The sequence below is a fragment of the Gordonia oryzae genome, from assembly GCF_003797185.1.
Classification (GTDB): Bacteria; Actinomycetota; Actinomycetes; order Mycobacteriales; family Mycobacteriaceae; genus Gordonia; species Gordonia oryzae.
Map to the genome: position 1 here is coordinate 55,645 of NZ_RKMH01000015.1, position 54,098 is coordinate 109,742.

General features: G+C 65.8%; 49 protein-coding genes and 2 pseudogenes (1 of these 51 running past the window's edge). 28 read left to right on the forward strand and 23 right to left on the reverse strand.

Annotated elements, in window-relative coordinates:
- Nucleotides 1-1,364: the 3' portion of an amidase gene (locus EF294_RS17685; RefSeq protein ID WP_123932280.1), read on the forward strand. 52 nt of this gene lie to the left of the window's left edge; 1,364 of the gene's 1,416 nt are visible here — the last part of the coding sequence; its start codon lies beyond the left edge, outside the window; it ends in the stop codon at nucleotides 1,362-1,364.
- Nucleotides 1,365-1,456: 92 nt separating this feature from the next.
- Nucleotides 1,457-3,118 (forward strand): PQQ-binding-like beta-propeller repeat protein, encoded by a 1,662-nt coding sequence (locus EF294_RS17690; RefSeq protein ID WP_123932281.1) that lies wholly within the window; start codon nucleotides 1,457-1,459, stop codon nucleotides 3,116-3,118.
- 270 nt (nucleotides 3,119-3,388) lie between these two features.
- Here the strand turns inward: EF294_RS17690 and EF294_RS17695 are convergent, their stop codons facing one another.
- Together EF294_RS17695 and EF294_RS22770 are read right to left on the reverse strand one after the other, a co-directional pair.
- Nucleotides 3,389-3,814, reverse strand: a complete 426-nt coding sequence (locus tag EF294_RS17695) for an HIT family protein (protein ID WP_123932282.1) — start codon at nucleotides 3,812-3,814, stop codon at nucleotides 3,389-3,391.
- A gap of 223 nt (nucleotides 3,815-4,037) precedes the next feature.
- Nucleotides 4,038-4,742, reverse strand: a pseudogene (locus tag EF294_RS22770) (cation acetate symporter); the annotation flags it as partial.
- 129 nt (nucleotides 4,743-4,871) lie between these two features.
- Here EF294_RS22770 and EF294_RS17710 point away from each other — a divergent pair.
- Nucleotides 4,872-5,813, forward strand: a complete 942-nt coding sequence (locus EF294_RS17710; RefSeq protein ID WP_123932283.1) for a dipeptidase — start codon at nucleotides 4,872-4,874, stop codon at nucleotides 5,811-5,813.
- 171 nt (nucleotides 5,814-5,984) lie between these two features.
- A complete protein-coding gene (lppU, locus tag EF294_RS17720) occupies nucleotides 5,985-6,458 on the forward strand; it encodes an LppU family putative lipoprotein (RefSeq protein ID WP_246007938.1) in 474 nt (157 codons plus the stop codon).
- A 295-nt stretch (nucleotides 6,459-6,753) separates the two neighbouring features.
- On the opposite strand, the gene EF294_RS17725 is transcribed toward lppU, so the two are convergent.
- The 3 genes from EF294_RS17725 to EF294_RS17735 form a co-directional block, all read right to left on the reverse strand.
- The gene (locus EF294_RS17725) at nucleotides 6,754-8,421 is read right to left on the reverse strand and encodes a class I adenylate-forming enzyme family protein (RefSeq protein ID WP_123932285.1); all 1,668 of its coding nucleotides are present in this window, start codon (nucleotides 8,419-8,421) and stop codon (nucleotides 6,754-6,756) included.
- On the reverse strand, nucleotides 8,418-9,383 hold the full coding sequence (locus EF294_RS17730) for a cyclase family protein (protein WP_123932286.1): 966 nt from the start codon (nucleotides 9,381-9,383) through the stop codon (nucleotides 8,418-8,420). Before EF294_RS17730 ends, EF294_RS17725 begins: the two co-directional genes overlap by 4 nt.
- Nucleotides 9,384-9,532: 149 nt before the next feature.
- Complete coding sequence (locus EF294_RS17735) at nucleotides 9,533-10,369, reverse strand: TetR-type transcription factor C-terminal domain-containing protein (RefSeq protein ID WP_123932287.1); 837 nt, start codon at nucleotides 10,367-10,369, stop codon at nucleotides 9,533-9,535.
- 91 nt (nucleotides 10,370-10,460) lie between these two features.
- Here EF294_RS17735 and EF294_RS17740 point away from each other — a divergent pair, with 91 nt between their 5' ends.
- Nucleotides 10,461-12,230, forward strand: a complete 1,770-nt coding sequence (locus tag EF294_RS17740) for an AMP-binding protein (protein WP_123932288.1) — start codon at nucleotides 10,461-10,463, stop codon at nucleotides 12,228-12,230.
- On the opposite strand, the gene EF294_RS22775 is transcribed toward EF294_RS17740, so the two are convergent.
- The 3 genes from EF294_RS22775 to EF294_RS17760 all read right to left on the reverse strand — a co-directional run bounded on the left by EF294_RS22775 (nucleotide 12,148) and on the right by EF294_RS17760 (nucleotide 14,389).
- Entirely contained in the window at nucleotides 12,148-12,714 is a 567-nt protein-coding gene (locus EF294_RS22775) for an aldehyde dehydrogenase family protein (protein WP_425459449.1), read from the reverse strand. The two genes, EF294_RS17740 and EF294_RS22775, sit on opposite strands and share 83 nt — an antisense overlap.
- 236 nt (nucleotides 12,715-12,950) lie before the next feature.
- Nucleotides 12,951-13,772: a mycofactocin-coupled SDR family oxidoreductase gene (locus EF294_RS17755; RefSeq protein WP_123932289.1), complete on the reverse strand. Its 822-nt coding sequence runs from the start codon at nucleotides 13,770-13,772 to the stop codon at nucleotides 12,951-12,953.
- Nucleotides 13,769-14,389, reverse strand: coding sequence for a TetR/AcrR family transcriptional regulator (locus EF294_RS17760; protein ID WP_185091142.1), 621 nt, complete (start codon nucleotides 14,387-14,389; stop codon nucleotides 13,769-13,771). Before EF294_RS17760 ends, EF294_RS17755 begins: the two co-directional genes overlap by 4 nt.
- A gap of 544 nt (nucleotides 14,390-14,933) precedes the next feature.
- On the opposite strand from EF294_RS17760, the gene EF294_RS17765 reads away from it, so the two are divergent.
- From EF294_RS17765 to EF294_RS21555, 4 genes are all read left to right on the forward strand, one after another.
- Nucleotides 14,934-16,136, forward strand: a complete 1,203-nt coding sequence (locus EF294_RS17765) for an alkaline phosphatase family protein (RefSeq protein WP_123932330.1) — start codon at nucleotides 14,934-14,936, stop codon at nucleotides 16,134-16,136.
- 184 nt (nucleotides 16,137-16,320) lie between these two features.
- Nucleotides 16,321-17,946: a chaperonin GroEL gene (groL, locus tag EF294_RS17770; protein WP_123932291.1), complete on the forward strand. Its 1,626-nt coding sequence runs from the start codon at nucleotides 16,321-16,323 to the stop codon at nucleotides 17,944-17,946.
- A gap of 171 nt (nucleotides 17,947-18,117) precedes the next feature.
- Complete coding sequence (locus EF294_RS17775; RefSeq protein ID WP_425459450.1) at nucleotides 18,118-18,774, forward strand: DsbA family oxidoreductase; 657 nt, start codon at nucleotides 18,118-18,120, stop codon at nucleotides 18,772-18,774.
- Nucleotides 18,767-18,913, forward strand: a complete 147-nt coding sequence (locus EF294_RS21555; RefSeq protein WP_185091143.1) for a hypothetical protein — start codon at nucleotides 18,767-18,769, stop codon at nucleotides 18,911-18,913. Before EF294_RS17775 ends, EF294_RS21555 begins: the two co-directional genes overlap by 8 nt.
- Here EF294_RS21555 and EF294_RS17780 read toward each other — a convergent pair whose 3' ends face one another.
- Nucleotides 18,914-19,759: an SDR family oxidoreductase gene (locus tag EF294_RS17780; RefSeq protein WP_123932293.1), complete on the reverse strand. Its 846-nt coding sequence runs from the start codon at nucleotides 19,757-19,759 to the stop codon at nucleotides 18,914-18,916. It abuts the gene before it with no gap.
- Between the two features lie 201 nt (nucleotides 19,760-19,960).
- Nucleotides 19,961-20,830 carry a TetR-type transcription factor C-terminal domain-containing protein gene (locus EF294_RS17785; protein ID WP_123932294.1) on the reverse strand — a complete coding sequence of 290 codons (870 nt, stop codon included), beginning with the start codon at nucleotides 20,828-20,830 and terminating at the stop codon, nucleotides 19,961-19,963.
- Nucleotides 20,831-21,120: 290 nt separating this feature from the next.
- On the opposite strand from EF294_RS17785, the gene EF294_RS22600 reads away from it, so the two are divergent.
- The 3 genes from EF294_RS22600 to EF294_RS17795 all read left to right on the forward strand — a co-directional run bounded on the left by EF294_RS22600 (nucleotide 21,121) and on the right by EF294_RS17795 (nucleotide 23,288).
- The gene (locus EF294_RS22600) at nucleotides 21,121-21,474 is read left to right on the forward strand and encodes a hypothetical protein (protein ID WP_342774363.1); all 354 of its coding nucleotides are present in this window, start codon (nucleotides 21,121-21,123) and stop codon (nucleotides 21,472-21,474) included.
- A 108-nt stretch (nucleotides 21,475-21,582) separates the two neighbouring features.
- Nucleotides 21,583-21,729, forward strand: a complete 147-nt coding sequence (locus tag EF294_RS22605) for a hypothetical protein (protein WP_342774364.1) — start codon at nucleotides 21,583-21,585, stop codon at nucleotides 21,727-21,729.
- A gap of 11 nt (nucleotides 21,730-21,740) precedes the next feature.
- Nucleotides 21,741-23,288: a DUF1266 domain-containing protein gene (locus EF294_RS17795; RefSeq protein ID WP_123932295.1), complete on the forward strand. Its 1,548-nt coding sequence runs from the start codon at nucleotides 21,741-21,743 to the stop codon at nucleotides 23,286-23,288.
- On the opposite strand, the gene EF294_RS22610 is transcribed toward EF294_RS17795, so the two are convergent.
- Nucleotides 23,242-23,499 carry a hypothetical protein gene (locus tag EF294_RS22610; protein WP_123932296.1) on the reverse strand — a complete coding sequence of 86 codons (258 nt, stop codon included), beginning with the start codon at nucleotides 23,497-23,499 and terminating at the stop codon, nucleotides 23,242-23,244. The genes EF294_RS17795 and EF294_RS22610 overlap by 47 nt on opposite strands.
- A gap of 15 nt (nucleotides 23,500-23,514) precedes the next feature.
- On the opposite strand from EF294_RS22610, the gene EF294_RS17805 reads away from it, so the two are divergent.
- From EF294_RS17805 to EF294_RS17835, 7 genes are all read left to right on the forward strand, one after another.
- Nucleotides 23,515-24,117: a TetR/AcrR family transcriptional regulator gene (locus tag EF294_RS17805; RefSeq protein ID WP_123932297.1), complete on the forward strand. Its 603-nt coding sequence runs from the start codon at nucleotides 23,515-23,517 to the stop codon at nucleotides 24,115-24,117.
- A 127-nt stretch (nucleotides 24,118-24,244) separates the two neighbouring features.
- Nucleotides 24,245-24,922: a DUF4166 domain-containing protein gene (locus tag EF294_RS17810; RefSeq protein ID WP_123932298.1), complete on the forward strand. Its 678-nt coding sequence runs from the start codon at nucleotides 24,245-24,247 to the stop codon at nucleotides 24,920-24,922.
- Nucleotides 24,923-24,999: 77 nt separating this feature from the next.
- On the forward strand, nucleotides 25,000-25,440 hold the full coding sequence (locus EF294_RS17815) for an SRPBCC family protein (protein WP_123932299.1): 441 nt from the start codon (nucleotides 25,000-25,002) through the stop codon (nucleotides 25,438-25,440).
- A gap of 226 nt (nucleotides 25,441-25,666) precedes the next feature.
- Nucleotides 25,667-26,179: a DUF6764 family protein gene (locus tag EF294_RS17820; protein WP_123932300.1), complete on the forward strand. Its 513-nt coding sequence runs from the start codon at nucleotides 25,667-25,669 to the stop codon at nucleotides 26,177-26,179.
- Between the two features lie 119 nt (nucleotides 26,180-26,298).
- The gene (gene ppk2 / locus EF294_RS17825; protein ID WP_123932301.1) at nucleotides 26,299-27,246 is read left to right on the forward strand and encodes a polyphosphate kinase 2; all 948 of its coding nucleotides are present in this window, start codon (nucleotides 26,299-26,301) and stop codon (nucleotides 27,244-27,246) included.
- A 48-nt stretch (nucleotides 27,247-27,294) separates the two neighbouring features.
- Nucleotides 27,295-28,101 carry a hypothetical protein gene (locus tag EF294_RS17830; protein WP_246007935.1) on the forward strand — a complete coding sequence of 269 codons (807 nt, stop codon included), beginning with the start codon at nucleotides 27,295-27,297 and terminating at the stop codon, nucleotides 28,099-28,101.
- 64 nt (nucleotides 28,102-28,165) lie between these two features.
- Nucleotides 28,166-28,873: a rhomboid-like protein gene (locus EF294_RS17835; RefSeq protein ID WP_123932303.1), complete on the forward strand. Its 708-nt coding sequence runs from the start codon at nucleotides 28,166-28,168 to the stop codon at nucleotides 28,871-28,873.
- A 654-nt stretch (nucleotides 28,874-29,527) separates the two neighbouring features.
- Here the strand turns inward: EF294_RS17835 and EF294_RS17845 are convergent.
- The 3 genes from EF294_RS17845 to EF294_RS17850 form a co-directional block, all read right to left on the reverse strand.
- Entirely contained in the window at nucleotides 29,528-30,256 is a 729-nt protein-coding gene (locus tag EF294_RS17845) for a TerD family protein (RefSeq protein ID WP_123932304.1), read from the reverse strand.
- A 117-nt stretch (nucleotides 30,257-30,373) separates the two neighbouring features.
- Nucleotides 30,374-30,568 carry a hypothetical protein gene (locus tag EF294_RS21260; protein ID WP_148083266.1) on the reverse strand — a complete coding sequence of 65 codons (195 nt, stop codon included), beginning with the start codon at nucleotides 30,566-30,568 and terminating at the stop codon, nucleotides 30,374-30,376.
- 248 nt (nucleotides 30,569-30,816) lie between these two features.
- Nucleotides 30,817-32,868: a prolyl oligopeptidase family serine peptidase gene (locus EF294_RS17850; RefSeq protein ID WP_123932305.1), complete on the reverse strand. Its 2,052-nt coding sequence runs from the start codon at nucleotides 32,866-32,868 to the stop codon at nucleotides 30,817-30,819.
- 813 nt (nucleotides 32,869-33,681) lie between these two features.
- Between EF294_RS17850 and EF294_RS17855 the strand changes: the two genes are divergently transcribed.
- Entirely contained in the window at nucleotides 33,682-35,313 is a 1,632-nt protein-coding gene (locus EF294_RS17855; RefSeq protein ID WP_123932306.1) for a serine hydrolase, read from the forward strand.
- Here the strand turns inward: EF294_RS17855 and EF294_RS17860 are convergent.
- A pseudogene (locus EF294_RS17860) lies at nucleotides 35,303-36,384 on the reverse strand (beta/alpha barrel domain-containing protein). The gene EF294_RS17855 and the pseudogene EF294_RS17860 sit on opposite strands and share 11 nt — an antisense overlap.
- Before the next feature lie 712 nt (nucleotides 36,385-37,096).
- On the opposite strand from EF294_RS17860, the gene lpdA reads away from it, so the two are divergent.
- Nucleotides 37,097-38,482 (forward strand): dihydrolipoyl dehydrogenase, encoded by a 1,386-nt coding sequence (lpdA, locus tag EF294_RS17870; protein WP_123932307.1) that lies wholly within the window; start codon nucleotides 37,097-37,099, stop codon nucleotides 38,480-38,482.
- A gap of 98 nt (nucleotides 38,483-38,580) precedes the next feature.
- Here the strand turns inward: lpdA and EF294_RS17875 are convergent, their stop codons facing one another.
- Entirely contained in the window at nucleotides 38,581-39,342 is a 762-nt protein-coding gene (locus tag EF294_RS17875; RefSeq protein WP_123932308.1) for a hypothetical protein, read from the reverse strand.
- Nucleotides 39,343-39,507: 165 nt separating this feature from the next.
- On the opposite strand from EF294_RS17875, the gene EF294_RS17880 reads away from it, so the two are divergent.
- The gene (locus EF294_RS17880; RefSeq protein ID WP_123932309.1) at nucleotides 39,508-40,389 is read left to right on the forward strand and encodes a DNA-3-methyladenine glycosylase family protein; all 882 of its coding nucleotides are present in this window, start codon (nucleotides 39,508-39,510) and stop codon (nucleotides 40,387-40,389) included.
- Between the two features lie 170 nt (nucleotides 40,390-40,559).
- Here EF294_RS17880 and EF294_RS21560 read toward each other — a convergent pair whose 3' ends face one another.
- The 3 genes from EF294_RS21560 to EF294_RS17895 all read right to left on the reverse strand — a co-directional run bounded on the left by EF294_RS21560 (nucleotide 40,560) and on the right by EF294_RS17895 (nucleotide 42,076).
- Nucleotides 40,560-40,787, reverse strand: a complete 228-nt coding sequence (locus tag EF294_RS21560) for a hypothetical protein (RefSeq protein ID WP_185091144.1) — start codon at nucleotides 40,785-40,787, stop codon at nucleotides 40,560-40,562.
- A gap of 93 nt (nucleotides 40,788-40,880) precedes the next feature.
- The gene (locus tag EF294_RS17890; protein WP_123932310.1) at nucleotides 40,881-41,528 is read right to left on the reverse strand and encodes a class I SAM-dependent methyltransferase; all 648 of its coding nucleotides are present in this window, start codon (nucleotides 41,526-41,528) and stop codon (nucleotides 40,881-40,883) included.
- 11 nt (nucleotides 41,529-41,539) lie between these two features.
- A complete protein-coding gene (locus EF294_RS17895) occupies nucleotides 41,540-42,076 on the reverse strand; it encodes a carboxymuconolactone decarboxylase family protein (RefSeq protein ID WP_123932311.1) in 537 nt (178 codons plus the stop codon).
- 25 nt (nucleotides 42,077-42,101) lie between these two features.
- Between EF294_RS17895 and EF294_RS17900 the strand changes: the two genes are divergently transcribed.
- A complete protein-coding gene (locus tag EF294_RS17900; protein ID WP_123932312.1) occupies nucleotides 42,102-42,569 on the forward strand; it encodes a MaoC family dehydratase in 468 nt (155 codons plus the stop codon).
- Between the two features lie 270 nt (nucleotides 42,570-42,839).
- Here EF294_RS17900 and ramB read toward each other — a convergent pair whose 3' ends face one another.
- Nucleotides 42,840-44,276 carry an acetate metabolism transcriptional regulator RamB gene (gene ramB / locus EF294_RS17905; RefSeq protein WP_123932313.1) on the reverse strand — a complete coding sequence of 479 codons (1,437 nt, stop codon included), beginning with the start codon at nucleotides 44,274-44,276 and terminating at the stop codon, nucleotides 42,840-42,842.
- Between the two features lie 104 nt (nucleotides 44,277-44,380).
- Here ramB and EF294_RS17910 point away from each other — a divergent pair, with 104 nt between their 5' ends.
- The 4 genes from EF294_RS17910 (at nucleotide 44,381) to EF294_RS17925 (ending at nucleotide 49,001) form a co-directional block, all read left to right on the forward strand.
- On the forward strand, nucleotides 44,381-45,181 hold the full coding sequence (locus tag EF294_RS17910) for a hypothetical protein (RefSeq protein ID WP_123932314.1): 801 nt from the start codon (nucleotides 44,381-44,383) through the stop codon (nucleotides 45,179-45,181).
- Between the two features lie 491 nt (nucleotides 45,182-45,672).
- Entirely contained in the window at nucleotides 45,673-46,959 is a 1,287-nt protein-coding gene (gene aceA / locus EF294_RS17915; RefSeq protein ID WP_123932315.1) for an isocitrate lyase, read from the forward strand.
- 181 nt (nucleotides 46,960-47,140) lie between these two features.
- Nucleotides 47,141-48,025, forward strand: coding sequence for a 3-hydroxybutyryl-CoA dehydrogenase (locus tag EF294_RS17920; RefSeq protein ID WP_123932316.1), 885 nt, complete (start codon nucleotides 47,141-47,143; stop codon nucleotides 48,023-48,025).
- A 202-nt stretch (nucleotides 48,026-48,227) separates the two neighbouring features.
- Entirely contained in the window at nucleotides 48,228-49,001 is a 774-nt protein-coding gene (locus EF294_RS17925; protein WP_123932317.1) for a heparin-binding hemagglutinin, read from the forward strand.
- 100 nt (nucleotides 49,002-49,101) lie between these two features.
- On the opposite strand, the gene EF294_RS17930 is transcribed toward EF294_RS17925, so the two are convergent.
- On the reverse strand, nucleotides 49,102-49,647 hold the full coding sequence (locus EF294_RS17930) for a helix-turn-helix domain-containing protein (protein ID WP_123932318.1): 546 nt from the start codon (nucleotides 49,645-49,647) through the stop codon (nucleotides 49,102-49,104).
- 29 nt (nucleotides 49,648-49,676) lie between these two features.
- Between EF294_RS17930 and EF294_RS17935 the strand changes: the two genes are divergently transcribed.
- Complete coding sequence (locus EF294_RS17935; RefSeq protein WP_123932319.1) at nucleotides 49,677-50,912, forward strand: benzoate/H(+) symporter BenE family transporter; 1,236 nt, start codon at nucleotides 49,677-49,679, stop codon at nucleotides 50,910-50,912.
- Nucleotides 50,913-51,248: 336 nt separating this feature from the next.
- Here EF294_RS17935 and EF294_RS17940 read toward each other — a convergent pair whose 3' ends face one another.
- Both EF294_RS17940 and EF294_RS17950 read right to left on the reverse strand, forming a co-directional pair.
- Nucleotides 51,249-52,538: an HNH endonuclease gene (locus EF294_RS17940; RefSeq protein WP_123932320.1), complete on the reverse strand. Its 1,290-nt coding sequence runs from the start codon at nucleotides 52,536-52,538 to the stop codon at nucleotides 51,249-51,251.
- Nucleotides 52,539-52,834: 296 nt separating this feature from the next.
- A complete protein-coding gene (locus EF294_RS17950) occupies nucleotides 52,835-53,710 on the reverse strand; it encodes a polyphosphate kinase 2 family protein (protein ID WP_123932322.1) in 876 nt (291 codons plus the stop codon).
- Nucleotides 53,711-54,098 lie beyond the last annotated feature (388 nt).

Sequence of the window (54,098 nt, forward strand, 5' to 3'; positions counted from 1 at the left end):
TCGGCGTGGCAGCGGCCATTGCCGCGGGGGAGATCTCCGCGACCGAGGCCGTCGACGCCGCGCTCGAGCGGATCGACCGGGTCAACCCACAGATCAACGCGATCGCCGTCGATGACAGGGAACGTGCCCGCAAGCGCGCCGCCGCCGACGATTTCGGTGGTGGGGTGTTTGCCGGTGTGCCTTCGGTTATCAAGAACAACACCGTCATGGCGGGCATCCCGACAACCCACGGGTCCGCGGCGGTTGCCGAGCGGGTGGCCACGATCAACGAGCCGTTCACCGACCAACTGCTCGCCACCGGACTCAACATCGTCGGGGCGTCGACGATGCCGGCGTTCGGCCTGACCGCGACGACCGAATTCGTCGACCGTGACCCCACCCGCAATCCCTGGGACACCGACTACTCCTCGGGTGCCTCCTCCGGCGGATCGGCCGCACTCGTCGCAGCGGGGGCGTTGCCGATCGCGCACGGCAACGACGGCGGCGGATCGATCCGAATCCCGGCCGCCGCGTGCGGACTCGTGGGGCTCAAACCCAGCCGCGACCGGGTGGTGGCATCACTCGAGGGCAAGGCGATGCCTATCGACCTCATTGCCAACGGGGTCATCAGCCGCAGTGTGCGCGATACCGCCCACTTCCTCGCCGATGCCGAAAAATACTGTCCGGCAGATAATCTCCCACGCGTGGGGATCGTCGAGGGGTCGTCGGAGCGGCGCCTGCGCATCGCCCTGCTCACCGAGCCGCTGACCGGACAGTTGCTCGACGACGACACCCAGGCCGGCCTGACCGCCACCGCCGAACTCCTCGAAAGCCTGGGCCACCGCACCGAATTCATACCGGTGCCCGTAGACCGTGCCTATGTGACGCAGTTCACCGATTACTGGGCGATGATGGCGTTCTCGCTGGACCGATTCGGAAAACGAATGATCGACAAGGGTTTCGACCGCAGCAAGCTCGATCCGTTCACCCGCGGACTCTCGCGCATGTATCTGCGCCGCATGTGGCGTACGCCGTCGGTGATCCGCGGACTCCGACAGTCGACCGCGCGCTTCCGGGCAACCTTCGCACGCTTCGACGCGGTCCTCTCGCCGACGCTGGCACATACCACGCCGAAGATCGGTTACCTCGATCCCGCAGGAGATTTCGACGAGATCTTCGACCGGCTGACCCGCTACGTCGCGTTCACTCCGGTCAACAATACCTCTGGCGCGCCGGGCATCAGCCTGCCGCTCGCGCAGACCTCGCAGGGCCTGCCCCTCGGCATGCACTTCACCACCGACCTCGGTGACGAGCGCACGCTGCTCGAACTCGCCTACGAACTCGAGGCGGCACAACCGTTCGCACGAATCAACGATGCCGGCTGACGCCGGGAACCTGGGGGAGATGTCGGATGGGTGTAGAGCTGTGCGGTCGAGCCGTGTCGAAGGGTGCCGCGCTCCTGGCAGCGGGAGGTGGGATGGGTGCGGTTGTGATGGCTGTCGTGGCTTTCGTCAGTCGGCAGCCCGCCACGCTGATCGGAGGTGACTTCGGTGCTGTCACCTCCTTCCTCGGCACCGTAGTCGGAGTGGTCGTCGCGCAAGCGGTGGTGGTGCTCGCGGCCGTGACCGGGGTGATGGTGAGACGTGTCCGGCGTCGAGTCGCGTTCTTGGTGACCCCGGCGATCTCCGTGCTTCTCGCGACCTCGGTGGCAGTGGCTGCGTGGGCGTGGCGTGGATCGCTGTCGAACAACGCCGACGACGAGCTGTTGGGCTTCGACGTTGCTCCCGTCATCGCGATCGCGCGGTGGGCGTTGACGTTGATGGCGGCGTCGGTGGCGGTGCTGTTGGTCGGCGCGATCCGAGCGGGCGGACCGGCGGCCACGACCGGCACCCGAGCCGTGCTCGTCGGCGCACTTGCCGGCGGTCTGGTCGTCGTGTGCGCCGCTGTCGGCTCGATCGTCGTGGCGACACCTCGGCCGTCCGTAAGATCCGTTGCAGCGGTTCCCATCCCATCGGTTCCGACAAGCCTGGGAGCCCGCATCGCCTACACCGTACCTGCACTCGGTCCGTTCTCGGTCACCCCAGCCGGACCAGGCTTCGTTGTGCTGGGCCGGGATTCGGTGACCGCCTACCACGGTGAGACGGGGCAGCGGCGGTGGGTCCGATCATTGGCAGATCTACCGTTCGGCTGCCGCAAGGTGGGGATATGGGCTGCGGGGCCGGCCGGGCACGAGGTCGTCCTGGTCACCTGTTCGGACGGAGGGTACCGGCACGCCGTCGTCGGGATCGATGCCGTGTCGGGAGATCGCCTGTGGACCAACGCCGAAGGTTGGCGAGTTCGGGTACCCGGGGGCACCAAGGGGTCGATCGTGGGTGTCATGACCTACGACCGCTACGACAACCCCATGACGATCGGAGCGCTCGATGTCCGCACCGGCCACACGCGATGGACCGCACCGCACCGTGAGTGTTCCGACGACTCCGGGGTGACAACGACGTCGTCGGCGTTGGTGGCCGTATCGGCCTGCGGGGAGCGACCATCGCTCGTGACATTCGATGCGACATCGGGAGTCACGCGCACCATCGGGCTACCGTCGTCGCCGGACTCCGAGGCGTCAATCATCGCGGTGGATGGCGATCGCACGGCGATAGTGGTGGAGCGCCGGGTGATCCACGAGCGAAAGCTGGCGATTGTCGATGTGTCACAGAAGGGTTCGGTCACCACGGTGCCCGGCACACCCGGTCCGAGCATGTTGATGAGGCCGGTGGACCAGGCCCGTTACCTGCAAACCGACTGGAATGGCGTCAACGGCCGACCCATGAGCGGGATGGTCGATGTGCGAAGCGCGTCGTTCTCGACCATCCGTGGTGCCGATCTCTACCCGAATGGAATACCCGACGACATTCCGGTCGGACAACGACTCGCCGCCGTCGGCGATGGCGTCGTGAGCGGGGTGGTGGCCACGACCGAACCGAATGTCGTGGCGGTGATCGCCGCCGATGGGCAGGCAACGATGCGACCCGCGCCTTGCGACAAGGCATCCGGGGTTCTGCCGGTACCCGGCGCGATCCTCATGACCTGCTTGCGCCACGATCGACCGAACACCGTGAACGACATCGTCGTGCTGGGTATCCGGTGACACCGGCGGACGGTCTCGACAGTCGGCAGAGATGTAGTCCCGTGCATCAGACGAACCACCTCCCGGCGCGATTGCGCGACACGTTCGGCGGCCGGCCGTGGACTCCGATCGTCGGCATGCGGATGAAGGTCGCTCACACGAATCACGATCTCGGCCACCACCAGGTGTGGACAGCACTCGTCGCAGCGGCGGCGCTGCGACCCCACGGCGGGACGACATCTGGGGAAGACGACGCCCCCGCGACGCCGAGTAGCCCCGGCTCAGTGCGCCTCAGCCCAGCGCCACCGACAGCCGATCCGCGAAGTCTGTCATCACCTGTCGATTTCCCGGGACACCCGGCTGCCAGGGCAGTCGCAGGCGGTCCCGGTCCGGATCGGCGTAACGCGGTATGACGTGCAGGTGAAAGTGGAAGACGGTCTGCCAGGCGTCGGCGCCGCAGCAGTTGAGGAGATTCACGCCGTCGGCGTCGAGGTCGCCGACCACGGCGCGGGCGATCCGCTGTGCTTCGAGGGTGACCGCGGTCAGATCCTGGTGGTCGATGTCGAGTAGATCGGTGCTGTGGCGCTTGGGGATCACCAGCAGATGGCCATCGTTACCCGGCGCGATGTCCATGAATGCGTAGGTGACTTCCGTTTCCGACACCCGGACACTCGGTGCCGTACCCGCGACGATCGCGCAGAAGATGCAGTTGGTCATGCCCGAATGGTAGAGGTGTATCTCCCGAGATCGCCTCGGGAAACGCGCCTTCGGGTCATTAGACGGCGTGCCAGTGCGACGCCGCCTCTTCGGCGCACACGCCGTTCAGCGAGCGAACCTCCATCTCGGCCTGGAGATCCGGGATATGCGCTCCGGCGGCGTGGTCCGTGTGCCGACCATACCGAGCACGAAGGCCGGCGGGATCAAGACGACGCTGGGTTCCCCACGGTGCACCGTGGGTGTTGAAGCGCTTGTGGTAGAGCGCATCCACGGTGGTCGGCAGACTGGCCGCGGCGGCGATGGTAGACGTCAGGATCACTGGTAAGGCCACGTCCCGGCCGTTGGCGAGGATGCCGAGCACAATTCCGATGTCAACGAGAGTGATTGTGGCATAGCGTGATACGTGGCCCTGGTCGTCCTCATTGACCTTGCCGTCCGCACGGACCATGCCGTGCGTGATGACCTTGCCGTGCGTGATGACGCTGGAGTAGATGTCGTGGGTGAAGGGTGCCGAGACGCTTCGCGGTCGAGAAGGTGGAAAAACCGCATCAGCGCATGCGGTGGTCCGGCGGTGCCGAGGGCCACTGCTATGCCTCCTGAGAGGTGAAGTTGATCTGCGATTTCACCGACTCGCCGTATTGGGCGACGGGCGTGAACGCGCGTTACCCGCGATCAGCAGGACGGCCTCGATGAACTGCGCCCAGGCGGTGCCTGGCATTCCGCCCACGAGCACGTAGACGATCATCAGGGAGCCGAGCGCGGCGATCACGATCGGTTGCCCGGTCCGCGAGATCACGTCGAGCAGCATGACGACCAGGCCGCCGGCGCGGGCCATCTGCGCCAACAAGTAGAGCTGGGAGACCGCCGGCGTCGAGACCGCCGCCGCCAGTCGTACCTGGCGGTGCGTGAGGAGGAAGCTCAAGACGTCGACACAATGGGGCGGAGGGTGTCACCCGGCGAAACCGGTCATTCGTGCGGTGGGCGGTCGGTCGGCCCCGACCAAACGGTCGGAGTCGATCGCCGCGCAACGACATGTTGGTAGGAGAGGATTGGCCGTATGACGCTTCTGTGGGATCAGCACGCATGTCTGCCGCTGCGGCCCGATGCCGACGTCGGATACCTGCGGCGATACGACCGCAACGGGCCGACGTATGTGTCGGTCAATGTTGGCTACTCGCCGCAGAGCTTCGACGATTCGTCGTTGCTGCTGCGGCGTTTCCGGGCCGCGATCACCGACCACCCGGGCCTGGCACTGGCATCGACGCCGTCGGACATCGAGGCCGCGGGCGGGCGGATTGCGGTGGCCTTCGATCTCGAGGACTCCAATCCCCTCGACGGTGACCTTGACAACGTTGCCCGGTTCGTCGACCTCGGTGTTCGCACGATGCTCCCGTCGTACAACCACGCCAACCGCGCCGGGTGTGGATGTCTCGATACCGACGACACCGGACTGACCGCGTGGGGCCGAGACCTCGTCGCCAAGATGAATTCGGCCGGGATGGTTCCCGACGGTTCGCACTGCTCGGTGCGTACCGGACTGGATCTGTGCGAGGTGTCAAACAAGCCCGTCATCTACAGCCATTCGTGCCTGCGCGGTGTGTGGGACCACCCTCGCAACATCACCGACGATCAGGCCCGCGAGTGCGCCGCGACCGGCGGGGTCGTCGGCATCACCGGTGTCGGGATCTTCCTCGGCCCCAACACCCCGACGCTCGAGGCGATGACCCGTCACCTCGAGTATGCGGTCGAACTCGTCGGCATCGAGCACGTCGGCGTCAGCACCGATCACTCCTTCGACGCCGAGGACTTCCGGGCCGAGATCCGCGACCATCCCGAGGCGTTCGACGAGTCGTACACGAGGTGGGGTCCGATCCGCTGGATGACGCCCGAGGTCTTCGTCACCCTGGGAAGTCATCTCGCCCAACGGGGTTGGTCCGCCGACAACATCACCGCGGTACTGGGCGGCAACTTTCGGCGGGTCGCCGAGCGCTCGTGGTAAGCGACTCGGCACTCACGCCGAGCCGCCGTGTGCGCCCGAGTCTGATGTCATCGCTCCGTCATGGGTGGGCGTGCCCGGCAGCCTGCGGATCGAGTGCGTCGACGTCTCCGGACCGCAGGAGCACGGGGTCCGTGCCGACATCGTCGATCTCGATGCAGCCAGCGTCGCCGTGTGCAAGGCAGTGTGCGCGGCACGCTTGGTCGGCGTCGCGACCACCCGCCGGGTCCGGGCGGCGACGTCGACTTCGACGCCGCGATCGGAGCGTGCGTCTACCTGTCCGGAACGATGATGGACGCCAAGATCGACCACGCGACCTGCGGACAGGCGCCCGCCAGCTATGTGGTGGTGGCCAAGTCGCCGACCAAGGAGGTCTGCCCGTCCGACGTCGAACAGACCTATTACCTCACCCAGGGCGGCATACAACAGGGTGCGCTGTGCCTAGACACCGATTGGGTTGTCGGACAATGCATGACGGTGCCCAGCTTCGGTGACGCCGCGCACGTCCCGTGCAGCTCCACGATTCCGACGCTCGTCGCATTCTTGCCATACTGCCCGCAGCGACCGACGAGAGCGGCTGCCCGGACGCGACCACGAACTACTACACCTACGATCAGCGGCACAAGGCCGTCTGCGTGGAGAAACTGAGCTGAGAGTTCGGCGCCGACAGCGCCTGCCAGCGCGCCGACGGCGCCTGCCAGCGCGCCGACAGCGCCTGCCAGCATGCCGACAGCGCCTGCCAGCGCGCCGACAGCGCCTGTCGGCATGCCGACAGCGCCTGCCGGCATGCCGACAGCGCCTGCCAGCATGCCGACAGCGCCTGCCGGCATGCCGACAGCGCCCAACAAAGCCCTCTTACGGCGTTGGTGAGCGCTGTCGGCGCTGAACTGGGCGCTGTCGGCGCTGAACTGGGCGCCGTCGGCGGTAGGGGGGTGCCGCCCCGTCAGCTCTGATCGCGCAATTCCCGCCGCAGGATCTTGCCGGTGACGGTCTTGGGGAGGTCCCCGACCACCTCCACCGAGCGCGGGTACTTGTAGGCGGCCAATTGTTCCTTACAGAAGGCGATCAGTTCGTCGGGATCGACGGACTGTCCCTCCCGCAGGGACACATAGGCTTTCACCGTTTCGCCGCGATAGTCGTCGGGTACGCCGACCACCGCTGCCTCTCGCACGGCCGGATGGGTGTACAGCACGTCCTCGACCTCGCGGGGCCACACCTTGTAGCCCGAGGCGTTGATCATGTCCTTCTTGCGGTCGACGAGGTAGAACCATCCGTCGGCATCCATGAAGCCGACGTCACCGGTATGCAGGGCGCCACCGGGGATCGATTTCTCGGTGGCCTCTGGCTTGTTCCAGTATCCGGCCACCACCTGTGGGCCCGACGTCACGAGCTCGCCGACCTCGCCGACAGCGACGTCGTTGCCTCCCTCGTCGACGACGCGCACCACCGTGTTGAACACCGGCACACCTACTGACAACGCCCCCGACGCGGGATCGACCGGCGCCCGAACATTCAGCGGTACGGCGTGCGACGGCGAGTTGGTCTCGGTGAGTCCGTAGATGTTGTGGATGTAGGCACCGAAGACCTGCTCGAGCCGATCGCCCATCGCCGGGGCGATGGGCGCGCCACCGGAGTACAGGATGCGCAAACTCTCGAAGTCGTCGGCGCTCGCGCCCGGTGCCGACGCGAGCGCGTTGAACGCGGTGATCGCGGCGACGGTGAACACCGGACGGTGTTCGCGGATGGCGTCGAGCATGACCGACGGCTCGAAGCGATGTGCCAGGATCAGCGGTGAGCGGGCGATCATCGCGAACATGATGTGACCGACCAGTCCGGTGATGTGGAACAGCGGCGCGATGCCAAGGATGCCTTCGCCGGGTTTCAGTCCGGTCCAGTCCCGATAGGTTTGCGCGTTGAATGCCAGATTGCCATGAGTGTTCATGGCGCCCTTGGGGTTACCGGTGGTCCCGGAGGTGTAGGCGAGGACGGCCAGATGATCGGGGCCGGGAGAGTCCTCGGGGAGATCGCCACCGACGACGTCGTCGATGATGGTTACCAGATCGAGAGTCCCCTCGGGTCGGGTGCGTTCGAGCTCGGCGAACAACCGGGGATCGCTGCGCGTCTGGAAATCCAACGCGGAGCACGTGATCACCGTGTGAACCGACGTCGCCCCCGACTCGATGACTCCCTTGGCGACACCGGTGTAGAGATCGTCGAGGGTGAGTAGCGCCACGGCGCCGGAATCGGTGAGCAGGTAGGTGAGCTCGCGAGTCTTGTTCATCGGGTTGATCGCCACGGCGGCTCCGCCGGCCCGCCATGCGGCCAGCAGGCCGATCACGAACGCCGGGTTGTTCTGGACGTACAGGCCGAGTCGGTCTCCATCGCTAAAACCATGCTCGCGCAATGTTATCGCCAGGGCACGCGAGGCGCGATCGACCTCGGCGAAGGTTAACGACTGATCGAAGTAGATCAGGAAGACGTCGTCGGGATTCTCGGCAACGGCAGCGTCGAACAACGCCAGGCCCGACACGTACTCCGTCGTGATGTCACCGGCGGTGCCCGGCGGGTACAGCGATGACCAGGGTCGCGCGGCGTAGAGTCCCTCGCTCACTTGATCACCACCGGGTTGACCGGCGAGCCGGTAGCGTTGTGGATCTTCAACGGTGCTGCGACATAGAAGAACTCGTACACACCGTCGTCGGCACAGTCGGCGGCCAGCTTCTCCAAGTCGCAGATTTCTGTGAAGGCGACGCCGAGGTTGCGCATCAGCGCGTTGTGCAGCACCAGGGCGACACCGTTGTTGGGGTCGGTGGTGACCTCGTTAGCGATGGTGTCGGTCACCAGGTTGGGGATCTCCCTGGCCTGGAACCACTCCACGAGTTCGGGTGAGTAGACCAGGCCCGGCTCGCAGAAGTCGTCATAGAACTTCTCACCCTGCTGGAAGAACAGCTCGAGATGATTGGTTCGGATGATCAGGATGTCCCGCGGCTTGATCTGGATTCCTTGTGCCTGCGCGCACTTTTCGAGATCGGTGTGATCATAGGTCTCGCGCGGGCCGAGGCATGCGACACCGCGGAAGCGTGCCATGTCGAGCAGCACGGCCCGGCCGGCGACGCCGCGCTCGGCGATCGGCTCGACGCTCGCCTTGTCGAGACCGCCGATCGTGGTCCGAGCGTCATACCCGTTCCAGATCTTGCCGTCATACCAGACGTGGCCCAGGGCGTCGTACTGCGTGGAGCCCTGCAGGAATGCGTTGATCTTGTCGTCGGCGTAGTGCAGGCCGCCGGGGAACGCGGGGCCGTCGCCACCTTCGTCCCAGTGCGACTCGTCGAGGATCATCTCGCGGGTGGCGGGGCTGCGGCCCGGCCAGACCGGGTCACCCTTCGGGTCTCCGATCAGGCGTTGCAGGGTGAACAGCGCGCCCTTCTTGATGAGCGACGCGCCGGTGATCACCTGTTCCGCGGTCAGGTAGTTGAGGCTGCCGATCTCGTCGTCGGGGCCCCATTTGCCCCAGTTGGTCGGCGCATTGTCGAGGAGTTCGGTGAGTGCAGGAACTTCGGGAGCGGTGGTCATCGTTGATCCTCCAGTGATGAGCGAATGTTCTGAACTGTCCGAGCGATCGTTCAGGTCGGTTTCAGTGAGATGAGCATCACAGATGCCCCCGGGGTGCGTCAACCCCCTTGGCGTAGCGGTGTTCGGGCGCCGAGGCGGGCTGGGCGAGTTCAGTTCTGCTGAACTCGATGGCCCATCATCGCCAGAGCCAGCTCGGCGTATTCGGCGGCGACCTCGGCCGGTGATTGCGGGCCGCCGGGCGAGTACCAGTAGGGCAGTGCCATGCACATCGTGGCGATGGCCCGTCCGGTGTTGTGCGGGTTGGGGGTGGTGAACTCGCCGGCTGCCACGGCGTCCGCGGCAACGACGTCGAGGTGCTGTTGGACACGACGCCGGGAGTCGGCGACGCGGGTTCGGTCGGGCTCGGAGAGGCTGCGCATCTCGGTGGCGGCGATGAAGGCGAGGTCGCGCCGGTGCGTGTGGCACAGGGCGAGAGACTCCACCATGAGCGCGAAAGACTGTACCGGATACGGATTTTCGCTGGCTGCCGCCGACATTCGCCACTGCACTTCGGTCATCATGACGTCGAAGAGCGCAACGAGTAGCTGCTGTTTGCTCCGGTAGTGGTGATAGATGCCGGCGACGCTGATCCCCGCCGCGCCGGCGACCACGCGCATAGTGGCGCCGTGATAGCCGGTCTCGGTGAACACCTCCACCGCGGCGGCCAGGACGGGGTTGAGGTCGAGGTCGGCGAAGTGTCGCCAGTCGTCATCCCCACGCGCCGGGGTCGGACGGACGAAGGTATCGCCGGCCAGCAGGGCGCTGGCGGTTACCCCGAGCACCGCGGCGACGGCGTTGAGTCGTTCCACGGTGACGGCGACCTTGTTGTTTTCGATCGCGCTCATCGTGCCGACGCTGACCTCGAGGCGCCCGGCGAGATCGCGCAGGGTCATCCCCGCGCTTTCCCTCGCCCGTCGCACCGCACCGCCCACCGCAGGTTCAGTCACACTGAACAATGTACGGGCCGAGTCAGGCGCGCGCCGCGTTTCGTGCGTTCACCACTGCTGCCCGGGTTGCGGCCGTAGACTCACGCACGCGATGCGTTCACCAGAGGATCCCGATCCGCGACGATCAACCAACGGCCCGGGCCCCGGCGACTACGACCGGCGCCCGTGGTTGGTCCACTATGCGCCGGATCTGGGTGCGCACCTGACACTGGGCGCTGCAAATGCACTACAGATGTTCGAGGCGACCGTCGCCGACCGGCCCAATGACAACGCGCTGGAGTACCTCGGACAAACGATGACGTGGCGCGAGGTCGACGAGGCTGCCGATGCGGTGGCCGGTCTGCTGGTCGCCCGCGGTTTCGCACCCGGCGATCGACTCGCGATGCTCCTCCAGAACGACCCCGCGTTCGTCATCTGTCTCGTCGCGGCGTGGCGGGCCGGCGGGAGTGCCGCGCTCATCAGCCCGATGGTCACCGCCGACGAGCTCCGGCAACGACTCCACGACCACATGCCGACGGCGCTGGTCGCACTCGACGACCTCTACCTCGACGTGGTCTCACCACTGCTCGCCGACGGTACCTGCAGCGTGCGCGTCGTGATCACCACATCGCCGCTGGACGGGCCGAGCGGTCCGGTCGACGAGCCGAGGCTATTCACCGAGGCCGCCCGCCGTTCCGTCGCCGATGCCGTCGACCTGCGCACACTGATCTCCAATGGGCAAGCGCGACAGGGCTTTGCGCCTCGACCGATCGGTCCGCGGGACATCGCGGTGGTGATGGCCACCTCCGGGACCACCGGGCCGCCGAAGGGAGCGTGTCTGACCCACGCCAACGTTGTGTTCAGCGCGCACGTCTACCGACGATGGTGTGCTCTCGGGGCCGAGCCGATCCTCGGCGCCTCTCCGCTGTTCCATGTCACCGGGCTGATCGGGGCCGCGGCGCTGTCGATGCTGACCGGGTCCCCGCTAGTGCTCACTCACCGGTTCCGGGCCGACGTCGTCCTCGACGCGATCCGCCGCACTCGGCCCCGGTTTATGGTTGCGGTGATCACCGCCTACATTGCATTAGCTAACGAACCAGACTTACTGCCAACGGATCTCGACTCCCTGGAGCTGCGGCTGTCCGGTGGGGCGCCGATCGATCCGGCGATCTGCTCGCGCCTACAGGATCGTCTCGGTGGCTACATCCACAACGTCTACGGACTGACCGAGACGTCGTCGCCATCGCACATGGTGCCCATCGGCGCGCAGGCGCCCGTCGACTCCGAAACCGGGGTGCTCTCGGTCGGGGTGCCGGTGTTCGACACCATCGTGCGCGTCGTCGGTGATGATGGCGTAGATCTACCGCCGGGCCAGATCGGCGAGCTGGTGGTCTCCGGCCCGCAGGTGATTGTCGGCTACTGGCGCAATCCCCGAGCCGACGCCGAGGCTTTCGTCGGTGGCGAGTTGCGCACCGGGGACATCGGTTTCATGGATGCCGACGGCTGGTTCTATGTCATCGACCGCAAGAGTGAGATCATCAACGCCTCCGGTTTCAAAGTCTGGCCCAACGAGGTCGAACGGGTCCTGCGCACTCATCCCGCGGTGGTCGACGCGGCGGTGGTCGGCATCCCCGACGACTACCGTGGCGAGTCGGTCAAAGCCTTCGTTGTTGTTGCCGAAATGGAAGCCTCCGAAATGGAAGCCTCCGAAAAGGATGTCGCCGAGGAGGATTCGGCGGAGATGGTCGCGCCGACCGAGCAGGAGCTCATCGACTACTGCCGAGATCATCTGGCGGCCTTCAAGTATCCGCGCGAGATCGAGCTGGTCGGCGAACTGCCCCGCACCGCCACCGGGAAGTTGTTGCGGCGCAAGCTGCGGTGAGGTGTCCCTGTCGGATCAGTGACCCGGTGAGGACAGTTGGACCGCGGCCGATCTCGAGAGTTGTCGCAACCGGTCGATAAGATCCTTTCATGCTGACGGCGTGGGCTGATGAGAGCGGGTCGCGCCCGGACCTCGATCCGAACGCATATCTCCTCACCGCCGCGTATGCGAGGAGGACGACGTGTCTGAGCTCCGCCAGACGATGGAAAGTATGCGGATTGGTGAGCCCAAGGTGCATCGGCACGGCAGTAGCGAGGAGCGCCGGGCGGAGTTGGTGGCAACAGGATGGATTGGCGAGGAAGACCGTTTTGGTTTGGAGATACTCGGCGCTTCCGGGCCGACCGCCTTCACGGCCGAAACCGCTCTGTTTGTAGCCGCCGAACGGCATCGCGGCACCCATAACGGGGAAGCCGTTGATCCACACGGCTCCGGCATCGAGCTGAGAAGCAAGCCGGTGAGCGCGGACCAGGTCGATGGTCTGCATCAATGTGGTCAGTCCGTATGTCGTCGCGTTGGCGATATCGACCTGCGTCCTGCTCGTCGGAGAATCGCATCACGCTCAGAACCGGGCCGAAAACTTCCTGCTGTGCGAGAGGGCTGTCGTTGCGCACGTCGGCGAAGACGGTCGGCTTGACGAACCCAACTTCTACATACCCCGCGAGAAGTTCGAAGGCCTGCTACGCGGCAACGTTGCTTGCACGAGTTGACAACGCCAATCCTTCAGATTTTTGTTGCTCCGTGGTCGATGGGGAGTTGGATACCGGTGATGGTCCGGGCGTCGTCGCTAGCGAGAAAGACCACAGATGCTGCGATGTCTTCGGGCTCGGAAATTGGTGGCTCGAACCAGTACTGGCCCATGGCCGCGGCGTAGGACGGGTTGTCTTCAAAGACCTTCTGTCCGTCGATCCCCATGCCGCCCATCGCGGTGTTGACCCCCCACGGGTGTACAGAGTTCACGCGGATCTTATACGGTGCAAGCTCGATAGCTGCCGTTTTCACGAGACCAACGACTCCATGTTTGGCGGCGCTGTAGTGCGCCTGTCCGGGAAGCGATTTGATACCTGATACGGAACTGGTGGCAATGATGGACCCGCCGTTACCGAGGTCGATCATTGTTGGCACTGCGGCGCGGAAAGTGTTGAATACGCCGGTGAGGTTAATATCGATCATGTCGTTCCATCGGCGTGGTGTCATTTCCCAGAACCGACCCCAGGACACGATTCCCGCATTTGCAACAACGATATCCAGCCGACCCAACTCTTCGACTCCTCTGGTCACCAGGGCCGTTAACGCATCGACATCGCGGACATCAGCCGTGGCGTGAATGGCGCGCCGTCCGGTCTTCTTCACTAAGGCGACCGTTTCCTCCAGATCCGCTGGTGTCGCGGCCGGGTAGTCGGTTTCGGTGGGCTGGGCACAGAGGTCGGTGATGATGACGTCTGCCCCCTCCTCTGCGAACGCGACGGCCTCGGCACGTCCTTGGCCGCGGGCGGCGCCCGTGACGAACGCAACTCGCCCGGTCAGTCGACTCGACGATGTCATGAGTTTCTCCTTTCGTTGGGAGGTCGGCCGACCTCAGGGCTCAACAGATGATCAATTGAGAGCAGCAGCGTCCGGACTGTGTCGAGGATCGGTTGGTCGGTCTGGCGGGCCCAGCTTTCCACGCCGACTCGGTTGGCCTCGATCACGCATCCAGCAGCGAAATCTGCCTGGGCATCGGCGGGACCCATCCCAAGGCGTTGCGCGAGAACAGGTCGTAGGGCGTTGAGAGCGCGGTCGTGAACGCTCAGCCAGGCCGGGTGCAGGGCAGGTGAGTCTGCCAAAGCGCGCAGGAACAGTCTGTGCCGACGACCGGAAGGACCCTCCAGTGCAGTCCTGAGCGCTTCGGTCAGGCCGTCGATCACGTTCTCGTGGGGTGGACGTGACGCGAACGCCTGTACGTACATGTCCCAACCGGCATCCAGAGCCGGGCCGATAGCCTCTTCTTTCGCTGCAAAACAGCGGTGGAAGGTTCGGACGGAAACGTTGGCGGCCTCGGCAATCTCAGCCACCGTTGTCGCGGAGTATCCCTTGGCCGCGAACAACTGGAGCGCGGTGTCGGAAATGTCAAGCCGGGTTTGCTCATGCCGTCGCGCCCGCAAGACTCGTCCGTCGCTCACAGCACTCAGCATACAAGCGTCCCGACACAATATGCCAAAACGGCACTCTCTGACAGTGGAGGTCCGCATGCTACGTGGTCGTCGGCACAGTCATCGACACCCCCGGACCTCGACGATGGGCCCCCAGCACACGATGACGCCCCGCTCACGGCAAGTGTCGGCACGCGGAGGAGATCAATCGCAATCTCGCTGATCACCAAGATATTTGAGCGACGAGGTAACGGAGTAGGGAACGAGTATGGGGACTGTCGTGAGAGCAGTGCGAGGTTCCTGCGGGCCGCCACGGCGACGTACTCGAGGTGGCTCGCCAACTGGTCTGTCAGGCCCGCGAGGGCCGGCGGAGGCCTGACTGGCCCGGGCGGTTTACTCGAAGCGATGACGAGCACTGCCTCGCAACGAGGACATGCTGCGCCAGTTGTTCGAGGTGTTCGACGGCCTTACCGCCCGGTTGGCCGCCGCCCGCGTCACCTTCGCCGACCTCGAGATCCTTGGGAACGGCTGTTGCAGTCCTGACCGTGCATCGGCTCGTGCACAATGGCGGGTCATGACCACCGACATCCCCGGCGAGTTGCTCGACGAACTCCCACCCGCCCAGTGGGCCGGCCACCCCAACACCCTTGCCGGTGTAATGGGTTGGGCCGCAGGTGTGTTGGGTGTCGGCCCGCAACCAGTTTCGTCGATGCCGCAAGTCGCGGCCGCCGACGTCGTCCTGCTCCTCGTCGACGGTCTCGGCGATCGGTTGCTGCACCGTCATGCCGATGTCGCCCCGACGCTGTCGACACTGCACACCACCACCCTGCGGGCCGGGTTCCCGGCCACCACCGCCACCTCGATCACCAGCCTGACCACCGGTACCGCGTGCGGCCTGCACGGCATCATCGGTTACGCCTTCCGACCCGACGACCACTGCCGCACCACGGGCCCGCGCCGGATGCTCAACGCGTTGCGCTGGACCATGGACGCTGCCGACGGACCATCGGCCATGGCCACCTATCCACCCGATCTCGTCGCCCCGCTTGCAGGCGCACTCGCCGGACTCGCCGAGCACGGGGTGTCGATCAGCTACGTGATGCCCGGGGAGTTCCGCGGTACCGGCCTGACCCAGGTGGCCTTCCGCGCCACCGGACGCCATCTGGCCGCCAATACACCCGACCTCGTTCGTGAGGGTGTGGGCACCGCGCTGTCGCAGCGGTCGGGCCGGGGATTCGTCTACGCCTACCTCTCCGACCTCGACGCCGCCGGACACCGATACGGCCCCGGCTCACCGGAATGGGTGCGCACCCTGCGCACCGTCGACGCACTCGTCGCCGACCTCGCCGCGGATCTGCCGGCCGATACCGTGCTCGCGGTCACCGGTGATCACGGCATGCTCGCCGCGGGACGGCGCGTCGACCTCGACGCGGACCCGCACTGGACGGCCGGGGTGGAGATGATCGCCGGGGAACCGCGGGTGCGCCACCTCTACGTCGCCGACGGCGCCCGCGACGACGTTCTCGCCACGTGGACCACCGAACTCGGCGCCGACGCCCGCGTCGCCACCCGCGAGCAGGCCGTCGACGAGGCGTGGTTCGGCATCGTGGTGGATCCGGACATCGCGCAACGGATCGGTGATGTCGTGGCCGTCGCCCGCGACCGCACCGTGCTGGTCCGCGGCGCCGCAGAACCGCTCGAGGCGAGGATGATCGGGCACCACGGCGCGTGGGCCGCCGACGAACAACTCGTGCCGCTGCTCGTGGCCCACGGCTGAGGAGGTCCGACCAGACCTTGCACTCGCCATGGTCGAGTGCTAAAACGGACGTTGGCACTCACGGATCGCGAGTGCCAGGTCGGGACGGTGAGATCGGCACATGACACGCCGGTCGTCCGTCGCGGGCACCGAGTTCCGGCCATACGAAACCTAGTGTCACCCCCTATCGGAGGATCACTTACCCATGGCCAAGCAAATCGCGTTCGACGAAGAGGCCCGCCGCGGCCTCGAGCGGGGCCTCAACAGCCTCGCCGACGCTGTCAAGGTGACGTTGGGCCCCAAGGGTCGCAACGTCGTCCTGGAGAAGAAGTGGGGCGCCCCCACCATCACCAACGACGGCGTCTCCATCGCCAAGGAAATCGAGCTCGAGGACCCGTACGAGAAGATCGGCGCGGAGCTCGTCAAGGAAGTTGCCAAGAAGACCGACGACGTCGCTGGCGACGGAACCACCACTGCCACCGTTCTGGCCCAGGCTCTCGTGCGTGAAGGTCTGCGCAACGTCGCCGCCGGCGCCAACCCGCTCGGCCTCAAGCGCGGCATCGAGAAGGCCGTCGAGGCTGTCACCGAGTCGCTGCTCAAGAGCGCCAAGGAGGTCGAGACCAAGGAGCAGATCGCTCAGACGGCCGGCATCTCCGCGGGCGACCCGTCCATCGGCGAGCTCATCGCCGAGGCGATGGACAAGGTCGGCAAGGAAGGTGTCATCACCGTCGAGGAGTCCAACACCTTCGGGCTGCAGCTGGAGCTCACCGAGGGCATGCGCTTCGACAAGGGCTACATCTCGGGTTACTTCGTGACCGACGCCGATCGTCAGGAAGCGGTCCTCGAGGATCCCTACATCCTGCTCGTCTCGGGCAAGGTCTCGACCGTCAAGGATCTGCTGCCGCTGCTGGAGAAGGTCATCCAGGCCGGCAAGCCGCTGCTGATCATCGCCGAGGACGTCGAGGGCGAAGCCCTCTCGACCCTGGTGGTCAACAAGATCCGTGGCACCTTCAAGTCCGTCGCCGTCAAGGCTCCGGGCTTCGGTGACCGTCGCAAGGCCATGCTGGCCGACATCGCCATCCTCACCGGTGGCGAGGTCATCAGCGAAGAGGTCGGCCTGTCCCTCGAGGGTGCGGGCATCGAGCTGCTGGGCACCGCTCGCAAGGTCGTGGTGACCAAGGACGAGACCACCATCGTCGACGGTGCCGGCGAGGCCGACGCGATCGCCGGTCGCGTGGCGCAGATCCGCAGCGAGATCGAGAACAGCGACTCGGACTACGACCGTGAGAAGCTGCAGGAGCGCCTGGCCAAGCTGGCCGGCGGTGTTGCGGTCATCAAGGCCGGCGCGGCCACCGAGGTCGAGCTCAAGGAGCGCAAGCACCGCATCGAGGACGCAGTCCGCAACGCAAAGGCTGCCGTCGAAGAGGGCATCGTCGCCGGTGGTGGCGTGGCCCTGCTGCAGTCCGAGCCCGTCATCGACGGACTCTCGCTGGAGGGCGACGAGGCAACCGGTGCCAACATCGTCAAGGTTGCGCTCTCGGCTCCGGCCAAGCAGATCGCCTTCAACGCCGGCCTCGAGCCGGGCGTCGTCGCCGACAAGATCCTCAACTCGCCGAAGGGCACCGGCCTCAACGCCGGTACCGGCATCTACGAGGACCTGCTCGCCGCTGGCATCAACGACCCCGTGAAGGTCACCCGCTCGGCGCTGCAGAACGCAGCCTCGATCGCGGCGCTGTTCCTCACCACCGAGGCCGTCGTGGCCGACAAGCCGGAGAAGAACCCGGCCCCGGCAATGCCAGGTGGCGACGAGATGGGCGGCATGGGCTTCTGAGCCCGGTCTCCCTCTGACGTTCGACAGTACGAAGGCCGGTCACCCGTACAGGGTGGCCGGCCTTCGGCGTTGTGGGCAGATTCCGCCGAACGTCGCGCCAGCAGCCGACCGTCTGCGGCAGTTTCACGTGCGGCCCGGAATACGCTCCCGATGATGACGGTTGAACCGCTCGTGAGTTCAACGATCCCCGTCGACGTGTGGTCCGACATTGCCTGCCCGTGGTGCTATATCGGGAAGCGGAAGTTCGAGGCCGGTCTTTCCGAATCGGGCCTCGCCGATCGGGTCACCGTCACCTATCACAGCTTCGAGCTGGCTCCCGACACCCCGGTAGACTTCGACGGCACCGAGGTCGATTTCCTGGTCGGCCACAAGGGTATTGCCCGCGATCACGTCGCGCAGATGCTCGCGCATGTCACTGCGATCGCCGCCGATGAGGGATTGACCTACGACTTCGACGCGTTGCAGCACACCAATACGGTCAAGGCGCACGAGCTACTGCACTTCGCGAAGGCCCACGGGCGCCAGCTCGACATGGTGGAGCGGTTATTTCGCGCGTACTTCACCGAGGGTCGGCATGTGGGACGGGCTACCGACCTCGCCGATCTCGCCGGCGAGATCGGACTCGCCCGTGACGACGCGCTACAGGCTTTGACTGACGGCACCTTCGCCGGCTCCGTGGCCGCCGATATCGCGCAGGCCCGCGCGTACGGGATCAGTGGCGTCCCGTTCTTCGTGATCGACGGACGGTACGGGCTCTCGGGTGCACAGGCGCCCGAGACCTTCGCCGATGCGTTGCGCACGGTTGCGCGGGAGCACGCTGATGCCTGAGGAGGAGCGGATCGGCGAAGGCGTCTGGTCGCCCACTGAGGCCGACACCGGCTCCCCAACAACGGTGTTGGCGATGCTCGGTGATGCCGGAGCGGTGTGCGTAGACGGCGTCTGCGCCATGCCGCAGAGCCCTAGCTGATCACCTGCGAGTCGTCCAAAAATCGAGCTCCAGCTCGTCGTCGCTGTCCACCGACCGGTACTTTGCGAAGTCGGTCACCCCATTGGCTGAGAGCACCTCGTCGTCGATGTAGCACTGGCCGGTGGCCGCGGCCGGGTCCTTCGACAGGATGGCGTAGGCGGCGTCGGACATGATCTCGGTGCTGCGGCTGCGGGCGATCAGTTTCTCGCTCAGGATGTTCCGCACGGCAGCGGTGTTGATGGTGGTGCGCGGCCACAGGCAGTTCGACGCGATGCCGTCGGCGGCCAGTTCTCGTGACAGGCCCAGGGCGACGATCGTCATGGAGAACTTCGACACGGTGTAGGCGGTGCCGATCTCGTCGAACCAGTGCGGCTCCAGAGAGATCGGCGGCGACAGGGTCAGCACATGGGCGTGGTCAGACTTGCGCAGATAAGGGATTGCGCTGCGGGACAAGGAGAATGCGCCACGCGCGTTGATGTCCTGCATGAGATCGTAACGCTTCATGTCGATCTCGGCGGTGGCGGTGAGGTTCAGTGCGCTCGCGTTGTTGATGACGATGTCGATTCCGCCGAAGCGTTCGGCGGTCGCGGTGACGGCATCGGCGACCTGCTCGTCGTCACGGATGTCGCCGACGATCGGCAGTGCTTGTCCCCCGGCCTCTTCGATGGCCTGCGCCGCGGTGTAGATGGTGCCGGGAAGCTTCGGATGCGGATCGGCGGTCTTGGCAAGCAGGGTGATGTTGGCGCCCGCGCGGGCCAGCCGGACCGCGATGGCCTCACCGATTCCTCGGCTGCCGCCGGAGATGATGGCGGTGCGTCCTTGCAGCGTCTTCTCGGATGCGGTCACGGGTGGGTCCTCTCGGTGGGAGTGCTCGATGCCCAAGCAAGGCTGAGCGAACGATCGGTCACGTTAAGGGTGCCTGCTGGTCTCGCACCTGTCAATACTGTGATCAGACAGTGGAACCGGCGACCATCACGTCGGGGTGGGAGGTGCAGACCGTCTTGCGCTGTTCGGCATATCCGAACATTTGGGGTGTATCTAGCTGAACTACGGGCGTGCACCGACGAGATTGAGGGCATACCGGGTGTAGAGCGCGGCGATCCGCTCGGGGGTGTCGGGGCCGCTGGGGTCGTACCAGTCGGCGACGCCGATACACAGTCCGACGACCGCGCGGGAGGCATCACGGGGGCGCGGCGCTCCGAACCGGCCCTGCGCGGCGGCGCGATCGACCTCCGTGTCGAACATGCGTTGCAGCGCGATGCGCCGATCAGCGATCCGACGCCGGTTGGGCTCGATGAGGCTGCGCATTTCGGTGGCGCCGAGAAACGACAATCGTCGACGGTAACTGTGATACAGGACAAGGCTTTCCACCATCAGGGTGAAGGCGCGCACGGGGTCGCCGCCCGCGTCGTCCCGCGCTCCGTTCGCGCGATCGAGTAACTCGGTCATCGTCTGGTCGAACAGATCGACGAGCATGGCCTGCTTACTCTCGTGATGGTGGTACAGCGACGCCACTGACAGGCCTGCGGCGTCGGCGATGTCGCGGATGGAGCACCCGTGATATCCCTTGGCCACAATGCAACTCAGTGCCGCGTCGAGAACCGGGTCGGCGACTTCGGCTCCGCCGAAGTCGCGCCACGCCCGTGAGGTGCCCGCCTCGTCGTCGGTGTTCCCCGGCTCGTCGAAGCCGGGTGGGGGGCCGTCATCGAGCAGTGTTGAGGGGTGGATGCCCAGCGCCGCGGCGATGGTCTCGAGTCGTTCGACACTGATGCCTGTCCGCTCGTTCTCGGTGGCGCTCAGCGTCGCAGGGCTGATCCCGATCTGACGGGAGAACTCACGAAGGGACACCCCACTCTTCATGCGTGCGCGGCGGATCCGGGCGCCGGGGTGACGTCCGGAGGGGGAGTTCTCGACCACGGCGTTCAGGATATCCGAACGAGAGGTGAAATTGCCCGATGCGACCGACCTCCGGGTGGGCGCCTGTTGGGGATTCTCGTGCGATGGCCTCGCCGCCGGGTGCTTCCAGTTCCGTCCAGACCCCGCCAATCCGTGCGAGCTCGGCGGATGGACGACCGCCGACAATCGGACGATCCGGTCGGGACAGCTACACCGGTCAACGGACTTCTCCGCGATGGCCACCGCCGACCTGCCGCACCTCGAGGTGCTGGCCCGCGCACGATCTGCGGTCGGCCGCCGAGCGCAAGGCGTTGCCCGATCCCCACCTCGACGACGTCACAGACGACATCCACCTCGACGTGCTGGGCGACTCGGTCATGGCGATCCCGGCCCACATCGGGGCCCTCACATCGGATCCGAAGACGGTGGCAATGGTCGGTAAGGGACTGTCCGGCGGCAAGGCCCGGCACCTGATCTCGGACACCTACGATGACCTGGCGCCGCTGCCCAGCGCGCGCTCGTCCGATCGGTCCCTCTGTCGTCCGCTCCTCGGCGGGCATCGAGCGCCCGCCCTGTTTCGCTGCACCACCGGCAAGGGCTGGACCGGCGGGTCGGCGGCATCCTCTTGCCTTGATGGCCGTGGTGAAAGGCGTTGTCCACCATGACTATCTGCTCACCACCGGCGCCTCGTCCCGGCCTGTCGATCGGTGTTCGACGACTTTGCCGCAGCCCGGTGGCTATCCCGACCTCCTGGTTGCTTCCGGTACCCGGGTGTGGATGCCGGCTACTTCGACGCGGCCTTCACCGAGGTGGACGTGGCGAACGCCGGGATCGAGGGGTATTTCAGCCGCGGCCTCGAGATCGGCGTCGAGGACCAACGGCGGCTTCGGGAGGTCCTTCCTGAACTGGCCTTGCGGTAGCGTCCTTGCTCATGACGACTCTGTCCGTGGGCGACGACCTCGTCGGCTACCGGATCGTGCGGAGGCTGGGTTCCGGTGCCCTCGGCGAGCGGTATCTGGCCGATCATCCGAGGCTGCCCCGACGCGATGTCCTGACGCTACCGCACTCCGCGGTCGGTGACGATGCCGACGCCCGCGCCCGATTCGCTCGTGCGGTCGACATCGCCTCGTCGCTGCTGCATCCGCATATCGTCCCGGTACACGACCGGGGTGGCAGTGGCAACGGTGGTGGTGACAGCGGCAGTGACGGGGTTCTGTGGGTGTCGACGTCCTACATCGACGGCAGTGATGCCGGGGCCCTCCTCGCCCAATCCGGGACGCCGCTGCCGCCGCATGCGGTCGTCGATATCGTCGCGGCGGTCTCCGACGCCCTCGATCATGCGCATGCGCAGGGCCTCGTACACTCCGACCTGCGGGCCGGCGAGATCCTGCTCGACGCGCAACGCCACCCATACCTGACGGGGTTCGTTCTCGCCGGGTCGGCCCAACCTGCCGACGATCAGGCGCAACTCGCCCGCACCGCGATCGACATGCTGGGGAGCGCGGTCGGGCCGCAGGTTGCGGAGGTGATCAACCGTGCGCGCGCGATCGACCCGGAGCAGCGCTACCGGTCATGTCGTGACTTCGCCGCCGCGCTGCGAGCGGCATTCGGTGGTGCCGAGAACTCTGTGGTGAGCTCGCCAACCGTGGTCACGGCGACCAGCTCACCGACGGCTGTCCCCGCGCCGCCCAGAGCGGTCGCGACGCCACCGACGATGATGGCCGCGCCGCCCACCATGATGGCGTCGCCGACGCCGGCCACCGGTGGCCCGATCCGATGGAGCGGCCACCCCGGAACCCTCGAGCAGCTCCGCGGGCTGGCGTGTGGCGCATTCTTCGCCGTCACCACGTCGACGGATCCCGTCGACCACCTGACGATGGCGGAGAGCGATCGTTCGATCCGCAAGATCATCCGTCGGGCGTGGGCGATCACCGACACCGCGTCAGTCGTCGACACCACCGAACTACTGGCCCTCGGACTGGTCACCGCCGACTACGACGCCGTTCTCGCGGGACTGGCGCACACGCAGCCGGGATCGCCGCGGTCGGCGATGCGGCTCGACCCGGCTGCTGCCGACGCGATCGGCGCCGCCGGTGGTGGCGACGCCGCCAGAGTGCGCACCGTCGCGCAGGCCATCGCGCTCTCGCGAACCCTGCCGCAGCAGGTGCCGGTCAGCACCGCGGCGTGGGAACTCGGGCAGGCTGTTGAACTGGTGCGGATGTGTCATCGCGTGGGACTGGTCGAGGAGACCTGGGCATGGGCGGCGATCATCGATCTGGGCCGGCGCGCGCAGCAACGCTACGCCGACTGGACGGCGTTTGCGCTCGGCTTCGAGTGGGGTCGGGCGCTGGCGTCGGCCGAGGATGCCCGTGACCCCGCTGCCGCGGCCGACGAGTCCTGTGCGCGCACGCGTCCGGTGCTGACTATGCTGCTCACCGATCCGAGCAGCCCGTGGATGCGGATACCGCTGCAGCAGTAGGCATTCCGGCAATCCCAAGAGATCGGCGGTGCCGGAACGCGATGCGCGTCGTCGTGCCGTGCGTGACGAGCGTCCCGTCGGCGGCGAACACCATGCCCTTTGCGGTCGCCTGGCGGTCGCCGATGTCGATGTGGTGGTTGACGATGGGTTCGTTGACGTCGTCGTGATTATGTATGGTTGCATAGACGGGGCGGATGATGAAGGTCGACATAGGAGTTGAGGTCCGATGGCTGACGAGGCCGCCGACATCGTGACGACCAAGACCGGCTCGCGCGGACCGCGCGAGCGCATGGTGGTGCACGCCGCCGATCTCCTCGGTAGGGATGGTGTGGCAGCTACGTCGATCGGTGATGTGATTGCGGCCAGCTCAGCCCCGCGTGGCTCGATCTACCACCACTTCCCGGGTGGCAAGACGCAGTTGATGACCGAAGCCGTGCGCTACGCGGGCGACTTCATCGCCACCCGAATAGGCGCTCAGCATCCCGGCTCACCCGCCGAAGCCATCACCGCGATCGGCGATGTGTGGCGTCGGATGCTGGTCGCCACCGACTTCCAGTTCGGCTGCCCGGTACTCGCCGGCGGTCTCGCCCGACGTTCGGAGCCATCCGTCGCCGATGAGGCCGACGAGATCTTCGGCAACTGGTTACGGCTGATCGCAGCCCGGTTGATCTCCGAGGGCGTTGCCCCCGAGCGCGCGGATTCTCTGGCCAACCTGGTTGTCGCCGCCATCGAGGGGGCCGTCGGGCTGTGTCAGACGCAGCGCAGCGTGGCGCCACTCGATCAGGTCATCGGTGAGCTCGCACGCCTCTGCGACGCCGCCGCACACTGAACCCCTACCGTGGGGCACTGATTCGCGCGGGCCCCGACCACCTCGGGCTCCCGATGTGAACGACGACATAGTAGGTTTTTCGTTCAAACGTGTCGTGGGATACACATTTGCGGGAGGTGGTGGGGGGATGACTCCGGTGTACCGAGATGTCCTCGGCTCCGACTTCGACCGACTGCACCCCAATATCGCGTGGCGCTACAGCATCGACTCCACCTCGAACGTCGCCCAGATCGGGACCGGCATCCTCGAGTCGGTGTACATCACCCCGGCGCTGCCGCCACCGTTTTTCTGGTACTACGGCAAACGAAACGCGCTGCCGTCGAAGACCAGCCGGATGGTGCCGTTCAGCCAAGGGCATTACTGCTACACCGACGAATTGGGTCGAGAGAATCTGGCCGTGTTGCGCAGCTTCGACTACTCCTCGGGGACCCGCAAACTGAATTCGCTGCTCGTAGCCGGACGCGCCGGCCTCGTCGACTACTTCGGGGATGGACCCGAACTGCTCTACCCGATCGAGCCGTCGGTGACCGATGCCGGTGAACTGCTGCTGGAGAGCGGACCGATGCGCTGGCTGGGCCGCGGGCCCAAGGTCGGGATGAAGGGCCTGTTCGGCGCTCAGATGAAGTACATCGAGGGGTGGGATGAGGAACGTCAGCGGTTCCGGTGTGACGCCACCGTCCGCAACCCGGTGATCGGGGAGATCCTGCACTTCCGTGGCTGGTTCACCGCCACCGACATCGCCTGTAGCGTGCGCGACATTCCCGACGAGGCGTGGCCGCTGAACCTCGTCGACCGAGAGGTCTGAAGGATCCGGCGCCGGATTGAGCCCGCTCCGTCGAGGTTCTCCTGCCGCGGCACTGCACCGCGCGGTAGATTCTGCGCATGGCTGTGTCTGCGAGAACCGAGTTCGATGTCGCCGCACCCCCGTCGGTCGTGATGGAGGTGCTGATGGATGTGGAATCGCTACCGGAATGGTCTGGCCCTCACAAGTCGGCCACCATTGTGTCCGAACACGACGACGGCACGCCCGATCAGGTCACCATGACCGTCGCGGCCGTGGGCGTCAACGACGACCAGACCGTCTCGTACGCGTGGACCGAGAACACCTGCTCCTGGAGTCTCATCGAGTCCAAGATGCTGGCCGAGCAACAGGGCAAGTACACGGTGACGCCGTCGGGGGACGGTTCGCATGTCGAGTTCGAGCTCGAAATCGACCTCAAGGTGAAGCTGCCCGGCATGCTCGTCAAACGTGGTCAGAAGACGGCTGTGGAGACTGCCAAGAAAGGTCTCACCGCAGAGTCGGAGCGCCGCGCACAAGCCTGAAGTCATACGTCACAACACAACGGGGCCTGCCGATTTCGATCATCAGGCCCCGTTGGTGTCCGGGTGGTTCGGTGCCGGTCGGCCCGTCGGTGGCCAGAGATGCCGTTGCGCGACCGAGTCCGGCGGTGTCGGCGACGGGAGTACGCTGTGCTCAGTCCGACCATCTGATCCGCACTTCCGCTATCGCCAGATGGCCGTCCCAATACGGCGAGGAGGCCGATTCGCGTTGCGTTCTCATAGGTTTGCGGCACGAGCCCTGATTGTCGCCGTCGGCGGCGCGGGAGCGATCTGGGGTCTCGGCCTCGGTGGCGGTGGCGCCCAGGCGGTCATCTGCAATGCGACGAATGGCCATGAGGTGCAACAGATTCGGGGCACCAGCGGGTGCGGCGCGCGCGCCGGTGTGGGCAGCAGCGCCAGCGCGCAGGAGACCGGCGGGGGTACGGCGGTGGCTGTGTCCGACCGCGGCGGCAACGCCAACGCGATCAACCAGGCGCCCGGTTCGTCGGCGCTGGCCGGAGCCACCACCAACGGCACCTCCTACTCCATCACGACCGGCCCCAAGGCGCTCGCGGTCGCCCAGGCCCGCGTCGGCGGATACTCCGTCGCCATCGGCGGCTGGGGCGGCCAGGCCTACTCTGGTCAGCCCGGCGTCGCCTGCTCGGGCGGTTTCGCCGCGGCCGCCGACACCACCAGCGGCAAGGCGTGCCTCAAGTACGGCTCGATCGACCTGCACAACTGATTTCGCGGGTTCGACTCCTCAGGTCTGTTCAGGTCCGTCTGATTTCGCAGATGATCTGGAGGTCTCTTCGTTCACCTCTTCGACACGCGACGTTCGTGACCGCCGAATATCGTTGATCCGTGACCGAGTTACACGACCTGGAGACCCTGGGCCCCGACTTCAGCAAGCTCAACGGGCGCGAAGCGCTGCAGAGCCTCGTCGATCTGCACGACACCACCCAGTTCGAGGTGAATGACGACGACGACGACGATCCGGTGCTGCTGACGCTGCCCGAGCGCAACGTCGTCGACACCTGGCGTGAGGATTACCCGTACGAGGAGCGGATGAGTCGCCGCGAGTACGAGGTGACCAAGCGCAGGCTGCAGATCGAACTGCTGAAATTGCAGAAATGGTCCAAGCAGACCGGCCAGCGTCACCTGCTGGTGTTCGAGGGCCGCGACGCCGCGGGTAAGGGCGGGACGATCAAGCGGTTCAACGAGCATCTCAATCCCCGCGGCGCCCGGGTCGTCGCGCTGGAGAAGCCCTCGGAACGGGAGTCCACCGAGTGGTACTTCCAGCGGTACGTGCAGCATCTGCCTGCGGGCGGTGAGATGGTCTTCTTCGACCGCTCCTGGTACAACCGGGCCGGCGTCGAGCGGGTGATGGGTTTCTGCACCCCCGAGCAGTACGACCAGTTCATGGATCAGGTCCCGGCGTTCGAGAAGATGCTCGTCGACGACGGCGTCAATCTGGTGAAGTTCTGGTTCTCGGTCAGTCCGCTCGAACAGCGCACCCGCTTCGCGATCCGGCAGATCGACCCGGTCCGCCAGTGGAAGCTGTCCCCGATGGACCTGGCGTCGCTCGACAAGTGGGACGCCTACGGTGCGGCCAAGGAGGCGATGTTCGCCAAGACCGACACCGACATCGCGCCCTGGACGGTAGTCAAGAGCAACGACAAGAAGCGCGCGCGGATCAACGCGATGCGTCATGTGCTCAGTCTGTTCGACTACAAGGGCAAGAACGACGAGCTCGTGGGCACCCCCGATCCGTTGATCGTCGGTCGGGCCAGGCTCATCGCCGACGAGTGAATCCTGACGGGTGAGGGATCGGCAGTTTGGGCAGGTACCCTCGTGCCGGTGCGAACGTTTCTCAGTGCGCTGCTGACCCTTGTCGCGATGGTGGCCATCGTTGTCGCTCTGCCGTCGATGTGGGCCTCCGAGCGGGTGATCGATGCCGACGGTTTCGTCGACGTGGCTGCGCCGCTTGCGCACGACCCACAGGTGCAGGCGTTCATCGCCGATGAGATCACCGACCAGGTGTCCTCCCGGGTCAACGTGCCCGGAGCGTCGACGCTGATCGAACCCTTCGCGAAGCGTTACACGCAGGGACCGGACTTCCCCGCCGACTTCGCAGATCTCGTCCGACAGCAGCATTCCTGGCTCTTCGATCCCGCTCCCTTGCGCAACTCCCAGGAGATGCAACTCGACATCACCGCGATGGTGAACCGGGCGCTCAAGAGCGCCAACCTGCCGTTCGTGACGTCGGTACCGGGCACGATCGAGGTGCCGATGGCCGAGGGTAGCGGGCTCGATGCCGGTCGGTATCACACAGTCGGACAACAGATCACGACGATCGGATACGTAGCGACCGCGATTGCGGTGATCGCCGCCCTGCTCGCCCTGCTCATCGCCCGACGACGCGGTACGGTGCTGATCGCACTCGGTCTGGGTGGGTTACTGGCGGCCTTGCTGAGCTGGCTGGCGGCATTGAACGCGACGACCCTGGTCCACCGCCAGTTCGTCAATCACTCCACCGGCAACGCATTGACCCGAGCGGCCACCGATGCGTTGGCCAACGACCTCACCTGGTGGGCGACGATCGGTGCGATCGCCGGGGCGATTGGGATCGTGCTGGGCATCGTGGTGCGGCTCATCGCGCGTTGAATGTTGTCCCGGTCCCCGGCGCGAGCGTCGCTCGACCGGCACACTGATTACCGGGGCCTGACGAGTGGGAGACCAGGTGGACCGACCAACGAGCGCCGGAGTGTGGATCTGGGATCGAATCCGCTCGGCTCCCGTGACCTGTGTGTGGCTCGTGATTCTGCTGTTGACGACCATCCTGCAGCACTCGATGTCGCCGGAGCGTCTCAACCACGTGCTCGGTCATCAGTCGACCAACATCGTCAATCTGCAGAAGGATCCGTTTCATGTTCTCCTCGCGAGCTTGTTCTGGCTCGACGGTTTGTACTGGTTTCCGTATCTGATCCTGTTCTGCATCTTCCTGATCCCGGCCGAACGGTGGCTCGGCACCACACGTTTCGTCGTGGTCGGTTTCAGCGCGCACGTCGGCGCCACATATGTCAGCGAGGGATTGCTCCGGCGTGCCATTGTCTCCGGTGATGCGAGTGCCGACCTCATCGGCATCCACGACGTCGGCGTCAGCTACTTTCTGGCGGCGGTCGCGGCAGTGCTGGCTTATCGCATCGCCCGCCCGTGGCGGTGGGTGTACATCGCCGGTTGTGCGGTGATCTATCTCGTCCCGCTACTCACTCACATCACCGTGACCAACGTCGGGCACGCATGCTCGGCGCTGATCGGATTCGCCTGGTATCCACTCACCCGCGGCCTCGCCGGGCAGCAGTGGGACCCGATGGTCGCCGTCCGGGCGATTCGGCGGTATCTCGGTTCCCGGTGCCGGTCACACTGTAACGAGTAGCCAATGAAGCTCCGGGGCGTAGACGTCACCGGGGTCCGCCGAGGTAGTTCACGACGCGGGTCGCGGCGCGCGCACCCTGTGCCCGATAGGTCGCCGCGGCGCGTGCGAGGTCATCGACGGGCGTCACCGACACCGGCGAGTCGTTCGAGTCGCAACAAGTCAGCCGCAACCGTGCGGTCGGGGTGGGGAGGTGGGGCCGGCGAGGCCGCGTCGAAGGCGCGCCGGGAACCAGGGGGCGGACCGCGGGGGAATGGCCCGGCCGGAACAGTGCCGTCCGTGGCATGTACGACAAGGTGAGATGGGCCCGGGCCGCGCAGGAGGGTGCCCGAAGGCATCGGCAATCGTCGTGCCGACTGCGGTGAGCTTGTTGTCGATCCGCATCGTCGGGTACCCGGTCTCCGAGCCCAGCAGATCGCCGAACGCGAACTCGGCTCCCACCCTGTCGCTGTTTCGGCGGATGAAATTGCGGTGATTGGGCATCGTCTGATCGATCATGATCACCGGGGATGTCCAGCTCTGGCGCAGAGATCCCGGTGAACTCGGTCGCGGGCACCGAGCGGGCCGCGCGGATCGCATCGAGCAGCGCGTGCCCGCCGAAGCGGGGCAGCAGTGACGAAGCGAGCTGTGTGTCAGGTGATGCGGGTACGGCAAGCGCTACTTGCGGCCGGCCTTCCAATTCAGTCCCCAGCCGTAGGCCTCGTCGACCTTGGACTGGGAGCCACGGATGTAGCGCACCTCGCGATTGACGACGAGCTCACCTCCGCGATTCTCCAGCAGCGCTATCGCGCACGAAATGGCGCCCTGATCGGCCTCGTCGAGGCGCACCTCGATCTGCGGTCCGTTCGCCGGGAACAAGGTCACCACACCGTTGGCGCTCGCCCAGTTGGGGGTGCCCTCGTAGATGTAGGCGAAGATCAGTACGCGACGGATCCGGTTGGAAGCCGACAGGTCGATGTACATGTTCTCGCCGCCGGTGTTCGATCCGGAGCGGTCGTCGCCGTCGAGCCAGATGATCGGCCGCCCCTGGTACGGCGCCTGGAACGAGTTGCCAAGAGCCTGCACGATTCCCTTGCTGCCGTCGGTGAACTCCCACAGGCATGCGAGGTCCAGGTCGACGCCGGTGGCGCGCTTGAACAGTCCGCCCCGGGAGCCGGTGGTCCAGTTGAGGTTTACCCGGACCTGACCGGTCGCCGAACCCTGCTTGGTCAGCGACACGCTCGGCGCGGACTTGGTGAGTGTCACCTTCGACAACGAGACCGGCGGATGAGGAGCAGGCTGGTTCGGGTAACCCTGCGGCGGTTGCTGATATGGCTGTGTCGGTGGGACCGGTTGCGGTTGGGGGGACGGAGGCGTCTTCGGTCGCTTGGTGTAGTCGATTCCCATGGAAGGTGATTCCCCTCTGAAGAATGTAGTTCGTATCAGGTGGCTCGGGATCAGGCGATTTCTGAATCGGGTGGTGCGGGTCGCTGATGTCCGTTTCGATGGATTCAGCCTAGCGAATCACGGGCGTGGGTCGGCGTTCGTCGCCGGCACGAGTGCGCGCGCCCGGAGACCGACAGCGGTCGTGACGGTCAGCGTGTCGCCGCCGTCGCGCCGGCACGCCGACACCGCGATGTGTCCGGGACCTGCGATGGAACTGGGGATCGTGCGCCCGCCGGCGATCCCGTAGCGGGTGTTGGTGACCCACTCGCGCACGCCGCCGGGTCGGACGGCGTCTGCGGAGGTGTATCCGCCCGAATGACGACGAGGGCTTCGGCGACACCCTCGGAGTGCACGCCCGCATGGGATGCGGTGACCTCGTAGGTGAGCAATGAGGTTGGGGGTGCCGTGTCATCGTCGGAGTGCGGTTTCCGAGGTGCCGCCGACCACCTGCCTGCCGCCGTTGCGTCGGCGCGGGCCGGCGGGTTGTTCACGTGCGCGGTGGCGCGTCTACGGCTGACAGCTCATCGGTGGGACGATCCGATGGTGCGCCACAGAAATTCGTACGCCAGTGCCGACTTGAAGGCCGCTTGTTTGTTGTCGGCGGCGCCGCCGTGCCCACCCTCGATGTTCTCGTAGTAACGGACGCTGTGACCGTACTCCTCCAGTCGTGCAACGAGTTTGCGGGCATGTCCAGGATGGACGCGGTCGTCGCGGGTAGAGGTGGTGACCAGAATCGGTGGGTAGGTCTTCTCGCGTGTGAGGTTCTGATAGGGCGAGTACTCGCCGATGTAGGCCCACTCGTCGGGGTCGTCAGGATTGCCGTACTCGGCCATCCAGGATGCGCCCGCGAGCAGCAGGTGATAGCGGCGCATGTCGATCAGGGGGACCTGACACACCAATGCGCCGAACAACTCCGGGTATCGGGTGAGCATGACACCCATGAGCAGGCCGCCGTTGGAACCGCCCTGCGCGCCGAGTTGGGCCGGGGTCGTCAGTCCACGCGCGACGAGGTCCTTGGCGACACTGGAGAAGTCCTCGTACACCAGGTGACGACCGGCCTTCTGGGCTTGGGTGTGCCACGTCGGGCCGTATTCGCCGCCGCCACGGACGTTGGCGATGACATAGGTGCCGCCGCGTTCGATCCAGTTGCGTCCGGAGAGCGCCAGATAGCCCGGCGTCAGCGAATTCTCGAAGCCGCCGTAGCCGTAGAGCAGTGTGGGGCCACTGGTCACGTCCCGGCGCCGGATGACGAAGTACGGGATCGGGGTGCCGTCGTCGGACGGGGTGAAGAACTGTTCGGCCTCCACCGATTCCGCGTCGAAGAACTGCGGGGTCTGTTTGATCACGGTGACCTCGGTGCCGCTGTCGCCGTGCAGCAGGCTCGGTGGCGCGGTGAATGACGTCGCCGACCAGAACACCTCGTCAGTGTCGTCGGGATCGGTGTCAAGGATCGAGACGGTCGCGATCTCGGGGAGCCCGGGTTGTTCCACCACCTTCCAGTCGCCAAGGGTGCGCACGGTTACCTCGGTGTGCACGTTGTGCAGTGTGAGCACTATCAGGTGTGAGCGCGTGAACGAGAACGATTGCAGGCTGGTGTGCGCGTCCGGGGTGAACAGCACCGTGTGATCGCGCTCCCCGGCGAGGTAGGACGGGTAGTCGAAGACGAGCAGAGTGCCTGCGGGGTGCGCGGTTCCCCCGACTGTCCATTCCGAACGAGGACGGACGAACATCCAATCGTGGCGCACGCTGACATGGGCATCGGTCGGCACGTCGAGCAGGATCTCCTCGATGCCGCGGAGCTCGTAGGTGAGCTCATTGAAGAAATCCGTTGCGCGCGAGACAAAATGGCGCTCGAATCCGGGTGTGTGGTCGTAGCTGGCATGCACCGCCACGTCGTCTACGGAGCCGGCGAACACCGTCGGCGCCGCAGCGACCGGCGTGCCGCGCGTCCACCGTTTGATGACGCGCGGATATCCCGAGGTGGTCAGTGATCCGTCGCCGTCGGGTTGTACCCCGAAATCGGTGCCGACATAGACGGTGTCGCGGTCGATCCAGGAGATTGACGACTTCGCCTCGGGGAGCGTGAAGCCGTCGTCGAGCCAGCTGCGGGTTGCCACGTCGAATTCCCGGACGACCGCGGCGTCGGCACCGCCGCGCGACATCGAGATCAGAGCGCGATCGTAGTCGGGCCGGTTCATGGTCGCCGATTTCCACACCCAGTTCTCGTCCTCGTCCGCGGCGAGGGCGTCGACGTCGATCAGGACGTCCCAGTCCGGGGAATCGGTGAGGTATTGCTCGAGCGTGGTCCGCCGCCAGAGGCCGCGGGGGTGCCCCGCGTCCCGCCAGAAGTTGTAGAGGTACTCGCCCCGGCGACGCACGTAGGGGATACGTTCGTCGGTGTCGAGGATCTCCAGGGCCTGCGCTTCGAGCTGGGCGAACCGGTGCGAGTCGGTGAGTTCAGCGAGGGTGGGCGCGTTGCGGTCACGTACCCATGTGAGCGCATCGTCGCCGGTGACGTCCTCGAGCCACAGATGCGGGTCGTCGACGGAGGTGGTGGTGTTGCTGTCGGTCACCTCGCCAACCTACCCGGCCGCAGCCGGCGCGTCCCACGTCGCATGAGCGCTCACGCATTGACCGCGAACTGCACGATTCGGTCCGTCTCGTCCGCTGATGTCGGGCGCCTCCCGGCTTGATCGCCGAGGTGTCCGGCAATCGGGATGCTCGGCACTACCTGGCCGTTGGTCGAGGTGCCGAGAATTGCCACCGGCGAGCCTTGAGACCTGTTGAGCCGAAGGATGTCGGGACGACAGCGGTTCGAAATCAGCCCTGCAGCAGGTGGTCCCGACGCTCGCCGCAAGCGGCTGGCCCCCTCAACCAGCGTGGGGCTCTCTCATCGGAGGCGTTCCCGGCGATGCTGCGTGCAGGGGAATCAGGTAGTGGTTCAACGCAGGTCCGGCTGCTTGGTCGTCGGGGTCGGTAGGGCTTCCGGTGCCCCAGTGGACGAGGCCGTGTCCGCGATGATCGGGACAACAGATGCGCGTGATCGCGGTGCCGCGATCGACGCCGTCAAGGATTCGCATCGAGTGCGGCGGTCTTGTCCCACTATCGGGCACTCGGTGTGCGTGCAGGTCGTCGGGTCGTGCATATTGCCAGCTCGACTGCCTCCCGCACCCATATGCCATTCGCAGCAGGTGGCTTGATGCCCGGCACATCGGTCGGGGAAGTGTGGAGAAGTGCGGCCCGGCGCGCGTCGGTGTGAGACAGATGCATCGGGCGGGACGGTGAGATGAACGGTTGTCCTGATTCGCGAACTACCCGGCTATCCCGGTGTTAGGGTGCTTTGTCCGTTGTGGGGCCAACCCGCAGCATCGACCCAGGAGGCACTCATGCGCGCTCGGGTACCAGGTTGGGCGGAGCTCCTGCGCGGCAGCAGATCTCTGGCGCTGCCGACCCTCGCGCTCCTCGCCGCGTGCGCGTTGCTGGTCGCCTGCGACGCCGGATCGACCTCGCCGGAAGCATCGTCCTCCTCGGCGACGCAAGAGGACCCCAACGCGCAGGCTGCGGTCCCGCTGCCGGCCGGTGCGGTGGCGAGCGCGGTCGGTCGGCTCGACGGGCTCGTCGCCACGCTGATGAACTCCACCAAGATCCCCGGAATGGCGGTCGCTGTGGTGGAGGGCAACAACGTGCGCTACGCGAAAGGGTTCGGGGTGACCGGCGAGCCCAATGGGGCGAAGGTCGATGCGGACACGGTATTCCAGCTCGCCTCGGTGTCGAAGTCGGTCGGCTCGACGGTGATCGCCCGCTTGATCACCGACAAGGTCCTGGGCTGGGACACTCCGGTTGCCGCCAACTATCCCGGGTTTGCGCTCGCCGATCCCTATGTCAGCACCAATGTCACCATCGCCGACATGTACGCCCACCGATCGGGACTTCCCGAGCATGCGGGCGACAAGATCGAGGATCTCGGCTACAACCAGCAGGAGATCATCAGCCGCTTACGGTACGTACCGCTTGCGCCGTTTCGCTCCACCTACGACTACACCAATTTCGGTCTCACCGCTGCTGCCGTCTCGGCTGCCAACAAAGCCGGCACCGACTGGGCTACGTTGTCGCAGAACATGATCTATGCGCCACTGGGAATGTCGCGTACCAGCTCGCGGTACGCGGACTTCTCCACTCGTCCCAATCATGCCCTCGGCCACGTGAAGGTCGATGGCAAGTGGGTGGTCTCCCCGTATCCGCGTGAGCCTGACGCGCAAACGCCGGCCGGCGGGGTGTCCTCGTCGGTCAATGACCTGACCCACTGGCTGTCGATGCTGCTCGCATCGGGCACCACATCTCAAGGACGTCAGATCATTTCCAGTGGCGCCCTGACGCCCGCGATCTCCCCACAGATCGTTTCGTCGCCCTCGGCCGAGCCTACCGACCGCGCCGGTTTCTACGGCTACGGGTTCAACGCCTCAGTCACCGAGGGTGGCCGGACCCAGTACAGCCACTCGGGTGCGTTTGCCAGCGGCGCCGCCACCAACTTCCTGGTGCTGCCCTCTGCGAACGTGGGGATCGTGGTCCTGACCAATGCCGCACCTGTCGGTGCCGCGGAGACCTTGACCGGAGAGTTCGCCGACCTCGTGCAGTTCGGCGAGATCACACACGACTGGGCCGGGCTCTACGGTCAGGCATTCGCCGCGCTGAGCAAGCCCTCAGGCTCCCTCGTAGGCCAGGCGGCCCCCACCAATCCCGCCGCGGCACAACCATTGTCCAATTACGTCGGCACCTTTCAGAACCCCGTGTACGGACCCGCCGAGGTCCGCGAGCAGGGTGGCGGGCTCGTCCTGGCGATGGGGCCGGGTGGCAAGATTGTTCACGAGCTGAGCCACTGGGATGGCAACACCTACACCTTCACACTTACCAACGAAAACGCCGAACCCGGGTCCATCTCGAAGGTAACGTTCAACGGTCCGACTATGACGATCGAGTACTACGACGACGGGACAAGCGACGGCGTGTTCACGAGGTGATCGATCGGTCGGCGCGCACCGGGCACTCGGTGCGTGCGTCGATCGTCGGCATGCACAGGTTGCAGTGGATGCCTTGCGACGTCGTCGACGGACGGGCGCTGATCCGTTGTGGCAGATCGGGTTAGCGGAGTAGGGCGCGGATCATGGCGAGGAAGTCGAAGCCCTCGGCGAGTGCCGCATCCATGGTGGCACGGTCGGTGATGCCGCCGAGCAGGATGATTGGTGGATCGACCGACTCCCGCAGTTGGCGTGCCAACGGCAGCAGGTAACCGGGCTGGTACTGGTAGTGCTTGAGGAAGAGTGGGCCTGCGGCCTACAGTCCCCACCGCATGGGTCCGGCGAGGCGTCGGCGGATGCAGCCCGCGGTGCCTGCTCGTGGAACGATTGCATCGGGTTGAGAAGTGCACTGCCAGCGGTGGGTTCGATCGCGTCGAGGTATCCGTCGGCTTCGGGTAGCCGCGGCGCCGCGCACGCCTGCTCGACAGTGAAGCCGCGCCACCGACGTGTCCGGGCGTCGACGCCGCCGACGCCGCCGACGCCGTCGAGTGCATCGAAGCCGGAATCGACCGCGATGCGTGCTGCGCGAGCAAATGTGGTGCGCAGCGCGGCGATTTCCTCGACGGTGGGGGAGCGCGCCATCGACATCCCCATCGGCGCCGGGATCGGTGAGGCGGCCAGCGCCCGGGCCCGATTGGACACCGAGTTGGCGACCGGGATGGCGTGACCCAATTATGCTGCCGCACAAGAACCGTCGGTATGAAGGGCCTCGGTGGGCCAGACCAGTCCGGCCGCGGCCTCCGGGCGAAGCCAGATCTGATGACAGTCGGTGCGGCCCTCCGGGAAGATTGCGCAATAGGCCACCGTGCTGATCTCGACCCCACCCACGTCGACCTCCCGATGGAAGTCGATCAGGCCGTCGGTGACGAGGACGTCGGGGGTGCGACCCTCGAATGCCGCGCATGTGATGAGGCGGTTACGCAGGTGCAGCGATCCGAGACGGGCGGGCGCGAACGGGTCCGCGGCTGATGAGTCCAGCGCTGATGAGTCCAGCGCAGTGGTGTTGGTGGTCATGACCGCTCCTTGGAGACAACCGGTCCGCCGAGTCCGGCGACCACGAACGCCCGCAGCGCCGTGACGGCGTCGTCGTGCAGGGTCCATTCCCGCCGAAGCGGTGGAGGACCAGCGTGAACGCAAGCACCCACTGGCGTCGCGTGGCGCGGGTGTAGAGGCCGGGAGCCGGTGGCACGAGCAGATCCACCCAGTCGTCCAGGCGGAATCAACGACGCGAATCCAGGCCGCGTCGTGATGGGTGTCGACGACGCGGGTCGGCAACTGCCAATGTAGATGACCGACAGGATCGGCCCGACGGCGGACGAGCGTGGCAACGACGATGTCGACGACGTCGGCGATGGTGCGACCGGCGAGTTCGCTGCACGACGGTATCGGGCGACAGCGGCGTCGACCGGTCCTCCAACAGTGCTGCCACCAGGTCGGCCTTGGAACCGAAGTGGGGTGGTGCACGGCCGTCGGATTGACCCCGGCTCGGTGCGCATGGCCCGCACTGACACCGCATCAGGGGCCGTCGGTCAGGAACAGTCGCTCGGCGGCGATCAGCAGGGGTTCGCGCGTCACCCGGGCGCGTGTCGGTGCCATTCCCGTCGAACGAAGCAGAGCTCCGTCACTGATTCAATCATTGATGGAGAACGGAGGCGTTCGAGGTGGTTACCGGCCAGTACCCGGGACGCTCTGCGCCGATACCCGACGCCGTCGTAGGGTGGTGGCCGTGGCTGAACACTTCCAAACAGTTGTCCTGGGTGCTGGTCCGGGTGGGTACGTGGCCGCGATCCGGTCCGCCCAGCTGGGCATGAACACCGCCGTCATCGAAGAGAAGTACTGGGGCGGTGTGTGCCTGAACGTCGGATGTATTCCGTCGAAGGCACTTCTCCGGAACGCCGAGCTGGCGCATATCTTCACTCATCAGGCGAAGACCTTCGGTATGTCCGGTGAGGTCTCCTTCGACTTCGGTTCGGCATTCGACCGTAGTCGCAAGGTCAGTGAGGGCATCGTCAAGGGCGTCCACTTCCTGATGAAGAAGAACAAGATCACCGAGATCGACGGATACGGTGTGTTCCAGGACGCGAAGACTCTCACGGTGGGAGATCGTGAGATCACCTGGGACAACCTCATCATCGACACTGGATCGACCGTCAAGCTGCTGCCGGGCGTCGAGCTGAGCGACAACGTCGTCACCTACGAGACCCAGATCCTCACCCGTGAGCTGCCCACGTCGATCGTGATCGTCGGTGCCGGCGCGATCGGCATGGAATTCGGGTACGTACTGGCCAATTACGGGGTCGACGTCACGATCGTGGAGTTTCTCGATCGGGTTCTGCCCAACGAGGACGTCGACGTCTCCAAGGCCATCGCCAAGGAATACAAGAAGCTCGGCGTCAAGGTGCTGACCTCCACCAAGGTGCAGACCGTCACCGACAACGGTGACAGCGTGACCGTCACCTACAAGGACGCCAAGGACAACGACGGCGAACTGACCGTCGACAAGGTCCTGATGTCGGTCGGTTTCGCCCCTCGCGTCGACGGCTACGGCCTTGAGAAGACCGGCGTCGAACTCACCGAACGCGGTGCCATCGCGATCGATGACCGCATGCGCACCAACGTCGACGGCATCTACGCGATCGGTGACGTGACCGCCAAGCTGCAACTCGCACACGTCGCCGAGGCACAGGGCGTGGTCGCCGCCGAGACGATGGCCGGTGTGGAGACGATGACGCTGGGCGATTACCGCTTCATGCCGCGTGCGACATTCTGCCAGCCGCAGGTGGCCTCGTTCGGTTTGACCGAGGCACAGGCCAAGGATGAAGGCTACAACGTGACCGTGTCGACCTTCCCGTTCTCCGCCAACGGCAAAGCGCAGGGACTCGGTGAGACCGCCGGCTTCGTCAAACTCCTCACCAACTCCGAGACCGAGGAACTCCTCGGCGGACATCTGGTGGGCGACAACGTTTCCGAGATGCTTCCCGAGCTGACGCTGGCCCACAAGTGGGACCTCACCGCGCGGGAACTCGCCCGTAACGTCCACACTCACCCGACGATGAGCGAAGCGCTGCAGGAAACGTTCCACGGCGCGATCGGGCACATGATCAATCTCTGAGTCACGCGACGAACGCGGCCCGTCCCGGTCCGCGCCGGTGGTGAACCACGGGCGTTGACCGGGACGGGCCGCGTTCGTTGTGTTCGACGGCGGAGCGCTCAGCCGTTGGTGGCCACCTTGTTCACCGCCGCACTGAAGAACTGACGAAACGCCGAGTCGTCGGGGGTCGAGCCCGGTGTGGTCGCGGTGTAGAGGGCCGAGACGCTGTATCCGTTCACCGATGCGAAACCGGTGTAGGTGGTCACGGTCACGACCGGGCCGGCCGTGGAGACTTTCTCGTCCTGACGCAGGACCAGGACGTCGTCCGGATCAGCCCGGGTGGCCGGTGCCGCTATCACGGTGTTGGTTGCGGTCGCGGTGGTGCCCGCGGCAGCGCCGGTGTTGATCGTGATCGAGAAGTTCTTGCAGGGTCCCGTCGCTCTTGCCCGTGCCGCGGCGACGTCGGTCGACTGCGCCGCGAGGCCCTCGCTGAGAATGCCGCCGCTCCTCGATGTCGCGACCGCAACACCGAGCTTCGACGCATCCACGTCCGGCAGCTTCTGCAGATCGGCGCACGCGGACGGGGTGATGGTCGCCGTGCGGGTGGTGCCCTGGAACTGCGACACCGCTTGCCGGAACTGATCCTCGGGCAGCGGGGTGAGGGTGAATCCGGCCGGGAGATCGGCAGCGGTGACCACCAATGCCTTGACCTTCGCGGGATCGCCGCTGGTCGTCGCCGCGGTGCTCGACGCCGTCGAGGGACGTGCCGATGACGCGTCGGCGGCCTTCGGCGTCCCCGACGTCGTGCAGCCGGTGATCAACAGGACCGAGGTGGTTGCCGCCGCGGCCGCCAGAGAACTGCGGATGATCATGGTGCGCATGACGTGCCCCCCTGTGTCGGTGGCTCCGGGCACACCGGAGCCACCGATGAGAGTAGCGGGCGGTTGGGCGTCGCTGTCCACGGAGGGTCGTGCGCGCGAGCGCGTCGTCCGCGGCGGTACGTCTGAGCTGGAAGTGTCGGGAACGATGGCTACAGTCGAGGGACAATGAACGCCGAGCGCACCAGGGTGTGGATACCGCCGGGACCGCTGGATCTGCGATACACGCTGGGACTGCATCGGCGCGGCGGTGGTGACCCCGCATTCCGTTACGGTCGCGACGGGTCGGTGTGGCGTGCGAGTCACACCCCGGACGGACCGGCAACCCTGACCGTGCGTGTCGACGGTGAGCGCATCGTCGGCCGCGCGTGGGGTGACGGCGCCGACTGGCTGCTCGAATCGATGCCCGCGATGCTCGGCGGCGGTGACGCCCCCGAGGCGATGCCCGTCCACGACGAGGTGGTCGCCGGACTCGTCGCCCGTTCGCCCGGGTTACGCATCGGGGCCACCGGGCGGGTGTGGGAAGCGCTCGTGCCGGCCATTCTGGAACAGAAGGTGGTCGGTGCCGAAGCCTGGCGGGCGTGGCGATACCTGTTGCGCCGCTACGGTTCCCGGGCGCCGGGGCCGGTCCCAGACGACATGCGGGTGCCGCCGCCACAGGAGCTGTGGCCCTCGATCCCGGTGTGGGACTGGCACCGCAGCGGCGCCGAGCCGGTGCGGATGCGCACCATCAGAGGCGCCACCTCACTTGATGTGGAGCGGCACGTCGGTCGGCTCGACATCCTGCGCGGTGTCGGCCCGTGGACCGTCGCCGAGACCCGGGCGCGTGCGGTCGGCGACGCCGACGCGGTGCCCGTCGGCGACTACCACATCCCGTCGGCGGTCGGGCAGACGCTCATCGGCGAGCCGGTGGACGACGCGCGCATGCTCGAACTCCTCGAACCCTATGTCGGGCACCGCTATCGGATCATCCGGATGATCGAGATACACGGCGTGCGTCCCCCGCGACGGGGCAACCGGATGAGCGTGCGCGACTATCGCGCGTTCTAAGCCGCTGAGCACTCACTCAGCGCCACAATCATCCGGCTCCGAACCGTCGCGCGATGCACCATCACACAGTGCGAATGTCGGTAGCGAATCCAAGACCCGCCGAGGGTACTTTGCGTCATGCTCAGCGCAACCGTCGGCCCGCTTCGGAACTGTCGCATCATTACTCGCCGTCACGGCAACTTTCTTCTCCTGGGCTCCAGCTCCTCGGCGGAGCCACCCGGTCGCCAACGGAGCACCAGGCCGGCGGCGCCGATCCGCGCGGCACGACGCTCACGCGGGTCCTCGCGGTCATCGGTGTGCTCGCACTGTGGCAACTCCGGAGTGCTCTGGGATTTCTGCCGCAGGACAACCTTCCCGCGCCGTGGCACAGTATCGAGTTCGGCTGGGAGAAGCAGCAAAGCGGTGAACTCACCGACGTCATCGTCGCCTCCACCGAACGCGTGGCGATCGTCCTGGGGCTCGGTGAAGGCATGGTGCGCTGGTGCGTCCGGTCAGTGCGCACCGGGAGCCCACGCCAGCACGTACTGCCCCTCACCGATGACGCTCTGCTCGATGTGCTCGGCACCGCCTCGGCGCAGAGCGCCGGTGATCTCGTCGTGCTTGAAGACGCGGTAGCCGCCGATGGTCGCCAGCGTCGTTACCCCGGGTATCGTCGAGACCGGTCCGGCCACCGAGGTGAACACCACCAGGAGCGCACCGGGGCGCGCCACCCGTAGCATCTCGTCGAGCACAGGGAGCGGGTCGGGGATCAGGTAGAGTGCTGCCAGGCAGATCACCTCGTCGAAGGTGTTGTCGGCGAACGGGATTGCGTGCGCGTCGACGCGGAGGTAACTCGCGCGGGTGATGCTGTTGGTGGCGACCGCGGTGTGCAGCATCGACGGTGAGTAGTCGATGCCGACAACCCGTCCGTCGCCGGTGAGGCCTGCAGCGATGTCTCGGGTGTAATTGCCAGGCCCGCAAGCGATGTCGAGAACGATGCGTTCACCGGGCCGGCGCAGGAAGGCGCGCAGTGCGGCGTCGTAGTCGGCGGTCTCGGGACCGCCGAGACTGAAGCCGCGGGTGAACACCGGCCGCCATGCATGCTCGTAGACGCGGGAGAACAGCGGGTTACTCATCATCCGCGCGGCAAATGATCCCATCGGCGAACGGCTCAGGTGCGAACGTCGAGCTGCACGCGCAGGGTGTGCAGGGTGGTGGCCAGCATGTCGTACTGACCGACGAGCAGAAGTAAGCCGATGGTGCGGCGCTCGTCGAGATGGCGGCGCAGCGCCTCCCACGCGACGTCGTCGACGTCGCGGGTGGTCACCAGTTGGTCGACCACCCGCAAAATGGCGCGTTCGCGGTCGCCCCATCCGGCGTCGGGACCGTCGAGGATGCGCGCGAGTTCGTCATCGGTGATGCCCGCGCGTTTGCCGATCCGACGATGATGGTCGAGCTCGTAGGCCGACCCGCGCAGGTGCGCGACGCGGATGATCACCATCTCGGAGTCCTTGCGGGACAACGTCCCGAACGGCATCAGCCGCGCCCCGAAGTACAGCCACGCCCGGAACAAACCTCGCGTGCGACCCAGCGTGGAGAAGATGTGGGTGTCACGGACTCCGGTGACGCGCGCGGCGAGGCGGGTAAACGCCCAATTGGCGGGACCGAGGTCACCGAATCCGCCGGGAGCGATCCGAGGGGTGCTCATGGCATCACGGTAGACTACGGCGATTATGACGACTATCACACCGCGCGTGTTCAGCTCCCTCGATGACGTCAAGGCCGCGATCGGCGAAGACCTCGGCTCCGGCGAATGGCTCGAGATCACCCAGGAACGGGTCAACCAGTTCGCCGAGGCCACCGGCGACCATCAGTGGATTCACGTCGACGTGGAGCGCGCGAAGGCCGGGCCGTTCGGTGCGCCCATCGCACACGGCTTCCTGACGCTGTCGTTACTGCCGATGCTCGCCGGGTCGATCTTCACCGTCGAGGGCCCCAAGCTTGTCATCAACTACGGCTTGAACAAGGTGCGTTTCCCCAATCCGGTGCCGGTCGGCTCCCGCATCCGCGCCAACGCCGTGATCACCTCCGTCGAGGAGGGCCCCAAGGGTGTGACCATGGTGGTGCGCAACACCGTCGAGATCGAGGGTGCCGACAAGCCCGCATGCGTCGCCGAGAACGTCCGGGTGATGGTCTACTGACCCCTCGCCCTCGGATCGGTTGGTCGAACTCAGGCGGCAGTCCACACGGCGGCAGTCCTCACGGCGGCAGTCCTCACGGCGGCGGCGCGGTGGTGTAGGTCGCGGTGCTGCTCACGATCACCGTACTCACGCGCACCCTCGTGTTGGTGATCGTCGCATGTGCGCCAGGCGGATCGCGATGTTTGTGTGTGATCGTCCGGCGGCACAAACGTTTTCCGACGTTGCCTCGGGCGGGCTGATCACGACGTTTCGCCGGCCGGTGCGGTCTCGTCAGATGTTCATGTACGGCGAGACTGTGCTCCCGTGCTCGTTGACCCGCAGACGCGTGCCCAGCGAGGGGAAGGCACGTTGCGCACAGTGCTGGCGCTCGCACACACGGCAACCGGCACCGATCGGGGTGATGCGCGCCTGCGGACCGATCTCGAGCCCATCGGAGTAGATAACGCGCGCGGCATGTCGTAGCTCGCATCCCATGCCGATAGCGAAGGTCTTGCCGGGTTGGCCGAACCGTGCCGCCCGACGCTCAACGGTCCGCGCGATCCAGAAATATTCACGGCCGTCGGGCATCTCGGCGATCTGGGTGAGGATCTTGCCCGGTGATCCGAACGTCTCGTACACGTTCCATAGCGGGCAGGTGCCGCCGGAGGAAGAGAAGTGGAATCCGGTGGCGGACTGTCGTTTCGACATGTTGCCGGCCCGGTCCACACGCACGAACGACCACGGGATGCCGCGCAGATTGGGCCGCTGCAACGTCGAGAGCCGGTGACAAATCGTTTCGTAGGAAACAGCGTAGAACGCCGAGAGCCGTTCGATGTCGTACCGGAAATCCTCGGCCGCGCCGTGGAACTGACTGTAGGGCAACAGTGTTGCCGCCGCGAAGTAGTTGGCCAGGCCATACCTGGCCAGCGAGCGGGCCTCGTCGCTGGTGAAGGTGCCGGCCTCGACGAGTTCGTCGATGAGATCACCGAACTCGAGCAGCGCCAATTCAGTCGCGAGTTTGAAGGCGCGCTGCCCCGACGACAGCGCCGCAGACACCTCCAGCCGGCGGGTGCCCGGGTCGAACCGGTGCAGCACATAGTCACCCAGGTCCACGCGGCGGACGACGGTGACCCCGTGACGCGTCTGAAGGCGATCGATGATCTCGCGGCGCACATCACCGGAATGCATTCGCATCCGGGTGGTCATCTCCTCTGCGGCGACGTCGAGTTCGTGAAGGTAGTTGCGGCGCTGATAAAAGTAGTCGCGCACTTCCTCGTGCGGTGCGGTGATCGCGCCGCGCATTGATCGGTCGCCGCGTTCGTCGGTCGCCGCGGCGAGCTGATCGGAGGAGTTGCGGTAGCGCCGGTACAGCGTGACCATCGCGTTCGCGATGTCCGGGTGCCCGGCGACCATCGCACTGATCTCTTGCGGGTCGAGTGCGGTGTCGGTGGCCTCGACGTCGTCGTCGAGCAGCACCTCGCGGAGCTCGGCAACGAGGCGGACGTCGTCTTGGGAGTCGAAGAACCCGGCGTCGACGCCGAAGGTCTCGGTGATCCGTGCGAGCACCTTGGCGGTGAGCGGCCGCGCATCGTGTTCGATCTGGTTGAGATAGGACGGGGAAATCTCGAGTGTCTGGGCCAATGCCACCTGCGAGAGGCCGCGCTCTGAACGCAACTGACGCAGGCGTGAACCCACGTAGGTTCGCGCACCCGCATAGGTCTTGGTCACCGCACGCCTCCGTCGCTCACCGTCGTCCTCACCGCCCCTGCGACCCGCCCAAGTCGATGCTCCTGATCCGGGGGAGTCGACGAGCTTCAGGGTACGGTGACGGCGTGCGGGTAGTGCGCGCTCATCGGCGCAGGGGGACGGGCTCGGGGCCGGCGGCGCTGGTGGTGGGCCTCGTCGCAGCGGTGACGGTGGCGTGTGGTCATGCGCCGACGACCGTCCCCGATCTGGCGGCGGCGCCGGCCGACCTGCTGCTCGACCCGTCGACGTTGCCGGTCGGCTTCACCGCCACCGAGTTGTCGGTGCCTCAGCTCGTCGACTCCAACTCCACGCAACTTACCGCCTCTGACTCCACCGAGATCACTCCGCCGCAATGCCGGCCCACCGCCGATGCGAGGCTCAACCCGACCCTGACCGAGGCGAATTCGGCGGTGCTGGCCGCACAAGCCTCTTTCGGGGGGCTCGTCGAGCTGGTGACCACACAGATGCGCGACATCGGCGCCGACGTGGCCGTGATGACCGGTGCCTGTGCGCGCACGCAGACGCGGATCACTACGGGCAACCTCGCCGGGACGAGCATCGTCACCGAGCACACCGAGATGGCCACGCCCGAACTCGGCAAGGACTCGGAGAAGGTCGAGCAGATGCTGCTCGTGAAGTCAGCGACGACGACCACTCTGGCGGATCGGTCGGTCCGCACGCGCATCGACTATGTGGGCTACGCGATCGTCGCTCGGCCGGGTGGCGCCGCTCCGATCTCGGTGAGTCTGACGGTGTCCGGTGACCCGACCGATGCCGTCGCGCCGCCAGCGGCGCCGCCAGCCGCCCAGCCCCCGCTCGCCGAACAGGACTTCGTGACGCTGTTCGGCAGTGCGCTGTCGGTGGCCACGGCGGGCCGCAAGGGCTGACGACGGCGCCGCGCCGCGCCATTTTGCGGTTTCCGCCGGCGTTGACCTTGTCGGCTGCGTGTGAAGGTCGTCACATTCCCACGGCCGGACGCGGCCGGCCGGCGCTCACGTGTGTCATCGGCCCTCGTATCGAGGGCACCGGAAGGACCGCAGAAAATCCCAGTACGCGCGTACTTTTTTATGCAGCGGACCCGGTCTTCACACGTTGGCTTTTGCAACATTTGCAAAACCGGAGCGAATCGTGGCCAGTGTTCACAGCGCAAACCTTACTGGACCTGCGGCTTTGCCCTGTGTCACTCTTGATTGCAGACACAACCGGACCACTTCGGCGAGTTCGCAAAAGTGACGGCGGCCTTCCGATCGCGGCCATCGATTGCATCACTCTCCGAATCCGGGCGTCTGTCAGCAAGGGATTCGGCTCGGTGTCACGCACGGGCCGGACCACCATCGGTCACGTCGGGCCGAGTAGTACAACGAAAGCGAAGTGGCTAATGAGCAACGTCGGAAAGCCCCGTACCGCCGCGGAGATCCAGCAGGACTGGGACACCAACCCGCGCTGGAAGGGCATCACCCGCGAATACACCGCCGACCAGGTCGTCGAGCTGCAGGGCTCGGTTGTGGAGGACCCCACCCTGGCCCGTCGTGGCGCCGAAATCCTCTGGGAGGGTGTCAACGGCGACAACTACATCAACGCGCTCGGTGCCCTCACCGGCAACATGGCCGTCCAGCAGGTGCGCGCCGGCCTCAAGGCCATCTACCTCTCCGGCTGGCAGGTCGCCGGTGACGCGAACCTCTCCGGTCATACCTACCCCGATCAGTCGCTCTACCCGGCCAACTCTGTGCCGTCGGTCGTGCGTCGCATCAACAACGCGCTGCTGCGCGCCGATGAGATCGCCAAGGTTGAGGGCGACACCTCGGTCGACAACTGGGTCGTGCCGATCGTCGCCGACGGCGAGGCCGGCTTCGGCGGCGCGCTCAACGTCTACGAGTTGCAGAAGGCCATGATCGCCGCGGGTGCCGCCGGCACCCACTGGGAGGATCAGCTCGCCTCGGAAAAGAAGTGCGGCCACCTCGGTGGCAAGGTGCTCATCCCCACCCAGCAGCACATCCGCACCCTGACCTCGGCTCGCCTGGCCGCCGATGTCGCCGGCGCGCCGACCGTCGTCATCGCCCGCACCGATGCCGAGGCCGCGACCCTGATCACCTCCGACGTGGACGATCGCGACAAGCCGTTCCTCGATGGGACCCGCACCGCGGAGGGCTTCTACGGCGTGAAGAAGGGCATCGAGCCCTGCATCGCCCGCGCCAAGGCCTACGCCCCGTACTCCGACCTGATCTGGATGGAGACCGGCAAGCCCGACTTGGAGCTGGCTCGCAAGTTCGCCGAGGCCGTCAAGAGCGAGTTCCCGGACCAGTTGCTGGCCTACAACTGCTCGCCGTCGTTCAACTGGAAGCAGCACCTCGACGACGCGACCATCGCGAAGTTCCAGAACGAGCTCGGCGCCATGGGTTTCAAGTTCCAGTTCATCACGCTGGCCGGGTTCCACGCCCTCAACTACTCGATGTTCGATCTGGCCTACGGCTACGCCCGCAACCAGATGAGTGCCTACGTCGAGCTCCAGGAGCGCGAGTTCGCCGCCGAGGAGCGCGGTTACACCGCCACCAAGCACCAGCGTGAGGTCGGTGCCGGATACTTCGACAAGATCGCCACCACCGTCGATCCCAATACCTCGACCGCAGCCCTCAAGGGCTCGACCGAGGAAGGTCAGTTCCACTAGGACTCGACTGTCCGCGATTGTGCGTACCAGACAGGCGGCCCGCGACTCACGTTGCGGGCCGCCTGTTCCCGTAGGAGCGGCGTCGTCGCCCCCCGTGGGTCACGCCTCGCTGTCGAAGTTCGTTGTCGTGTAGCTACATCGAGTGCTGGGTTCTGCTTGATCTGTTGCCAGGAGTGCTGCAATGTCCGGTGAGGTCGTCTCGCGCGTGGGCGTCGTCGGCGCGGGGCAGATGGGTGCCGGGATCGCCGAGGTGTGCGCTCGCGCCAACGCCGACGTCCTGGTCTATGAGGCCACGCGGGAACTGACCAGTGCCGGGCGGTCGCGCATCCTGCGCTCCCTCGACCACGGTGTGTCGAGCGGCAAGCTGACCGAGCGCGAACGCGAACAAGCCTCGTGCCGACTGCGATTCACCTCCGATCTCGGGGATTTCGCCGATCGGCAGATCGTGTGCGAGGCGATCGTCGAGGACGAAATGGCCAAGACCCAGGTCTTCGCGCGCCTCGACAGGGTCGTCACCGACGCTGATGCGGTGCTCGCCTCCACTACGTCGTCGATCCCGATCACGAAGCTGGGCATGGCAACCCACTGCGCCGGCCGGGTGATCGGCATGCACTTCTTCAACCCGGTGCCGGTACTGCCGCTCGTCGAACTGGTTACCACAGTGGAGACCGCGACCGAGGTGAGCAAGCGCGCCGAGACCTTTGCCCACAACGTGTTGGGCAAACAGGTGATCCGATCGGCCGATCGCTCCGGGTTTGTCGTCAACGCGCTGCTCGTGCCGTATCTGTTGTCGGCGATCCGGATGGTCGACACCGGTTTCGCGACCGTGGAGGACATCGACAAGGGCATGGTGCTCGGTTGTGCGCACCCGATGGGTCCGATGCGGCTGGCCGACCTCGTCGGCCTCGACACCGTCAAGGCGATCGCCGATTCGATGTACGACGAATTCAAGGAACCGCTCTACGCGGCACCACCGCTGTTGTTGCGGATGGTCGAGGCAGGTCGGATCGGCAAGAAGGCCGGTCGTGGTTTCTACTCCTACCCCGAAGGGGTCGCCGGCTCGTAGCGCGCTGTGGGCCGCTGTCTTGCTATGACCGTGCTAACAAAGCGCTTGCAATTGCTAGCGAAGAGTGGATACTAGTAGATGGAAGCGCCGCAACACCGATGATCGCGACCAGTTTTCACCGTCCCGACGGTCATTCGCTGATCTCGAGAATCGACATTCGTTGCGCTGCTGAACTTATGACAACCCCCTCAAGGAGGCCGAAATGAGCACCGCCGAACGAACCCTGGCAAACCCCTTCTATGCAGTCGTCGGCGCGGGCGATCTGGCCATCGCGCAGGTAACCGACGCCGTCGCGCAGCTGCGCGAGCGGACCGAAGCCGCCACCGAGACCGCGAGCACCCGCTTCGAGGAGACCAAGAGCCGGTTGAACAGCCTGCCCGATGAGGTCCCGAGCATCGACGAGCTGCGCGCCAAGCTGAATCCCGAAGAACTGCGCAAGGTTGCCGAGCCCTATGTCGAGCTGGCCACCACCTTCTACAACTCGCTCGCCGAGCGCGGCGAGGAGACCCTCGAACGTCTGCGTCAGCAGCCGCTGGTCCAAGAGGGTCTGACACGCGCCGAGAAGACCTATAACGACGCGGTCGACCTCACCGAGGACGCCCTCGGGGTCGTCTCGACTCAGACCCGCTCGGTCGGCGAGCAGGCCGCCAAGATCGCCGGACTTGTTGGAGCCCGCGTCGGTGAGGCAGGCGACGCACTCGACGACGCCGCCGACGCCATCGGTGGCAAGATCGATGAGGCTGCACTCGAGGCTGGCGAGAAGCTCGACGAGGCCGCCGAGGCCGTCACCGAGGCCGGCGAGATCGTCAAGGCGCAGGCCGCGACCGCCGCATCCAAGATCGACGGCGCGGCAGGCACTGTGGAGAGCAAGGCGCGCACCGCTAACGACTCGCCCGCCAAGAAGATCGCCGCCGCCAAGAAGGCCCCGGCGAAGAAGGCCCCGGCCAAGAAGGCGCCCGGTCGCGCGACCAGCTGAGCTGACCCACGCTGATACGAATTCCCAACGTCCCCTACGGCTTCGGCCGTGGGGGACGTTGTCTGTCGGGTCGCAGTCTGTCGGGTCGCAGTCTGTCGGGTCATTGTGGATCGGGGGTGGTGGGTGTCTCGGGTGAGTCGATGGTGAGCACCGCCAGCGCGCCGTCGTCACTTCGGTAGCTGTGGTCGGAATCCGAGATCCACTGCAGGGATCGGCCGGGTCCGGCGGTGTTCTCGGCCCCGAGTGGGCCGGCGGTGATGTGCCCGCGTACCACCCGGACATGCTCGACGACGCCGACTCCGTGGGCACGTGAAGTCGTGGTGCCGCCCGGATGGACCGCGAGCCAGAACACTTCGGTGGTGGCACCGCCGGGATGATGCTCGACGTGCAGAAGTCGCGCCGAGAGGTACGGGCCTGAGCCCTCGGTGCCGGACTCCTCGCCGAGTAACGCGGTCAGCGGTACCCCGAGCGGGCCGGCGACGGCGTAGAGAGTGTCGAGAGTCGGGTTGCGCCTTCCGGATTCGAGCTCGGACAGCGATCCCTTGCCAACGCCGGCGGCACGGGCGAGTGCTGACAGGCTCATGCCCCGCCGCTCGCGGGCTGCGGTGATACGAGCGCCGACCGCAGATTTCGCCGGATGTTCCATAAACAGAACGATAGCGTTATGGTGGCCCGATGACCACCTCTCCGGCGTCGTCGTCGATCACCGAACCGATCACCGCAGGAATCATCACTGCGCTGGTCGGCTTCACGTCGTCGTTTGTCGTGGTGGTCGCCGGGTTGCGTGCGGTCGGCGCCGATCCCGGACAGGCGGCGTCGGGTCTGCTCGCGCTCACCGTAACCTTCGCGATCGGGATGCTCGTCCTGTGCGTGGTCACGCGCAGACCGATAACCCTGGCCTGGTCGACTCCGGGAGCTGCGATGCTGGTGGCCGCCGGCGCGGACTATCACGCCGGTTGGCGGGCTGCGGTCGGAGCCTTTCTGGTCGTAGGAATGCTGATCCTGGCGACGGGGCTGATCCCGGCTCTGGGTGATCTGATCGGCCGGATACCTGCTCCGATCGCACAGGCGATGCTGGCCGGTGTTCTGTTGACGCTGTGTCTGGCACCTATGAAATCGCTTGCCGCGCAGCCACTGCTGACGCTGCCGATCCTCGCCGTGTGGCTCATCGCGACTCGATGGCTGACCCGCTGGGCGTTGCCGCTGGCGTTGGTGACCGCCCTCGTCGTGATCTGCAGCTACGTCGCGGTGCACGGTGTGGGTGTGACGACGCAGTGGTGGCCGCACATCGCCTGGACCACTCCGAAATTCGATGTGTCGGTGATCGTCGGGTTGGCCATTCCGCTTTACGTGGTGACGATGGCGTCGCAGAATGTTCCCGGCGTGGCGGTGTTGAAATCTTTCGGATATGAAACACCCTGGCGTCCTGCGATGTTCGTGACCGGGATGGGTACGGTCATCGGCGCACCGTTCGGTGGGCATGCCATCAACCTGGCGGCGTTGTCGGCGGCGCTGGCAGCGGGCGAGGAGGCGGGCACCGACCGAGCCCGTCGATGGATCGCAGGTGTGTCCGGCGGCATCAGCTATCTGGTGCTGGCGTTGGCTTCCGGAGCGCTGGTCACGATCACTGCGCTTGCGCCACCGGGACTGCTGGAGGCCGTGGCCGGGCTCGCGCTGCTGGCTACGTTCGCCAATGCTCTACTTGGTGCGTTCACCCACAACGAATTTCGGATCGCGTCGGGTCTGACGTTCGTCACCGCAGCTGCGGGCGTGACGTTCTGGGGGATCAGCGGCGCCTTCTGGGCCATCGTCGTAGGGCTTGTGTCCCACGGTGTGCTGCGTCGTCGAGGGTCAGCGTCCGGACCCGACGGGCATCGCGGAGTTGAGGATCGCGAGCGTAGCGCTCAGTGACTTGTGAGCCAATGCCGACAGGCAGCCGAAGGTGGGTGACCAGACTCGGAATGAAGCGCACTACCTCCCGCCCGGTGGCGCTCTCACCTCGCGGCCGTCGGATGGTTGCGCGTTCGGGCGATTCCCATCCGGTGGTCTTCCCACTCCGATGGTCGAGGTGCCGAGGAGCGACAGCGACGGGCCTCGAGACCTGTTGTGCCGAGAGGGTTCCGGGCTAAAAACGCTCGAATACCTCGACCATCGGGTGGGGATTATCCCTATGGAGTTCTCAAAGATCAGATGCGGTCCCGGCCGTACCGGGTGCAGGGAATCAGGTAGTAGCGGAGGCGCTTCGGGTCAGGCTGCTTCGTCGTCGAGTCGCATGGTGCGGCGGTGATACGATGGCACTGGTCGGCGTTTCGGATCGATGCTGGCGGGTGGGATCAGCCAGGGGTGTCGGTCGAATCCCATGATGATGTCCCAGCCATGGTGGTGCACGTCGTCATGGCAGCTGCTGCACAGCAGGCAGCCGTTGTCGAGGTCGGTGGGACCGCCATCGGCCCAGTGGACGATGTGGTGTCCTTGGCAGCGTCCGGCGTGGGCTCCGCATGTGATGCACCCGCGATCCCGCACCAGCAACGCTTTCCGTTGTCCGGGAGTGAACAGCCGTTCTTGGCGTCCGACGTCGAGGGGTACGCCGTCGGGGTTGAGGATGATCTTGGTGATGGTGGTGTCACACGACAGCATTGTCGCGGTGCCTTCGGTGATGGCACCCATGTTCTGCAACTCGCCGCCGAGCGCGGGGTTGTCCGCCGACCACGTCCACAACAGTCCGTTGGTCGGTTTGGCCGAGAAGGTGGTGTCGGCCAATCCTTGTGCCGCCAACTCCACGATCGTTTCGAACGCGGCCGCGCAGATCTGCTCGGGTGTCCGCGGATCCGGGGACCCATCGGGTTGCGGCTTGGGCGCTGACAAGGTTTCCATCAAAGTCCGTGTCTTTTCTCCGGCGATGATGTCGAGGTTCGCCGAGATCTCCAGCCGGCCGTCGTCGGTGATCCGGTCGGTGTAGGAGTTGATCTGCTTGTCCTCCGCGGCCGGTAACCCACCCGGTGTGTCAGCCGCCAACTCGTTGCCCAGCTGCCGCGCATGGGTGGTGATCTCGGCGGGAGTGAATCCGGCGAAGTAATGCGACAGCAGTGTCCGCAGAAATTCATACCGTTGCGCGGTGTCCATAGGTTCGGGGCATCGGGTGTCGATGTGCGCCAACCCGCGGACGATGGCATCGACGTGTTCGGACGAGATGGACCCGTCGGCGGCGTGCGCCAACAACAGATCAATGTCGGTGGTGGCCGCGACCCGCACATACCGTGACGCGACGGCGGGTGCGAAACCCAAGCTGATCAACAATTCCCGAAGCCGGGTGGTCTTGTGATCGGCGACGCCCAGCCGGTCTATGTCACCGGTGAGGGTGGTGGCGTGATGATCGACTAGATTCCGCAGCAGCAGGACTTGTTTCATGGCGCCGAAGGCTTGCGGTCCGGTCATGTCCGGATTCCATTGCAGGTCGCTGAGTTGGGTGACGATGGCGGCGAACACTGCTCCGGCGTTGACAGTTTCAGTGTCGAGAGTTTCAGTGGATTCGATCATGGACCCCTCCCCAGCGGCTGATCGGTGTGATGGCTCCAGTGTAGGTCGCCAGTGTGTTCGATGCAAGGGGGTTTTTGATCAATTCTGCTTGTGGACAATGTGTTTCGGTGCCGAGTTTCTGTCGGTGGGGTGTGGTAGGGGGTGCGGGTCTTGTTTGTTTTGCTTTCGATGTGGTTGGGGGGCTTGTTGTCTCGCCGGGTCTCGAGGCTCGCCGCACGCGGCTCGCACCTCGACCATCGGGAGGGGGACACCACGACCATAGATCAGGAGAGGTACTCGGACTTCAAGAGGCGAGGTCAGTCGGGGAGTGCGGCAAGGCGTTTCTTCTCAGCGTCGACATCAAACTCTGCAGCGGGCCAATGGAGGTCGAGACCTGACAGGGCATCGATGAGTAGTTCGCAGATTGCCAGGCGGGAGAACCACTTCCGATTGGCGGGGATCATGTACCACGGGCTGGCGTCGGAGTCGCAGCGGTCGAAGATTGCCTGGTAGGCCTCGCGGTAGTCGTCCCAATAGGCGCGCTCATCGAGGTCGCCGGGGTTGTACTTCCAGTATTTGTCGGGACGGTCGAGGCGTTCGGCCAGTCGGGTCTTCTGCTCGTCCTTCGACACCACCAGCGCGCATTTCACGATAGTGGTGCCGGTGTCGACGAGTTCGTGCTCGAACCGATTGATGATGTCGTAGCGCGCCTCCCACTCCGATTGCGGTACCAGGGAGTGCACACGCACCGGCAGGACATCCTCGTAGTGGGAGCGGTCGAAGATGCCGATGCGTCCGGCCGGGGGTAGCGCCTTGCGGATGCGCCACAGGAAATCGTGGGAGAGTTCCTCGGGTGAGGGCTTGCCGAATCCCTTGACGCTCAGGCCTTGCGGGTCGAGTAGTCCGCCGACATGTCGCACGATCCCGCCCTTGCCTGCGGTGTCCATGCCTTGCAGGACCAGCAGCACCGAGCGGTGGTCGCCGGCTCTGCCGTTGGCGAAGAGCAACTCCTGCAAGCCTGCGAGGACCTCACCGCGTTCGGTGAGCAACTCCTCGCCGAGACGGCGGTCTCCATCGAAACCAGGTGTGCTGTCTGGGTCGAAATCGGCGATCGGGCCGACGGTACCCACGCGCAATGCGCCGATCGGTTCTTGTGCCCAGCCCTTCGTCGAACTTCCGCCGCGCTTGCCCATGATGCAACCTCCTCGTCGTATGGCCCAGACAGTACCCAAGGCGAGAAGGGTCGCGGGTCCGGTCGGTGGGTAGAGTGGACCGCCGCCGAAGGCTTCGCGATGCGAATCAGGCTGCGCGTCAGCATTGTTGATGATTCCGTGTTCGCTCCCGTACTCCGCGCTGAGCAGAGTGTGTCCGGTCAGGTTCGGCAGTGCTGGGTCTTCGGTGAGCGCCGCGATGACCCTACCCGCGAATTCGGGGTCCTGAGGTTGACCCCGTTTACCGGACATCCTGATGGCCGGCTGCGTGCTGGCGAGAGAGGATGGAGTAGTGGGAGCAAAGCGTAAGAGTTACACGCCGAAGTTTCGGAGTGAGGCTGCGCATCTGGTGATCGATACCGGGCGCTCG

What these genes read in the sequence shown, in the direction of transcription:
- EF294_RS17690 (WP_123932281.1), top strand. Translation starts at nt 1,457, where the DNA reads ATGGGTGCGGTTGTGATGGCTGTCGTGGCTTTCGTCAGTCGGCAGCCC.
- EF294_RS17695 (WP_123932282.1), bottom strand. Translation starts at nt 3,814, where the DNA reads ATGACCAACTGCATCTTCTGCGCGATCGTCGCGGGTACGGCACCGAGT.
- EF294_RS17710 (WP_123932283.1), top strand. Translation starts at nt 4,872, where the DNA reads ATGACGCTTCTGTGGGATCAGCACGCATGTCTGCCGCTGCGGCCCGAT.
- EF294_RS17730 (WP_123932286.1), bottom strand. Translation starts at nt 9,383, where the DNA reads ATGACCACCGCTCCCGAAGTTCCTGCACTCACCGAACTCCTCGACAAT.
- EF294_RS17740 (WP_123932288.1), top strand. Translation starts at nt 10,461, where the DNA reads ATGCGTTCACCAGAGGATCCCGATCCGCGACGATCAACCAACGGCCCG.
- EF294_RS22775 (WP_425459449.1), bottom strand. Translation starts at nt 12,714, where the DNA reads ATGCAGACCATCGACCTGGTCCGCGCTCACCGGCTTGCTTCTCAGCTC.
- EF294_RS17755 (WP_123932289.1), bottom strand. Translation starts at nt 13,772, where the DNA reads ATGACATCGTCGAGTCGACTGACCGGGCGAGTTGCGTTCGTCACGGGC.
- EF294_RS17765 (WP_123932330.1), top strand. Translation starts at nt 14,934, where the DNA reads ATGACCACCGACATCCCCGGCGAGTTGCTCGACGAACTCCCACCCGCC.
- groL (WP_123932291.1), top strand. Translation starts at nt 16,321, where the DNA reads ATGGCCAAGCAAATCGCGTTCGACGAAGAGGCCCGCCGCGGCCTCGAG.
- EF294_RS21555 (WP_185091143.1), top strand. Translation starts at nt 18,767, where the DNA reads ATGCCTGAGGAGGAGCGGATCGGCGAAGGCGTCTGGTCGCCCACTGAG.
- EF294_RS17795 (WP_123932295.1), top strand. Translation starts at nt 21,741, where the DNA reads ATGACGACTCTGTCCGTGGGCGACGACCTCGTCGGCTACCGGATCGTG.
- EF294_RS22610 (WP_123932296.1), bottom strand. Translation starts at nt 23,499, where the DNA reads ATGTCGACCTTCATCATCCGCCCCGTCTATGCAACCATACATAATCAC.
- EF294_RS17805 (WP_123932297.1), top strand. Translation starts at nt 23,515, where the DNA reads ATGGCTGACGAGGCCGCCGACATCGTGACGACCAAGACCGGCTCGCGC.
- EF294_RS17810 (WP_123932298.1), top strand. Translation starts at nt 24,245, where the DNA reads ATGACTCCGGTGTACCGAGATGTCCTCGGCTCCGACTTCGACCGACTG.
- EF294_RS17815 (WP_123932299.1), top strand. Translation starts at nt 25,000, where the DNA reads ATGGCTGTGTCTGCGAGAACCGAGTTCGATGTCGCCGCACCCCCGTCG.
- EF294_RS17845 (WP_123932304.1), bottom strand. Translation starts at nt 30,256, where the DNA reads ATGGGAATCGACTACACCAAGCGACCGAAGACGCCTCCGTCCCCCCAA.
- EF294_RS17855 (WP_123932306.1), top strand. Translation starts at nt 33,682, where the DNA reads ATGCGCGCTCGGGTACCAGGTTGGGCGGAGCTCCTGCGCGGCAGCAGA.
- EF294_RS17875 (WP_123932308.1), bottom strand. Translation starts at nt 39,342, where the DNA reads ATGCGCACCATGATCATCCGCAGTTCTCTGGCGGCCGCGGCGGCAACC.
- EF294_RS17880 (WP_123932309.1), top strand. Translation starts at nt 39,508, where the DNA reads ATGAACGCCGAGCGCACCAGGGTGTGGATACCGCCGGGACCGCTGGAT.
- EF294_RS17890 (WP_123932310.1), bottom strand. Translation starts at nt 41,528, where the DNA reads ATGGGATCATTTGCCGCGCGGATGATGAGTAACCCGCTGTTCTCCCGC.
- EF294_RS17895 (WP_123932311.1), bottom strand. Translation starts at nt 42,076, where the DNA reads ATGAGCACCCCTCGGATCGCTCCCGGCGGATTCGGTGACCTCGGTCCC.
- EF294_RS17900 (WP_123932312.1), top strand. Translation starts at nt 42,102, where the DNA reads ATGACGACTATCACACCGCGCGTGTTCAGCTCCCTCGATGACGTCAAG.
- aceA (WP_123932315.1), top strand. Translation starts at nt 45,673, where the DNA reads ATGAGCAACGTCGGAAAGCCCCGTACCGCCGCGGAGATCCAGCAGGAC.
- EF294_RS17920 (WP_123932316.1), top strand. Translation starts at nt 47,141, where the DNA reads ATGTCCGGTGAGGTCGTCTCGCGCGTGGGCGTCGTCGGCGCGGGGCAG.
- EF294_RS17925 (WP_123932317.1), top strand. Translation starts at nt 48,228, where the DNA reads ATGAGCACCGCCGAACGAACCCTGGCAAACCCCTTCTATGCAGTCGTC.
- EF294_RS17930 (WP_123932318.1), bottom strand. Translation starts at nt 49,647, where the DNA reads ATGGAACATCCGGCGAAATCTGCGGTCGGCGCTCGTATCACCGCAGCC.
- EF294_RS17935 (WP_123932319.1), top strand. Translation starts at nt 49,677, where the DNA reads ATGACCACCTCTCCGGCGTCGTCGTCGATCACCGAACCGATCACCGCA.
- EF294_RS17940 (WP_123932320.1), bottom strand. Translation starts at nt 52,538, where the DNA reads ATGATCGAATCCACTGAAACTCTCGACACTGAAACTGTCAACGCCGGA.
- EF294_RS17950 (WP_123932322.1), bottom strand. Translation starts at nt 53,710, where the DNA reads ATGGGCAAGCGCGGCGGAAGTTCGACGAAGGGCTGGGCACAAGAACCG.